Source organism: Nocardioides rubriscoriae, from assembly GCF_008087085.1.
Lineage (GTDB): Bacteria > Actinomycetota > Actinomycetes > Propionibacteriales > Nocardioidaceae > Nocardioides > Nocardioides rubriscoriae.
On sequence record NZ_VIYJ01000001.1, the window covers coordinates 678,117 to 727,133 of the forward strand.

General features: G+C 73.0%; 37 protein-coding genes (1 of these 37 cut by a window edge). 16 read left to right on the forward strand and 21 right to left on the reverse strand.

Going from position 1 to position 49,017, the window contains the following annotated elements; genetic code table 11:
* From thpR to FZC61_RS03290, 4 genes are all read right to left on the reverse strand, one after another.
* Positions 1 to 287, reverse strand: partial view of an RNA 2',3'-cyclic phosphodiesterase gene (gene thpR, locus FZC61_RS03275; RefSeq protein WP_246142500.1) — the 5' portion only. It extends 280 nt beyond the left edge of the window; only the first 287 of its 567 coding nucleotides appear in the window; the start codon lies at positions 285 to 287; its stop codon lies off the left edge, out of view.
* 9 nt (positions 288 to 296) lie between these two features.
* Positions 297 to 1,055, reverse strand: coding sequence for a VIT1/CCC1 transporter family protein (locus tag FZC61_RS03280; protein WP_148612388.1), 759 nt, complete (start codon positions 1,053 to 1,055; stop codon positions 297 to 299).
* Positions 1,052 to 1,753: a hypothetical protein gene (locus FZC61_RS03285; RefSeq protein ID WP_148612390.1), complete on the reverse strand. Its 702-nt coding sequence runs from the start codon at positions 1,751 to 1,753 to the stop codon at positions 1,052 to 1,054. Before FZC61_RS03285 ends, FZC61_RS03280 begins: the two co-directional genes overlap by 4 nt.
* 67 nt (positions 1,754 to 1,820) lie before the next feature.
* Positions 1,821 to 2,966 (reverse strand): acyl-CoA dehydrogenase family protein, encoded by a 1,146-nt coding sequence (locus tag FZC61_RS03290; RefSeq protein WP_148612392.1) that lies wholly within the window; start codon positions 2,964 to 2,966, stop codon positions 1,821 to 1,823.
* A 152-nt stretch (positions 2,967 to 3,118) separates the two neighbouring features.
* On the opposite strand from FZC61_RS03290, the gene glgX reads away from it, so the two are divergent.
* The 4 genes from glgX (at position 3,119) to FZC61_RS03310 (ending at position 10,947) form a co-directional block, all read left to right on the forward strand.
* A complete protein-coding gene (gene glgX, locus FZC61_RS03295) occupies positions 3,119 to 5,335 on the forward strand; it encodes a glycogen debranching protein GlgX (RefSeq protein ID WP_246142489.1) in 2,217 nt (738 codons plus the stop codon).
* 4 nt (positions 5,336 to 5,339) lie between these two features.
* Positions 5,340 to 7,583 carry a malto-oligosyltrehalose synthase gene (treY, locus tag FZC61_RS03300; protein ID WP_148612396.1) on the forward strand — a complete coding sequence of 748 codons (2,244 nt, stop codon included), beginning with the start codon at positions 5,340 to 5,342 and terminating at the stop codon, positions 7,581 to 7,583.
* Between the two features lies 1 nt (position 7,584).
* Positions 7,585 to 9,339, forward strand: a complete 1,755-nt coding sequence (treZ, locus tag FZC61_RS03305) for a malto-oligosyltrehalose trehalohydrolase (RefSeq protein WP_148612398.1) — start codon at positions 7,585 to 7,587, stop codon at positions 9,337 to 9,339.
* Positions 9,340 to 9,426: 87 nt separating this feature from the next.
* Positions 9,427 to 10,947, forward strand: coding sequence for a sulfatase-like hydrolase/transferase (locus FZC61_RS03310; RefSeq protein ID WP_148612400.1), 1,521 nt, complete (start codon positions 9,427 to 9,429; stop codon positions 10,945 to 10,947).
* A gap of 4 nt (positions 10,948 to 10,951) precedes the next feature.
* On the opposite strand, the gene FZC61_RS03315 is transcribed toward FZC61_RS03310, so the two are convergent.
* Both FZC61_RS03315 and FZC61_RS03320 read right to left on the reverse strand, forming a co-directional pair.
* Positions 10,952 to 11,335 (reverse strand): PLDc N-terminal domain-containing protein, encoded by a 384-nt coding sequence (locus FZC61_RS03315; protein WP_148612402.1) that lies wholly within the window; start codon positions 11,333 to 11,335, stop codon positions 10,952 to 10,954.
* A 90-nt stretch (positions 11,336 to 11,425) separates the two neighbouring features.
* A complete protein-coding gene (locus FZC61_RS03320) occupies positions 11,426 to 13,639 on the reverse strand; it encodes an MMPL family transporter (RefSeq protein ID WP_148612404.1) in 2,214 nt (737 codons plus the stop codon).
* Between the two features lie 111 nt (positions 13,640 to 13,750).
* On the opposite strand from FZC61_RS03320, the gene FZC61_RS03325 reads away from it, so the two are divergent.
* A complete protein-coding gene (locus tag FZC61_RS03325) occupies positions 13,751 to 14,512 on the forward strand; it encodes a TetR/AcrR family transcriptional regulator (RefSeq protein ID WP_148612406.1) in 762 nt (253 codons plus the stop codon).
* Between the two features lies 1 nt (position 14,513).
* Here the strand turns inward: FZC61_RS03325 and FZC61_RS03330 are convergent, their stop codons facing one another.
* The 4 genes from FZC61_RS03330 to FZC61_RS03345 are packed head-to-tail and all read right to left on the reverse strand — an operon-like array spanning position 14,514 to position 17,438.
* The gene (locus FZC61_RS03330) at positions 14,514 to 15,212 is read right to left on the reverse strand and encodes an NAD-dependent deacylase (protein WP_148612408.1); all 699 of its coding nucleotides are present in this window, start codon (positions 15,210 to 15,212) and stop codon (positions 14,514 to 14,516) included.
* Positions 15,213 to 15,216: 4 nt separating this feature from the next.
* The gene (locus FZC61_RS03335) at positions 15,217 to 15,858 is read right to left on the reverse strand and encodes a class I SAM-dependent methyltransferase (RefSeq protein WP_148612410.1); all 642 of its coding nucleotides are present in this window, start codon (positions 15,856 to 15,858) and stop codon (positions 15,217 to 15,219) included.
* Positions 15,855 to 16,439 carry a hypothetical protein gene (locus FZC61_RS03340; RefSeq protein ID WP_148612412.1) on the reverse strand — a complete coding sequence of 195 codons (585 nt, stop codon included), beginning with the start codon at positions 16,437 to 16,439 and terminating at the stop codon, positions 15,855 to 15,857. Before FZC61_RS03340 ends, FZC61_RS03335 begins: the two co-directional genes overlap by 4 nt.
* Before the next feature lie 45 nt (positions 16,440 to 16,484).
* Positions 16,485 to 17,438 carry an ABC transporter ATP-binding protein gene (locus FZC61_RS03345; RefSeq protein WP_148612414.1) on the reverse strand — a complete coding sequence of 318 codons (954 nt, stop codon included), beginning with the start codon at positions 17,436 to 17,438 and terminating at the stop codon, positions 16,485 to 16,487.
* Positions 17,439 to 17,620: 182 nt separating this feature from the next.
* On the opposite strand from FZC61_RS03345, the gene FZC61_RS03350 reads away from it, so the two are divergent.
* The 3 genes from FZC61_RS03350 to FZC61_RS03360 all read left to right on the forward strand — a co-directional run bounded on the left by FZC61_RS03350 (position 17,621) and on the right by FZC61_RS03360 (position 21,919).
* On the forward strand, positions 17,621 to 18,496 hold the full coding sequence (locus FZC61_RS03350; protein WP_148612416.1) for an alpha/beta fold hydrolase: 876 nt from the start codon (positions 17,621 to 17,623) through the stop codon (positions 18,494 to 18,496).
* Complete coding sequence (locus tag FZC61_RS03355; RefSeq protein ID WP_148612418.1) at positions 18,493 to 19,224, forward strand: DinB family protein; 732 nt, start codon at positions 18,493 to 18,495, stop codon at positions 19,222 to 19,224. The genes FZC61_RS03350 and FZC61_RS03355 overlap by 4 nt, the downstream gene beginning before the upstream one ends.
* A 1,462-nt stretch (positions 19,225 to 20,686) precedes the next feature.
* On the forward strand, positions 20,687 to 21,919 hold the full coding sequence (locus tag FZC61_RS03360; protein WP_148612420.1) for an HNH endonuclease: 1,233 nt from the start codon (positions 20,687 to 20,689) through the stop codon (positions 21,917 to 21,919).
* Positions 21,920 to 21,931: 12 nt separating this feature from the next.
* Here the strand turns inward: FZC61_RS03360 and FZC61_RS03365 are convergent, their stop codons facing one another.
* On the reverse strand, positions 21,932 to 22,447 hold the full coding sequence (locus tag FZC61_RS03365; RefSeq protein WP_148612422.1) for a hypothetical protein: 516 nt from the start codon (positions 22,445 to 22,447) through the stop codon (positions 21,932 to 21,934).
* 186 nt (positions 22,448 to 22,633) lie between these two features.
* Between FZC61_RS03365 and FZC61_RS03370 the strand changes: the two genes are divergently transcribed.
* Positions 22,634 to 24,109, forward strand: a complete 1,476-nt coding sequence (locus tag FZC61_RS03370) for an MFS transporter (RefSeq protein ID WP_148612425.1) — start codon at positions 22,634 to 22,636, stop codon at positions 24,107 to 24,109.
* Here the strand turns inward: FZC61_RS03370 and FZC61_RS03375 are convergent.
* Together FZC61_RS03375 and FZC61_RS03380 are read right to left on the reverse strand one after the other, a co-directional pair.
* On the reverse strand, positions 24,096 to 24,437 hold the full coding sequence (locus FZC61_RS03375) for a DUF1801 domain-containing protein (RefSeq protein ID WP_148612427.1): 342 nt from the start codon (positions 24,435 to 24,437) through the stop codon (positions 24,096 to 24,098). The genes FZC61_RS03370 and FZC61_RS03375 overlap by 14 nt on opposite strands.
* A gap of 2 nt (positions 24,438 to 24,439) precedes the next feature.
* Positions 24,440 to 25,303, reverse strand: a complete 864-nt coding sequence (locus FZC61_RS03380; protein WP_148612589.1) for a 3-hydroxybutyryl-CoA dehydrogenase — start codon at positions 25,301 to 25,303, stop codon at positions 24,440 to 24,442.
* 61 nt (positions 25,304 to 25,364) lie between these two features.
* On the opposite strand from FZC61_RS03380, the gene FZC61_RS03385 reads away from it, so the two are divergent.
* Both FZC61_RS03385 and FZC61_RS03390 read left to right on the forward strand, forming a co-directional pair.
* Positions 25,365 to 26,159: a thioesterase family protein gene (locus FZC61_RS03385; RefSeq protein WP_148612429.1), complete on the forward strand. Its 795-nt coding sequence runs from the start codon at positions 25,365 to 25,367 to the stop codon at positions 26,157 to 26,159.
* Positions 26,160 to 26,169: 10 nt separating this feature from the next.
* Positions 26,170 to 26,565 (forward strand): universal stress protein, encoded by a 396-nt coding sequence (locus FZC61_RS03390; protein ID WP_148612431.1) that lies wholly within the window; start codon positions 26,170 to 26,172, stop codon positions 26,563 to 26,565.
* Between the two features lie 18 nt (positions 26,566 to 26,583).
* Here FZC61_RS03390 and FZC61_RS03395 read toward each other — a convergent pair whose 3' ends face one another.
* Positions 26,584 to 29,973: a glucodextranase DOMON-like domain-containing protein gene (locus FZC61_RS03395; protein WP_211357057.1), complete on the reverse strand. Its 3,390-nt coding sequence runs from the start codon at positions 29,971 to 29,973 to the stop codon at positions 26,584 to 26,586.
* Between the two features lie 186 nt (positions 29,974 to 30,159).
* Here FZC61_RS03395 and FZC61_RS03400 point away from each other — a divergent pair, with 186 nt between their 5' ends.
* A complete protein-coding gene (locus FZC61_RS03400; protein WP_148612433.1) occupies positions 30,160 to 31,362 on the forward strand; it encodes a GAF domain-containing sensor histidine kinase in 1,203 nt (400 codons plus the stop codon).
* Positions 31,363 to 31,372: 10 nt separating this feature from the next.
* A complete protein-coding gene (locus FZC61_RS03405; protein ID WP_211357058.1) occupies positions 31,373 to 33,991 on the forward strand; it encodes a SpoIIE family protein phosphatase in 2,619 nt (872 codons plus the stop codon).
* Positions 33,992 to 34,211: 220 nt separating this feature from the next.
* On the opposite strand, the gene FZC61_RS03410 is transcribed toward FZC61_RS03405, so the two are convergent.
* Entirely contained in the window at positions 34,212 to 35,147 is a 936-nt protein-coding gene (locus FZC61_RS03410) for a 1,4-dihydroxy-2-naphthoyl-CoA synthase (RefSeq protein ID WP_148612435.1), read from the reverse strand.
* Between the two features lie 56 nt (positions 35,148 to 35,203).
* Here FZC61_RS03410 and FZC61_RS03415 point away from each other — a divergent pair, with 56 nt between their 5' ends.
* A complete protein-coding gene (locus tag FZC61_RS03415; RefSeq protein ID WP_148612437.1) occupies positions 35,204 to 35,647 on the forward strand; it encodes a nitroreductase family deazaflavin-dependent oxidoreductase in 444 nt (147 codons plus the stop codon).
* A gap of 53 nt (positions 35,648 to 35,700) precedes the next feature.
* On the forward strand, positions 35,701 to 37,170 hold the full coding sequence (locus tag FZC61_RS03420) for an alpha/beta hydrolase family protein (protein ID WP_246142490.1): 1,470 nt from the start codon (positions 35,701 to 35,703) through the stop codon (positions 37,168 to 37,170).
* 7 nt (positions 37,171 to 37,177) lie between these two features.
* Here the strand turns inward: FZC61_RS03420 and FZC61_RS03425 are convergent, their stop codons facing one another.
* The 4 genes from FZC61_RS03425 to recC are packed head-to-tail and all read right to left on the reverse strand — an operon-like array spanning position 37,178 to position 46,316.
* Positions 37,178 to 37,789, reverse strand: coding sequence for an ACT domain-containing protein (locus FZC61_RS03425; RefSeq protein ID WP_148612439.1), 612 nt, complete (start codon positions 37,787 to 37,789; stop codon positions 37,178 to 37,180).
* 9 nt (positions 37,790 to 37,798) lie between these two features.
* A complete protein-coding gene (gene recD / locus FZC61_RS03430) occupies positions 37,799 to 39,595 on the reverse strand; it encodes an exodeoxyribonuclease V subunit alpha (protein WP_170285951.1) in 1,797 nt (598 codons plus the stop codon).
* Positions 39,592 to 42,972, reverse strand: a complete 3,381-nt coding sequence (locus FZC61_RS03435) for a UvrD-helicase domain-containing protein (RefSeq protein ID WP_170285952.1) — start codon at positions 42,970 to 42,972, stop codon at positions 39,592 to 39,594. Before FZC61_RS03435 ends, recD begins: the two co-directional genes overlap by 4 nt.
* Positions 42,969 to 46,316, reverse strand: coding sequence for an exodeoxyribonuclease V subunit gamma (recC, locus tag FZC61_RS03440; protein WP_148612445.1), 3,348 nt, complete (start codon positions 46,314 to 46,316; stop codon positions 42,969 to 42,971). Before recC ends, FZC61_RS03435 begins: the two co-directional genes overlap by 4 nt.
* Before the next feature lie 59 nt (positions 46,317 to 46,375).
* Between recC and FZC61_RS03445 the strand changes: the two genes are divergently transcribed.
* On the forward strand, positions 46,376 to 47,509 hold the full coding sequence (locus FZC61_RS03445) for a DNA glycosylase AlkZ-like family protein (protein ID WP_148612448.1): 1,134 nt from the start codon (positions 46,376 to 46,378) through the stop codon (positions 47,507 to 47,509).
* An 87-nt stretch (positions 47,510 to 47,596) separates the two neighbouring features.
* Here the strand turns inward: FZC61_RS03445 and FZC61_RS03450 are convergent, their stop codons facing one another.
* A complete protein-coding gene (locus tag FZC61_RS03450) occupies positions 47,597 to 47,920 on the reverse strand; it encodes a hypothetical protein (RefSeq protein ID WP_148612450.1) in 324 nt (107 codons plus the stop codon).
* 239 nt (positions 47,921 to 48,159) lie between these two features.
* Positions 48,160 to 49,017, reverse strand: an 858-nt coding sequence (locus tag FZC61_RS03455; protein WP_148612452.1) for a transposase, incomplete at its 5' end; no start/stop codon positions are given.

Below are 49,017 nucleotides of genomic sequence, written 5' to 3' on the forward strand. Positions count from 1 at the left end.
TCGACGGTGAGGTCGAGCCCGGCGTAGAGCACCTTGGCGTGCGACGGGTCGGGGAACGCACCGCCGCCGGCCACGCGCGTCCCGATCGGCGTACGCCGCGCCGCGGCGCGCTGCAGGCCCTCGACCAGCGGGTCGAGGGCGCGGTCGGGCACCTCCTCGAGGAACGCGAGGGTGACGTGGAGCTGCTCGGGCGAGGTCCAGCGGAACACGCCGTGCTCGCGTCGGGGCTCGAGGAACTCGTCGAGGTGCTCGACGGCGTCGTCGGGCGGCACGACCGCCACGAACATGCGCACGGCTCAGCCGATGCGGGTGCCGAGCGCCGCGCCGACGGCGTAGGTCGCCACCATGGCGAACAGGCCTCCCCCGACGTTGCGGGCGACCGCACGGCCCGGCGGCGCGAACCCCAGGCGGGCGCTGGAGAACCCGGTGATGGCCAGGGCGATCGCGACCGCGATGACCGTGACCAGCACCCGCAGCGACTGGGCGGCGAGGGTGATGGTGAGCAGCGGCAGGATCGCGCCGATGGTGAACGACACCATCGAGGCGAACGCGGCGCGCCACGGGCTGGTCAGGTCGTGGGGGTCGATGCCGAGCTCGACCTCGGCGTGCGCGGCGAGCGCGTCCTTGGCGGTCAGCTGGGTGGCCACCTGGAGGGCCAGGTCGGGGTCGAGGCCGCGGTCGACGTAGAGGCCCGCGAGCTCGGCGAGCTCCTCCTCGGGCTCCTCGAGCAACTCGCGCTGCTCCTTGCGCAGCAGGGCCCGCTCGGAGTCGCGCTGGGTGGAGACCGAGACGTACTCACCGGCGGCCATGCTGAGCGCGCCGGCCACCAGGCCGGCCACCCCGGCGACCAGGATCGAGGTGCGGTCGGTGGTGGCGCCGGCGACACCGACGACGATGCCGGCGGTCGACACGATGCCGTCGTTGGCGCCGAGGACCGCGGCGCGCAGCCAGTTGAGGCGCTGGGAGATGCCCTCCTCGTGCTCGGCCGGCTCGCTCGCGTGGGGTCCGGGCTCGAGCTCCGAGGGGTCGGTCGAGGCGGAGGCGTCGGAGGTCATGCGTCGATCGTCTCGAAGAACGCGGTCGTGCGCACGTAGCCGGCCTCGACCAGGAGCAGCTCGCGCATCAGGTCGTCGGCCCGCTGGGTGACCACCGACACCGTCGCACCGCGCTCGGCGGCCTCGTCCTCGAGCAGGCCCAGGGCCGCGCCGGTCTCGACGTCGGCGACCAGCAGGACCGGGCCGCCGGGGTCGTAGACCGGCGGAGCGGGCACCAGCCGGCCGCGCGCCCCGGCGGTGCTGAGCTCGACGCGGTCACCCTCGCCACGCACCTGCACCAGCGGCAGGTCGCGGTGCCACCACGTCTCCACCGGACGCAATCGGACCGCCTCGGCCGTCGCCCGCCGCTCGGCCTCGGCGACCGGCACGACGAACCGGACGGTCGCCGCCTGCTCGACGACGGCCTGCAGCAGCGCGACCCCCTCGTCGACCCAGTGACCCTCGGCGACGGCCATGTCGTCGACCACGCGCCGGGTGTCGTCGCCCAGCGCCATCAGGTAGCCGTGCTCGGTCCGCAGGGTCAGCGCGGCCGGGTCGTCGACCAGGCGGCCCAGGAACGTGCGGTGCTTGGCGGTCGCGCCCGCCGCCGGGCGCCAGAACCTCGGCGCGTGAGGGGCCAGCGACTCGCGTCGTACGGCGGTGAGCCCGGCGACCCAGTCGAGGTCGTCGTGGGTCAGGGGGCGTACGTCAGCAGTCACGCCCCGATCGTCCCAGCCCGACACGAGACCAGCGGACCGCACCCCACCTCGGGGAGGCGACCAGACATCACAGCCCGAGGTCGCGGCCGATGAGCTCCTTCATGATCTCGTTGGAGCCGGCCCAGATCTTCGAGACGCGGGCGTCGCGCCAGGCGCGGGCCACGCGGTACTCGTTCATGAAGCCGTAGCCGCCGTGGAGCTGGACGCAGTGGTCGAGCACGTCGTTCTGCACCTGCGAGGTCCACCACTTGGCCTTGGCGGCGTCGACCGGGGTCAGCTCCTTCTTGGTGTGGGCGATGACGCACTGGTCGACGTAGGCCTGGGTGACGTCGATCTGCGTGACCAGCTCGGCGAGGAGGAACTTGTTGTGCTGGAAGGAGCCGATGCTCGCGCCGAAGGCCTTGCGCTCCTGGCAGTAGACGATCGTCTCGGCGAGGATCTGCTTGACGTGCGCGAGGTTGGAGATCGCGCAGCCCAGTCGCTCCTGCGGAAGGTTCTGCATCATGTGGATGAAGCCGTTGTCGAGCTCGCCGACGATGTCGGCGTCGGTGACGCGGACGTTCTCGAAGAACAGCTCGGCGGTGTCGGACTCGTCCTGGCCGACCTTGTCGAGCTTGCGGCCGCGGCTGAAGCCCTCGGCGGCCGTGGGCAGCGCGAAGAGAGTGATGCCGCGGGCCTTCTTCTCGGGCGAGGTGCGCACCGCGGTCACCACGACGTCGGCGGAGTAGCCGTTGGTGATGAAGGTCTTGGAGCCGTTGACGACCCAGTCGTCGCCGTCGCGGACGGCGGTGGTCTTGAGCGCGGCGAGGTCGGACCCGCCGGACGGCTCGGTCATGCCGATCGCGAGGAGCACCTCCCCGGCGGCGACGCCGGGCAGCAGCCGCTTGCGCTGCTCGTCGGTGCCGAGCTCGACGATGTAGGGGGCGGTGATGTCGGCGTGGATGCCCCAGCAGGAGCCGAGGGCCGCGTTGACCTTGTTCATCTCCTCGGCCAGGACGGCGTTGAACCGGTAGTCGCCGGCCCCGACCCCGCCGTACTCCTCGGGGATCTCGAGACCGAGGAACCCCTGCTTGCCGGCCTCGAGCCAGAACTCGCGCGGCAGGGCCTTGTTCTTGGCGTGCTCCTCCACGTGGGGGATCACCGACCGCTCCAGGAACTCGCGGACGGATCCGCGGAAAGCCTCGTGGTCCTCGTCGTAGATCTCGCGCTTCATGGGCCGGATCCTACCGGCCGGTAGCCGACCCGCGGGGTGATCTCCGCGACGTCATGCTCCCCCCTACGAAGGGTTCGCGGCGCATGCCGCGTGTGCTTGGATCGATCCAATATGCATCGCCAGACGTACGCCGCGCATCACCCGGAGGCACCGTGACCGAGACCCCCACCATTCCCGAGCAACCTGCCGTGTGGCCGGGGCAGGCCTACCCACTGGGGGCGACGTTCGACGGGACCGGCACCAACTTCGCCCTGTTCAGCGAGGTCGCCGACCGGGTCGAGCTGTGCCTGTTCACCCCCGACGGGTCCGACGGGTTCACCGAGACGCGCGTCGAGGTGACCGAGGTCGACGCCCACATCTGGCACTGCTACCTCCCGCAGGCGCAGCCGGGCCAGCGCTACGGCTACCGGGTGCACGGCCCGTGGGACCCCGCCCAGGGCCTGCGGTGCAACCCCCACAAGCTGCTGCTCGACCCCTACGCCAAGGCGACCGCCGGCGAGATCGAGTGGGACCAGAGCCTGTTCTCCTACACCTTCGGCGACGAGGACTCCCGCAACGACGACGACTCCGCGGGCCACATGACGCACGGCGTCGTGATCAACCCGTTCTTCGACTGGGAGGGCGACCGCCGCCTCAACTACCCCTACAACGAGACGATCATCTACGAGGCCCACGTCAAGGGCATGACCCAGCAGCACCCCGACGTGCCCGAGGAGATGCGCGGCACCTACGCCGGGCTGGCCCACCCGGCCGTCACCGAGCACCTGACCCAGCTCGGCATCACCGCGATCGAGCTGATGCCGGTCCACCAGTTCATCCAGGACTCCACGCTGCTCGAGAAGGGCCTGCGCAACTACTGGGGCTACAACACCCTCGGCTTCTTCGCCCCGCACGCCGACTACGCCGCCACCGGCGGGCCGGGCCAGCTCGGCCAGCAGGTGCAGGAGTTCAAGGGCATGGTCAAGGCCATGCACGCCGCCGGCATCGAGGTCATCCTCGACGTGGTCTACAACCACACCGCCGAGGGCAACCACCTCGGCCCGACGCTGAGCATGCGCGGCATCGACAACCACGCCTACTACCGGACCGTCGACGACGACCGGAAGTTCTACATGGACTACACCGGCACCGGGAACTCCCTCAACGTCGGCAACCCCCACGCGCTGCAGCTGATCATGGACTCGCTGCGCTACTGGGTCACCGAGATGCACGTCGACGGGTTCCGCTTCGACCTCGCCTCGACGCTGGCCCGCGAGTTCTACGAGGTCGACCGGCTCGCGGCGTTCTTCGAGCTCGTGCAGCAGGACCCGGTGGTCTCCCAGGTCAAGCTCATCGCCGAGCCGTGGGACATCGGCCCCGGCGGCTACCAGGTGGGCGGCTTCCCGCCGCAGTGGACCGAGTGGAACGGCGCCTACCGCGACGTCGTACGGGACTTCTGGCGCGGCGAGCCCGCCCTGGGCGAGTTCGCCTCGCGGGTGGCCGGCTCCTCCGACCTCTACGAGCACTCCGGACGGCGTCCGGTGGCCAGCATCAACTTCATCACCGCCCACGACGGCTTCACGATGCGCGACCTGGTGTCCTACAACGAGAAGCACAACGAGGCCAACGGCGAGGACAGCCGCGACGGCGAGGACCACAACCGGTCCTACAACCACGGCGCCGAGGGCCCGACCGACGACCCCGAGATCCTCGCGCTGCGCTCGCGGGCCCAGCGCAACCTGCTGGCCACGCTGCTGCTCAGCCAGGGCGTGCCGATGATCCTGCACGGTGACGAGTGGGGCCGCACCCAGCACGGCAACAACAACACCTACGCCCAGGACTCCGAGATCGCCTGGATGGACTGGGTCGAGGTCGACAAGCCGCTGATGGACTTCACCGCGGCGCTGGTGCGCCTGCGCAAGAACCACCCGACCTTCCGCCGCAAGCGCTTCTTCACCGGCGGCGAGGTCCGCATCGGCGAGCCCGGTGCCGAGCGCCTCAACGACATCGTGTGGCTGCACCTCGACGGGCGCCCGATGGAGGACGAGGACTGGGACGGCGGCTCGCAGGCGATCGGGATGTACCTCAACGGCAACGGCATCGCCGGCAAGGACGCCCGCGGTGGCACCATCACCGACGACCACTTCCTGCTCTACTTCAACGCCGACGGCCCGGCCGACGTGACGCTGCCGCCCGAGGAGTACGCCGCGGCGTGGGAGGTCGTCGTCAACACCGGCGGCTCCGCCGACGCCTCCGCGGCCTGCCCCGCGGGCTCCACGTTCCACATGGAGACCACCAGCGTGCTGGTGCTGCGCGAGTACCACGAGCCCGAGGGCGAGCCCGACCACTCGGTCGCCGCCTCCGTGGCCGCCCAGACCCGGAACGGCTGACCGGGTGACGACCACCGCAGGTGGGGTCCCGGCCAAGGTCCCGACCAACACCTACCGCCTGCAGGTGCGGGCGTCGTTCGACCTCCACGAGGCCGCCCGGCGCCTGCCCTACCTGCGCGACCTCGGGGTCGACTGGGTCTACCTGTCGCCGCTGCTGGAGGCCGAGCCCGGCTCCGACCACGGTTACGACGTCGTGCGTCACGACCGGATCGACCCGGCCCGCGGCGGTCGCGAGGGCTTCGACACCTTCGTCGCCGAGGCCCGGCGCCTCGGCCTGGGCATCCTGGTCGACATCGTGCCCAACCACGTCGGCGTGGCGACCCCGTCGGCCAACGCGTGGTGGTGGGACCTGCTCGACCGCGGGCGCGACTCGCGCTACGCCGAGGCCTTCGACGTCGACTGGGACGCAGGTGACGGCCGGGTCCGAGTGCCCGTGGTCGGCGACGGCGACGAGGCCTCGGTCGAGCGCACGCCCGAGGGCGTGACCTACCACGACCACCGCTTCCCGGCCGGCGACGGCTTCGAGCTGGTGTCGTGGCGCGCCGCTGACGACCGGCTCAACTGGCGGCGCTTCTTCGCCGTCAACACGCTCGCCGGCATCCGTGTCGAGGAGCCGTGGGTCTTCGACGAGAGCCACGTCGAGATCGCGCGCTGGTTCGCCGAGGGACAGGTCGACGGCCTGCGCGTCGACCACCCCGACGGCCTGCGGGCCCCGCAGGCCTACCTGCGCGACCTGGCCGCGCTCACCGGCGACGCCTACGTGCTGGTCGAGAAGATCCTCGAGCCCGGCGAGGAGCTGCCGACCTCGTGGGCGACCGCCGGCACCACCGGCTACGACGTCCTCGGGCTGGTCGACCGGGTGCTGACCGACCCGGCCGCCGAGCTCGCCCTGCCGGGCTCCGGGCTCGACTACGCCGAGATGGTGCACGGCACCAAGCGCGCGGTCGCCGACGGCATCTTGTCCTCCGAGGTACGCCGCGTGGTCCGCGAGCTGCCCGACCTCGGCGCCGGCGTGAGCCAGGACGAGCTCGTCGACGCCGTCGCCGAGCTCGTCGCGTGCTTCCCGGTCTACCGCTCCTACGCGCCCGACGGGCTCGAGCACCTCGAGACCGCGCGCGCCGACGCGCTGCGCCGCCGGCCCGATCTGGCCACGGCCCTCGCGGCCGTCGTACCGGTGCTGGCCGACGCCTCGCAGCCGGCCGCGCCGCGCTTCGAGCAGACCAGCGGTGCGGTGATGGCCAAGGGCGTGGAGGACTGCGCGTTCTACCGCTTCAACCGCCTCACCTCGCTCAACGAGGTCGGGGGCGACCCGGGGCACTTCAGCGTGGGCGTCGACGCGTTCCACGCTGCCATGGCCCACCGACAGGCGACGTGGCCGCGCGCCATGACCACCCTGTCGACCCACGACACCAAGCGCGGCGAGGACGTCCGCGCCCGGATCACCGTGCTGTCCGAGGTGCCCGGGCAGTGGACCGAGTCCCTGACCCGCCTCCAGGCTGCGGCACCCGTGCCGTCCGAGGCGTTCGCCTCGCTGCTGTGGCAGGCCGTGCTCGGCGCCTGGGCCCCCGACGACGCCGACCTGCGCCCGCGGCTGCACGCCTACGCCGAGAAGGCGATGCGCGAGGCCGGCGACGGCACCACCTGGACCGCGCCCGACGAGACCTTCGAGGCCGCGGTGCACGCGGCCGTCGACGCCGCCTTCGACGACGCCGTCGTGCGCGAGGTGCTCGAGGTGCTGCTGGCCACCGTCGTCGACCCGGGGTGGACCAACGCCCTGGCCGCGAAGGCCGTCGCGCTCACGGTGCCCGGCGTCCCCGACGTCTACCAGGGCTCCGAGCTGTGGGAGCAGTCGCTGGTCGACCCCGACAACCGGCGCCCGGTCGACTTCGACCTGCGGGCCGCCCTGCTCGCCGACAGCTCGCTCGACCACCCCGCGCGCGCCAAGCTGCTGGTGACGTCCACCGCGCTGCGGCTGCGCCGCGACCGGCCCGAGCTGTTCACGACGTACGCCGGGGTGGTCGCCGACGGCGACTGCGCCGAGCACGTGCTGGCCTTCGACCGCGGCGGGGCCATCACCGTCGCCACCCGGCTGCCGCTCGGCCTCGCCGCCCGCGGCGGGTGGGGCGACACGACGCTGCGCCTGCCCCCCGGGTCGTGGCGCGACCTGCTCACCGACTGGCCCACCGACGGTGCCCTGTCCGGGCTGCTCGCGACCTACCCGGTCGCCCTGCTGGTCAAGGAGGACTGAGATGACCACGCTCGCCACCACCCGAGGACCCTTCGACGTGTGGGCGCCCCGCGCCTCGCGGCTGCGACTGTCGGTGGCCGATGAGACCGTGCCGATGCACCAGACGGACGGCGGGTGGTGGACCCCGTCCGGGCCCGTTCCCGACCCGACGGAGGGAGACGTCGACTACGGCTACCTGATCGACGACTCGGACGTGCCCCGACCCGACCCGCGGTCGCGGCGCCAGCCGGCGGGCGTCCACCAGCGCTCGCGAACCCACCGCCCCGAGACCTTCTCGTGGAGCGACGACACCTGGCGGGGTCGACAGCTGGCCGGCGCGGTGATCTACGAGCTGCACCTCGGCACCTTCACGCCCGAGGGGACCCTCGACGCCGCGCTCGGCCGGCTCGACCACCTCCGCTCGATCGGGGTCGACCTGGTCGAGCTGATGCCGGTCAACTCCTTCAACGGCACCCACAACTGGGGCTACGACGGCGTCGCCTGGTACGCCGTCGACGAGACCTACGGCGGCCCCGAGGCCTACCAGCGCTTCGTCGACGGGTGCCACGCCGCCGGGCTGGGCGTCATCCAGGACGTCGTCTACAACCACCTCGGCCCCTCAGGCAACTACCTCCCGGAGTTCGGCCCCTACCTCACGCAGGGCCGCAGCACCTGGGGCGACCTGGTCAATCTCGACGGCGAGGGCTCGGCCGAGGTGCGCCGCTACATCCTCGACAACGCGCTGATGTGGTTGCGCGACTTCCACGTCGACGGCCTGCGGCTCGACGCCGTGCACGCGCTGCACGACCGGTCGCCGACCCACCTGCTCGAGGAGATGGCGATCGAGGTGGCCGCCCTGTCGGCCCACCTGGGGCGACCGCTGACGCTGATCGCCGAGTCCGACCTCAACGACCCGCGCCTGGTCACCCCCCGCGAGGCCGGCGGCTACGGCCTCGACGCGCAGTGGAGCGACGACTTCCACCACGCGGTCCACGTGGCGCTGACCCGCGAGACGACCGGCTACTACGCCGACTTCGAGCCGCTGGGCGCCCTGGCCAAGGTGCTCGAGCGCGGGTTCTTCCACGACGGCACCTTCAGCTCCTTCCGCGAGCGCGACCACGGCGTCCCGATCGACACCGCGGCGATGCCGACGTGGCGGCTGGTGGTCTGCAGCCAGAATCACGACCAGGTCGGCAACCGTGCGGTCGGCGACCGGATCACCGAGGTCCTCGACGACGACCAGCTGGCCTGCGCCGCGCTGCTCACCCTGGCCGGCCCCTTCACCCCGATGCTCTTCCAGGGCGAGGAGTGGGCCGCGCGCACGCCGTTCCAGTTCTTCACCTCCCACACCGAGCCCGAGCTCGGCAGGGCCACGGCCGAGGGGCGGATCGAGGAGTTCGCCAAGATGGGCTGGGACCCCGCCGTGGTGCCCGACCCGCAGGACCCCGCCACCTACGAGCGGTCCAAGCTCGACTGGTCCGAGCTCGAGGAGCCCCGCGGCGCCCGGATGCTCGAGGTCTACCGACAGCTGGCCCGGCTGCGTCGCGAGCGTCCCGAGCTCACCGACCCGGCCTTCACCCGCAACCGGTGCGAGGTCGACGAGGTGGCCCGCGTGCTGCGGGTCCACCGCGGTGACCTGCTCCTGGTCGTCAACTTCGGCGACGCCCCGGTGACCCTCGACGTCGCGCAGCGCGAGCTGCTGTTCGCAACCGAGGCGGGCGTCGAGCTGGGCGAGCAGCTCGTGGTGCCGGCCCACGCGGGTGCCCTGCTGGCCTGACCGTCGACCTGGCCTCGCTGTCGCTTCGTCGTACGCCGGGGGCGGACCGTATCCTTGCCGCTCACGATCAGACGCACCTGGAGACCGATGACTCAGCGACGCAAGGCCGCGGCGTCCGTGCGCTCCAGGCTCCTGGTCGGCGCGATGGTGACCGCTGTGGCGACCACGACGGCCTGCAGCGGCGGACCGGGGGCCCAGGAGCCGTCACAGAGCCCCACCACCGCGCGGCCCGTCCCGAGCTCCGACCTCAACGTGCTCGTCGTGGTCATCGACGACGGCACCGACATCGCCTGTCGCGACTTCGACCGGTTCATGCCGCAGACCTCGCGCCTGCTGCGCGACCAGGGCACCTGCTTCGAGAACGCCACCGCGTCCGCACCGACCTGCGCCCCGTCGCGGGCGGCCCTGATGACTTCCCAGATGGGCCACAACTCCGGCGCCCCGCGCCAGGAGGACGCCCGCAAGGTCGACGCGCGCCACACCGTGCAGTACGCCCTGACCCAGGCCGGCTACGACACCTACGGCACCGGCAAGTACCTCAACGGCATCTCCAGCGAGGACGTCGAGTCGGGCAAGGTCGAGACCGGCTTCATGGCGTCGGACTTCTGGGGCTCGTCCAAGCCCTACGGCTACGCGTTGTGGGACGACGAGACGCAGTCGGAGTACGTCCCCGACGACGGGGTCCACGCCACGACGCGCACGGGCGACTTCCTGCGCTCGTTCATCGCCTCCGAGCGCGACAGCGAGCGGCCCTTCTACGCCTACGCCGCGTTCAAGGCCCCCCACACCGACAACTCCGCGACCTCGCTCAACACCCGGATGCCGGTCGCGACGCCGGCCAACCGCGACCGGGCGGTCCCGCCGTTCCACTACGACCCCGAGCGCGACACCCGCGACAAGCTGCCCGTCTTCCGCAAGAGGCTCGCGTCACGCAGCTACTACCAGCGCCTCTACACCGCACGCACCCGGGCGCAGTACGACATCGACGACGAGATGGGCAAGACCATCCAGGCGTTGTCCGACGAGGGCGAGCTCGACCACACCGCGATCTTCTACACCAGCGACCAGGGCTACCACCTGGGCGAGAACGGCTGGGAGACCAAGGGCGACCCCTACCCCTCCACGACCGACGTGCCGCTGCTGGCCTGGCTGCCGTCGCGGTTCCGCGCGGGCTACGTCGACCACCGCGCCTTCGGCGTCATCGACATCGGCCCCACCATCTACGACCTGACCGGGGTCGCCCCCAACCACCGCATCGACGGCCACTCGATGCTGAGCCGCTTCCGGCGCACCGGCACCTACTCCGAGGTCGTCAACGAGACCGCCCGCCTGAACTACCCGAAGGCGGCCTACGCGCCGGGGCGCATCCCCACCTGGTCGATGTACCGCACCAAGCGCTTCGCCTACGTCGAGTTCTACGACAAGCGCGGCCGCCGCCTCCGCAGCGAGTTCTACCGCGACGCCGACATGAAGAAGAACCTGCTGTGGCCCGGCTACGCCGCCCAGCGGCCCTCGCGCCAGGTGCTGGCCCTGGCCCGCAAGAAGCTGGCCCGCGGTCGCACCTGCTCGGGCACCTTCGAGCAGCGCACCCCCAACCCCTGCCCCTAGCTCGCTAGGCGTCGCCGTCGCGCTCGCGCTCGCGGGCCCGCCGCCTCTCCTCGTGCCGCCTGCGCTGAGCCTCGGCCCGCTCGCGGACCTGCCGCAGGAACTCCTCGTCGCGCGCCGGGTCGACGGCCGCGGCGCGGCCGGGCCGGTCGTACTCCGGGAACTGCGGGGCGCGCCGCTCGTACGGCGACACGCGGCCCGGCCCGTGGTCGGGGCGGCCCGCGACGAGCCACGCCACCGACCCGACGAACGGGAACAGCAGCACCAGCAGCAGCCAGACGACCTTGGGCAGGTTGCGGATCGACCCCTCAGGGGTCTGGATGACTTCGACGAGGCAGTAGACCCACAGGCAGAAGGTCACGACCCCGAAGAGCAGCTCGAGCTTGATCACGCGCACAGTCTGCGTGGCGATCGTCCTGGTGTCAGCAGATCGACGCGGCGGGCTGCGACACCTGGGAGGAGGCGTCGCAGCCCGGCCGCGTCACGCCCCGGCGGACACCGGGGCGGGTTCCGGCGCGTCGGTCCTGGCAGGGACCGGGCCGGCCGCCTCTCCCTCGCGGAACCCGTGGCGCTCCCACCAGCGCGCCAGCGGCGCCGGGGCCCACCAGTTGCGGTCGCCGAGGAGCTTCATGGTGGCCGGGACGAGCAGGGCCCGCACGATGGTCGCGTCGATGAGCAGCGCGACGAGCATCCCGATGCCCAGCATCTTCATGAAGACGATGCCGCTGGTGCCGAAGGCGCCGATGACGACGCCGAGCAGCAGGGCCGCGCTGGTGATGATGCGGCCGGTGTGCTGCACGCCGGTGGCCACCGCGAGGTCGTTGTCGCCCTTGCCGGCGGCCACCGAGCGGTCCCACTGCTCGCGCACGCGGGAGAGCAGGAAGACCTCGTAGTCCATCGAGAGCCCGAACAGGATGGCGAGCATCAGGATCGGGTTGGTCGCGTCGAGGTAGCCCTGGGGCTCGAAGCCCAGGAGCCCGGAGAGGTGACCGTCGCTGAAGATCCAGGTGACCACGCCGAAGGAGGCGGTGAGGGAGAACAGGTTCATCACCACGGCCTTGACCGGCAGCACCACCGACCCGAACGCCAGGAACAGCAGCACGAGCATCACGGCCACCACGATCAGGCCCATCCACGGCAGGTGGGCGCCGACCGAGTCGATCAGGTCGACGGTCTCGGCGCTCAGCCCACCGACGAGCACCCGGCCGGTGGCCGGCTCGACCCCGCGCAGCGCCTCGACGATCGACTGGGACCGCTCGGTCTGGCTGTTGCCGAGCCAGGACGCCCGCAGCAGCGTGACCCCGTCTGCGGCGGCCACCGGGACGACGCCGACCACGCCGTCGACCCCCTCGACCGCCGCGGTGTACGCCGCCACGTCGGCCTGCGAGGCCCCGTCGAGCAGCAGGCTCGCCGACGACGCCTCCGGGCCGAAGTCGTCGTCCAGCAGCTGGGCCGCCTGGTGCGCGGGCGCGTCGGGCGGCAGCACGCGGTAGTCGACCGACCCCCACCGGGCGCCGAGGAAGGGCGCGGCGACCGCGAGCAGCACCGTGACCGTCACGACCATCACCAGCACCGGGCGCCTCATCACCGCGCGGGCCAGCCCGGCCCAGCGGCCGCGGGCGGCGTCGGTGGTGCGGCCGCGCCGCCAGGGCAGCCGCCCTGCGTCGACGCGCCGACCCAGCAGCACGAGCGAGGCGGGCAGCACGGTCAGGGCCGCGAGCATGGCCACGACGACCGCCGCGACCCCGCCGTAGCCCATGCTGCGCAGGAAGGCCTGGGGGAAGATGAGCAGGCTCGCCATGGCCGCGGCGACGGTGAGCCCGGAGAACATCACGGTGCGACCGGCGGTCGCCATGGTGCGCCGGATCGCCACGCGGGAGGCCTGCGGGTCGTCGGCGGGCAGCAGCGCCAGCTCCTCGCGGAAACGGCTGATGACGAACAGCGCGTAGTCGATCGCCAGGCCGATGCCGATCAGCGACACCACGTTGACGGCGAAGACGGAGACCTCGGTGAACAGCGTGAGGACCCGCACGATCGCCAGCGCGCCGACCATCGCGACCAGCCCGACGAGCGCCGGCATGGAGGCGGCGACCAGGCTGCCGAAGATGAGCAGGGCCAGCAGCACGACCACGGGCATCGAGATCAGCTCGGCGCGCTCGAGGTCCTCGGAGGTGATCTCGTTGACGTCGCTGTAGACGGCGAACGAGCCGGCGACGTCGGTCTCGATGCCGGGCGCGTCGCTCTCGAGGGCCGGCTCGACGAGGTCGTAGTTGTCGAGGTAGTCGTCCTGCGACTCCCCGGCCAGCGAGATCAGCACCTGCGCGGCGTGGCCGTCGTCGCTGACCATCGCCGCCGCCTGCTCGGCCGGCACGTCGGCGTAGGACACGACCGACGCGACGGCCTGGGCCGGGATGGCAGCCACCACGTCGGCGACGGCCTGCCGGAACGCGGGGTCGTCGGCGGTCAGCGTCGGGCTGGAGTAGATCGCCACGACGTCGACCGACCGGTTGCCGAAGGTGTCGCGCTCCAGGGCGAGCTCGCGGGCCGACTCCGACTGCGGGTCGTCGAAGCCGCCCTGGCTCAGCGCACCGAAGACGCCGACGCCGTACGCCGCCGCCCCGAGGGTCACCAGCAGGCCCAGCACCAGCACGGCGCGGGCCCGGCGGGCGACGAGGGCGCCCCAACGATCGATCATGAGATAACTCCGGTGACGTAAGATCAGGTAAGTGAACGGTGTAAACCGTAAACGGCGTAAACTACGCTGGTCAAGACCCAGTTCCGACCCCGACCCGACCCCAGGAGAACCGTGACCCAGGTCGACCACCCGACCCCGACCCGCCGCGAGCGCCAGCGCGAGGCGACCTTCGCCGAGATCGTCGACGCCTCACGCGCCGTGCTCACCGAGGGCGCCGAGCTGTCGTTGCGTGCGGTGGCGGCCCGGATGGGCATGACGGCCCCGGCGCTCTACCGCTACGTCGCGAGCTACCAGGACCTGGTCGACCTGGTCGCCTTCGAGATCGACAAGGCCGCCACACTGACGTTCCGGGCCGCGGCCGACCGGCTCGACCCCGACGACGCCCCGGGCCGGCTGATCGCGGCCGTGACCGAGTTCCGGATGTGGGCGCTGGGCCACCCGCGCGAGTTCGGCCTCGTCTTCGCCAACCCGGTCGCCGACGCGGCGTGCGTGCGCCGCGAGATGAACACCCTGGCGTCCTCGGGCCACCTGATGACCGACCTGATCCACGACGTGTGGGAGCAGCGCCCGTTCCCGGTGCCGGCGCTCGACTCCCTGCCCGAGCCCGTGCGCGAGGCGCTCATCGACCCGCTCATCCCGGCAAAGGTCGAGCGGATCCCCTACGAGCAGCGCGGGCTCGTCTGGGTCTACATGCAGGGCTGGACCCAGCTCTACGGCGTGGTCACCCTCGAGGTGATGGGCCACATGGACCCGCGAGTCATCGAGAGCGGCGAGATGTACCTCGACGTCGTACGCCGCTTCGTGCCGACGATGCGGCTCGAGGACGAGCTGCCGCGGCTGGAGGCGCTGGTCAGGGCACGCCTCAGGTCATGACTCAGGGCGTGACGCGGGCCAGCATCTCGTCGACCCACAGCGGGACCAGCGTGCCGGCCGGGCCCTGGCGGGACTCGTGGAAGAACGAGGTGCCCTCACTGGGCTGCAGGTTGAGCTCGAGGGTGCGCGCGCGGTGGCGGGCGGCGTACTGGACGAAGCCGGCCGCCGGGTAGACCGCACCCGAGGTGCCGATCGACACGAACAGGTCCGCGCGCTTGAGCTCGTGCATGATCGCGTCCATGTCGTAGGGGATCTCGCCGAACCACACGACGTCGGGGCGCAGCTCGGTCACCCCGCAGCCGGGGCACGGCGGCAGGTCGACCAGGGTGCGGTCCCACGGGAAGCGACGCTCGCACGCCCGGCACAGCGCCGAGCGCAGCTCGCCGTGCATGTGGTGGACGCGCGTCGAGCCACCGCGCTCGTGGAGGTCGTCGATGTTCTGGGTGACGAGGAACAGGTCGTCACCGAGCACGTCCTCGAGCCGGGCGAGCGCGACGTGGGCGGCGTTGGGCTCGACGTGGGCCAGCGAGGCGCGGCGGGCGTCGTAGAACTCCTGCACCATCGTCGGCTGGCTCTCGTAGGCCTCGGGGGTCGCGACGTCCTCGACGCGGTGGCCCTCCCACAGCCCGTCGGCGTCGCGGAAGGTCGGCACCCCGCTCTCGGCGGAGATGCCGGCACCGGTCAGGACGACGACTCGCACCGGCTCACCTAACCAGATCAGGAGCCGGTCCGAGCACCGCGACCACGTAACCGTCGTCGGCCCGCCACGTCTCACCGGCCCACGTGCCCCACCGCTGGAGCTCGCCCAGGCCGGCCGCGGCGGCCGCGGCCAGGAACTCGTCGAGCCCGGTGACCGGGCACCCGTCGGGCAGGTGGTCGGCGTCGGTGCCGAAGCCCGCGACGAGCACGCCGTCGGGCGCGACGTGCGCGGCGAGCCGCACGCAGGTGGCCTCGAGCGTGCCGTCCTCGAGCAACGGCACCACGTTGCCGGCGAGCAGGACGACGTCGTAGCGCTCGCCCAGGTCGAGGGTGGCCAGGTCGGCCACCCGCCAGTCGAGGGCCGGCGCCTCCTCGCGCGCGACCTCGACCATCGCGGCGTCGACGTCGCAGCCCGCGACGTCGTAGCCCAGCTCGGCCAGGCGTACGGCGACCCGCCCGGTCCCGCAGCCGGCGTCGAGCACCCGGGTTGTGCGGCCCGGGGCCGCCGGACGCAGCCGCGCGACGAACGACGCCTCGCCGTGCACGTCGGCGCCCTCGGCGGCGAGCCGCCGGAAGCGCTCGGCGTACTCCTCGGCGTAGGACTCGCCGGCGCTCGCGCGGGCGACCTCCTGCCAACGTCGGCTCACGGGGTCGCTCCTGTCGTGTTGGGGGTCGGGCTGGGGGTCGAGCGGGGCATCGGCGGGGGGGACGTCACGCCGGAGTAGCCGGCCGCGGCGAACCGCGTGGTCGGCCGCTGCGCCCTGGGGCCGCCGACGCCGACGACGCACGAGCGGCCGCCGTGGTTCTCGACGAACACGCGGAAGGTCCGGTCCTCGTCCTCGAGGCCGTCCTCGTCGCTGCTGATGGCGATCACGAAGGACCCCGAGGACCCCTTGTCGACGTCGCTGACGTCGGCGGTCACGGCGGGCGCCTGGACGCCGGAGAGCGTCTGCCAGCGGATGATGGTCGACTCGACGGCCATCCGGTAGAGCTCGATCGGCTGGTCGCAGAGCAGGTCGACGCCCCCCTGGACGTCGAGCTCCTCGGTCACCGTGAGCGCCAGGTCGGCGACGTCCTGCACCGACGTCGCCTCGGCCGGCGCGGCCCCCTCGTCGACGAAGAGCCGGACGACGGCGACACCGGCGAGCGAGACCATCACGGCGCCGACCACGACCCACGGCAGGACGGTGAGCGCCCGTCCGCGGCGGCCCTGCACGCCCTGCGTCATGCGACCAGTGAACCAGCCGCGCGGGCGTCGTCCCCGCGCACCCTGCTAGGCGCCGACGGTCATGTTCATGCCCGGGTCGAACGATCCGGGCGGCGGGGTGACGCCGTTCTCCTGGCACCACGTGCCGGCCGGTCGCTGACCCCGGCGGGGGATGCCGTTGGAGGGCTCCTGCTGGATCGGGATGGGCGGCAGCGGCGGAAGCTCCTGGCCGGACTCGGCCGCCAGCTCGTCGGCGTCCTTCTCCTCCGACATGCCGATCGGTCCCACCCGCTGGGCGTTGAGGAACTGCCGCACCACGGGCTCCTCCGAGCTCAGCAGCATCTCGCGGGGCCCGAACATCGCCAGGTGGCGGTGGTAGAGCAGGCCGATGTTGTCGGGCACCGTGCGCGCGGTGTTGATGTCGTGGGTCACGATCAGGAACGTCGCGTCGATCTGGGTGTTGAGGTCGATGATGAGCTGGTTGAGGAACGCCGTGCGCACCGGGTCCAGGCCCGAGTCGGGCTCGTCGAACAGCACGATCTCGGGGTCGAGCACCAGCGCCCGGGCCAGGCCCGCGCGCTTGCGCATGCCGCCGGAGATCTCACCGGGCAGCTTGTCCTCGGCCCCGAGCAGACCGACCAGGTCCATCTTCTCCATGACGACCTCGCGGATCTGCGACTCGGACTTCTTGGTGTGCTCGCGCAGCGGGAAGGCGACGTTGTCGTAGAGGTTCATCGACCCGAACATCGCGCCGTCCTGGAACAGCACGCCGAAGAGCTTGCGGATCTCGTAGAGCTCCTTCTCGGGGCACGAGGCGATGTCGGTGCCCTCGATGACCACCGCACCGCTGTCGGGCTTGAGCAGCCCGATGATCGTCTTCAGCAGCACCGACTTGCCGGTGCCCGACGGACCCAGCATCACGCTGATCTCGCCGGCTGGGACCACGAGCGACACGTCGCCCCAGATCATCTGCTTGCCGAACGACTTGGTCAGGTGGTCGATCTTGATCTCAACGCCCATGCCGGGAGCCCACTTGTCGGTCTGCACCGCCGACACGGGTTGTCGAGGGAGTCGTCCGTCCAGGAGCACCGGTGGGTCGGGTCGAGTGGCCGTCGAGGAAGTTGTCGCCAGGGTAGCCCTCCTCCCGTCACCGCGTGGCAGGCTCGAGCCGGACCCTCGCACTCGGAGTCAGGAGACCCACGATGAGCCCCACCCCCCTCGACCTTCCCAGTGCCGGCGGCGTGACCGTCAAGGCCTACCGCTGGGACCCCGTCGGCGACCCGGTCGCCGTCGTACGGCTGACGCACGGGATGGGCGAGCACGCCCTGCGCTACGCCCCGCTCGCCGGGGCCCTGACCGCGCGCGGGTACGTCGTCTACGCCCAGGACCACCGCGGCCACGGCGCCACCATCGCGGCCAACAACGGCGAGCCCGGCGTCATCGGCGCCGACGGCTGGACCGAGCTCGTCGCCGACGTCGCCCGGCTCGGCGACCTGGCCCGGGCGGCGCACCCCGGCCTGCCACACGTGCTGCTCGGACACTCGATGGGGTCGTTCGCGACCCAGCAGCACCTGCTCGACCACAGCGGCGACGAGAGCGCCGTGGTGCTCACCGGCACCGCCGTGCTCGACCTCCTCGAGCCCGCGCTCGACCTCGACCAGCCGCTCGACCTCGCGATGTTCAACGCGCCCTTCGCCCCGGCGCGCACCGACTACGACTGGCTCAGCCGCGACGAGGCCCAGGTCGACGCCTACGTCGCCGACCCGCTGTGCGGCTTCGGCCTCGACGGCGCAGCCGGCAAGCAGATGTTCGTCGCCGCGCGCCGGATGGCCGACCCGGACGCCGTCGCCGCGATCCGCCACGACCTGCCGGTCCTCGTCGCCGTCGGCGACCAGGACCCCGTGGGCGGCGGCCTCTCGCTGGTCCACGCCCTCGTCGACCGCTACACCGCCGCGGGCCTCACCGACGTGACGCTCAAGGTCTACCCCGGCGCCCGCCACGAGGTCTTCAACGAGACCAACACCGACGAGGTCGTCGGCGACGTGGTCCGGTGGATCGAGGAGGCGCTCGCGCGATGACGACCTATTCCGACACCCAGGAGTTCGAGGGCGCGACCTTCGTCAAGGCGAGCCTCAAGGGCGCCACCCTGCGCTTCTCCGACCTCAGCGGCGTCACCATGCGCAGTGTCGACGTGGACGGTCTCGACATCGACAGCCACGACCTGTTCTTCGGCAGCCTCGTCGTCAACGGGGTCGACGTGGTGCCGCTGGTCGACGCCGAGCTCAATCGGCGGTTCCCGGGTCGCGAGCTGCAGAAGTCGCAGACCCCCGAGGGGCTGCGCGACGGCTGGGTCGCGGTGCAGGCCGCCTGGGCGACCACGGTCGCCGACACCCCGCTCGAGCTGTGGGACGCCCACGTCGACGACGAGTGGTCCCTGGCCCAGACGCTGCGCCACCTGGTGCTGGCGACCGACGCCTGGCTGCGCGGGGCGATCCAGCGGGTGCCGCAGCCGTTCCACGAGCTCGGCCAGATCTTCACCGGCGCCGGCGAGATGGGCTTCGACACCTCGATCTTCCGCACCGACGCACCGACCCGCGACGAGGTCCTCGCCGTACGCGCCGAGCGGCAGCGGCTGGTCACCGACTTCCTCGCCACGGCGACCCCCGAGCTGCTGGCCGAGGAGCGCGACAACCCGTGGGGCGGCGGCGACTGGCACCCCACCGTCGGCGACTGCGTCCGGATCATCCTCGAGGAGGAGTGGGCGCACCTGCGCTACGTGCGCCGTGACCTCGCGCTGCTCGGGTGAGACCGGAGGGCCATGACCGGGCGCCGGTCGGCATACCCTGCGGTGGTGAGGGTCGTTCGGGTCGTGCTCGTCGTCGGGGGATGGCTTGCGGCTCTGGCCGGCGCGAACCTGACGATGGCTCCGGTCGAAAGCGCCCAACGCCCCTGCGGACGGGCCTATGAGCTGGCTCTGCTCGGTCGCGACCCCACCGACCTCGACCACCCGGTGCGCACAGCGGCTGAGCAGCTGTCTGCCTGTCGCCACGAGGCTTTCCTCTCGACCGGGGTCGGGTGCACTCTCCTGGCCTTGGCAGGGGTGCTTCTGTTCTTGGTCTCACGCACCCGCCGACGGCCTGACCCCGGCGTCGGTGACCCCAGGGCAGGGATGTCTCGAACGTTCGTCTGCCTTACTGCGACCGCACTGGTCCTGGCGTTCGCGGTGCTCACGTTCGCTCCTGCGTCCGTCACGGTCGACTCCTTCACGCGTGCATGCGAACCGCCCCCCACAGGGCTCACGAATCGTGGGCCTGGCATGCCCATGAACGAGGCGAGGGTCAGCGTCACGGCGCGGGCCGATTGTGTTGCGCAGACGCGGGAACGGACGGCGCTGCTGTTGCTGAGCATGGCGGGGGCAACTGCGGTGCTGACCACGGTCTCGTCACGGCGGCGTCTTGTCGATGACGCCTTGCCGGACCCGGACCCCTCTCATCGCGTCTCCCTGACGGGCTGACCTGCGCGAACCGCGCCCGCCTGCCCCTCGTCGTGGCCGCACACCCTGGGCACCAGGGTGGGGCGTACCGCAGGTGGGGGCACGCGGGTCACGGCACCTTCCGCTGCGCAGCGGGGTCGCTACGCGAGTGCAGTACCGAGGTGTCAGAGGGCCGCTCGAACGCTCATCGGCAGGACCGCTCAGCCCGCAGCATGGTCAGGCGAGTCTCGAGGATGTTGTGGCTAGTGCAACGAGGGTCGGTCCAGGCTTGTGAGGGGCCACGTCGGCCAAGCGGGACACAGCCCACTGGCCAGGCTTCTGAGCCAGGGTCATGAACTCGAAGCGGGCCGCCTCGGCTCCGGTGGTAGACAACAGATGGGCGCTCACACCGAGGGTCGAATAGGCCTTCCAGAATTCGTTGCTCTCGTGCTGAGTGACCGAGACCGAGGCCCCCTCGCGATCTGCCTCGACGCGCGTGCCGACCTCGATCCGCTCAAGGTGACGCTCCAGGTGCGAGATCCGGGGGGACTTGCACCTACCTCAGCCGGTAGCCATCCCAACGATCGTCACCCTAGGCCGGAGGTCGGTCAGGTGCTGTCGTCGACGCAGATCGCGGAGCACGACCGCCGGCGTGACGCCCGCCGCGCGGCATGACCAGACGCAGCGACCAAGACCGCGCCCGGGACTACCTCCAGCGAGGAACGAACGCCAGATTGGTCCATTTTTCCTGCCCTCGCGGTGGCGCGATGGCGGAAGTCAGCATATAATCGAACACATGATCCCCTCCGAGCTCCTCCCTGACGCGCCTGCCGCCTGCGTCGACGAGCTCGAGGAGATCGAACGGCTCAAGGGTGCGCTGTGCGCCCGACAGGCGCGCCTGGTCGCCCAGCTCGCCGAGCTGTCTCCGGGGTCGTCCGACAGATCCTTGGGTGGCGAGGTGGGGATGGCCCGCCACGAGTCCCCGTCGCGCGGACGGCGTCTGCTGCGTCTCGGGCGGTCGCTGGTCCACGACCACCCCGAGGTGCTGGGGCTGCTCCAGTCCGGGGAGATCAACGAGGCGCGGGCCGAGCTGGTGTGCACCGAGACCCGCGACCTGGCCGCAGCCGACCGCCGTACGGCGGACCGCGAGATCGCCGAGCGGCTGCGCGAGCAGCCCGGGCTCGGCGACCGCGACGTGGCCGACCTGGCGCGGCGGGTCGCGTTCCGCATCGACGCCACGACCGCCGAGCGGCGCCGCATGCGGGGGCACGCCGAGCGTCGCGTGTGGTCGCGCACCCACGGTGACGGCACCGCCACGGTGTCCGGGCGGATCGCCGACCACCAGATGGTCGCGATCATGGCGTCCCTCGGCCACCGCGCCGAGACCCTGCGCGCCAGCGGGTGCGACGACCGGTCGCGCGCGCAGATCGTCGCCGACCTCTTCGTCGAGCGACTCACTGGCCAGGCCACCGCCACCTCGACGCCGGTGCGCATCGACCTCGTGGTCCCCGCCGAGACGCTGCTGGGCGGCGGCGACGAGCCCGGCGAGGTCGCCGGCCTCGGTCCGGTGCCCGCCCAGGTCGCCCGCGACCTGGTGCACGCCTCGCCCGAGCAGGCCACGGTGATCCGGCGCCTGTTCGCCGACACCGACCACCTGGTGGCCATGGAGTCGCTGTCGCGACTCTTCAGCGGGTTGCTCCGCCAGTTCCTCGAGCTGCGCGACCGGCGCTGCCGCACCCCGTGGTGCGACGCCCCGATCCAGCACGGCGACCACGTCCGGTCCGTAGCGCGCGGCGGGGCGACCTCGAGCCACAACGGGCAGGGGCTCTGCCTGGGCTGCAACCTCATGAAGGAGGAGCCCGGCTGGGAGCACACCGTCGTCTCCGACGACGTGGTCGAGGCCCACACCGTCGAGGTCACCACCCCCACCGGACACCGACATCGCTCCACCGAGCCCCGACCCCCCGGGGCCGACCCGCGCGACCACTACGTGCAGACCCGACCCGGGGTCTACTCCCTCATCGCCTGAGGACACGCCCGATCAGAGCGACAGCACGTCACGCGCGCGCTCCGCCCAGTGGCCGGTCGACCACACGACCTCCCCCGCGACGTCGACCGCGGGCCAGTCCACCGAGACGACCATCGAGTACCGGGCGATGAGCGGCACCCACCACGACTGCCACGCCCCGGTGCCGTGTGCTGCCGCCTCCACGGCCACGAGCGCGACGCCGTCCGGCGGCGCCGGCTGCTCCGGGCGCCAGGTCAGCTCGGCGAGCCTCACCCCGTCGACCTCGACGGCCACCCGGGCCGCCGTGAGCGACGGGTCGTCGGCGTCGCTCAGCAGGTCGGGCCGGCCGGGCCCGAGATCGGCCACGAACGCCTCGGTGCACACGACCGACACGTCGAACAGCACGCCGGTCCGGTGGAGCCGCACGTTGCTCGTCCACAACAGGCACCCCGGCGCCTGCACCACGAGCAGGTCGCACGCCACGGGCACCGGCACCTGGGTGTCGATGGTGGCGCGCAGGTCGGTCAGCACCCGCTCCTGCCACGTCACCGGTCCAGTCTGGACCACGGACGTCCGTCGCACCCGTCTGGCACAATGGTTGTCAGGGTCAACCTGTGTGACCTAAGCCTCGGAATGCCGTCACCCCACCGCGGCTTGTGATCGGGGTCGGGCGGGTCATCACGACCACGCGTCCGACGGGCTCATCAGACGACGTACACGGACAGGACTCCCTCCATGGCAGGCACCGAGCAGCGCACCGACTACCGCGTGACCTTCGTGGTCCTGTGTGCGGGAGTGGCGTCCTTCTCGCTGCTGCAGTCGATGGTCAACCCCGTCCTGCCGACGATCCAGGCCGCGCTCGACACCGACCAGGCGACCGTCACGTGGGTGCTCACCGCCTACCTGCTGTCCGCCTCGGTCTTCACGCCGATCATCGGCCGCGTCGGCGACAAGGTCGGCAAGGAGCGGATGCTCGTCGTCGCGCTGGCCGCCCTCTCCGTCGGCTCGTTGCTGGCAGCGCTCGCCCCCACCGTCGGCGTGCTCATCGCGGCCCGCGCCATCCAGGGCATCGGCGGCGGGGTGCTGCCGCTGACCTTCGGGATCATCCGCGACGAGTTCCCGCGCGACAAGGTCGCCGGCGCCGTCGGCACGTCGGCCGCGCTGCTGGCCGTGGGTGGTGGCATCGGCCTGGTGCTGGCCGGACCGATCGTCAACGTCCTGAGCTACCACTGGCTGTTCTGGCTGCCGATGATCATGACCGTGCTGGCCGCCCTGGCGGCGTACTTCTTCGTGCCCGAGTCGCCCGAGCGCACCCCCGGCCGCATCAACGTCACCAGCGCGCTGCTGATGTCGGCCTGGCTGGTCACCCTGCTGCTCGCCGTGAGCCAGGGCCACAGCTGGGGCTGGACGTCGCCGGTGACGATCGGCCTGTTCGTGGCCACCGTCGTGGTGCTGCCGATCTGGGTCGTGGCCGAGGCGCGCAGCGACAGCCCGCTGATCGACATGCAGATGATGCGCATCCCGACGGTCTGGACGGTCAACCTCGTCGCCCTGCTCTTCGGCATGGGCATGTACTCGATGTTCGCGTTCCTGCCGCAGTTCCTGCAGACCCCCGACGGCGTCACCGGCTACGGCTTCAGCGCCACCGTCACGCAGTCCGGGCTGATGCTGCTGCCGCAGACGGTCGCCACCTTCCTCGCGGGTCTCTACTCCGGGCACCTCGCCGCCCGGTTCGGCTCCAAGGCCGTGCTGGTCGTCGGCGCCGCCCTCACCTCCGTGGGCACGCTGGGCCTGGCCCTGGCCCACGACCAGGTGTGGCTGGTGCTCGTCGAGACCACCGTCCTCGGGCTCGCCTTCGGGCTCGCGTTCGCGGCGATGTCCAACCTCATCGTCGACGCCGTCCCGCAGTCGCAGACCGGTGTCGCCAGCGGCATGAACGCCAACATCCGCACCGTCGGCGGCGCGCTCGGCAGCGCGGTGCTGGCCAGCGTGGTGACCTCCGGCGCCCGCCCCGACGGGCTGCCCGTCGAGGCCGGCTACACCCACGGGTTCCTGGTGCTCGTCGTGACCTCGGCCCTAGCCGCGCTGGTCGCAATCTTCGTGCCGGTGCTCAAGGCCCGCACGCACCTGGTCCCCGGCCCGCAGGCGGCGGCCGAGCAGGCCGAGCCCGCTGAGCAGGCCGCGCAGGCCGAGCGCGTCAGCCTCGGTTGAGCGCGACGGCCTGACGCACGAGGTCGGTGAACGCGTCGGCGTCGACCACCTCCCCGGCCCGTACGTCGACCGCCCGGCGGGTGCCGGCGTCGAGGCTGGCGTTGAAGACCCCCGTCGGGTCACCGAGCGAGGCGCCCTTGGCGAAGGTCACCTTGACCTTGTCCTTGTAGGTCTCGAGCGTGCAGAGCAGGCCCGCGCACGAGAAGGCCGGGACGCCGTCGGGGTTGGTGGGCTTGCGCCACTTGACCTCCTCGACGACCTCCGGGTCGGCCCCCAGGATCAGGCTCCGCAGCGTCTCTCGGGTCTCGGCACGCCAGTCGTCGGTCACGGTCACCGATCGTAGGTGTAGAAACCGCGTCCGGTCTTGCGCCCGAGCAGGCCGGCGTCGACCATACGCGCGAGCAGCGGCGGCGCGGCGTACAGCGGCTCCTTGAACTCCTCGTAGAGCGACTCGGCCACCGCCTTGGTGGTGTCGAGGCCGATCAGGTCGGCCAGGGCCAGCGGGCCCTGCGGGTGGGCGGCCCCGAGCACCAGGCCGCGGTCGATGTCCTCGGCGGTGGCGAAGCCCGACTCGAGCATCCGGATCGCCGAGAGGATGAACGGGACCAGCAGCGCGTTGACCACGAACCCCGCGCGGTCCTGGCAGTCGATCGCCTTCTTGGCCAGCGACTCCTCGACCCACGTGCGCGACCGGGCGGTCGTCTCCGACGACGTCAGCAGCGACGGCACCAGCTCGACCAGCTGCAGCACCGGCACCGGGTTGAAGAAGTGGATGCCGATCACCTGCTGCGGGCGGCTGGTGACCACGCCAAGCTTCATGATCGGGATCGAGGACGTGTTGGAGGCCAGGATCGCCTCGGGTGAGGTGACGATGCCGTCGAGCGCCTTGAACAGCTCGACCTTGGCGGCCTCGTTCTCGACGATGGCCTCGACGACGACGTCGCGGTCGACCATCGCGTCGAGGTCGGTCTCGACGCGGATCCGGTCGAGCACCGCGGCGGCCGTGGTGCCGCCCGCCCCGTCGAGCTTGCCCTTGGACTCCGCGCGGGACAGCGACTTCTCCAGGCGTCCGAGCGCGGCCTTGGCCGCCTCGTCGGACGACTCGACGACCACGACGTCGAGCCCGGAGCGCGCCGAGACCTCCGCGATGCCCGAACCCATCAGGCCGCCGCCGACCACACCCACCCTGGCCATGTCACCGCTCGTCACGTCGTCCATGCGGCCACGATGCCACGACCCGTGTGACGATCGCGGGATGGCCTACTTCGACCGCGTCGCCGACCGGACCTTCACGCCGACCGAGCACGTCGGGGGCGCCTGGAACACCGACGAGCAGCACGTCGCCCCCTCGCTCGGGCTGCTGTGCCACTTGGTCGAGTGCGACCACGCCGGTCGCCGCGACGACGCGTTCGACGTCACCCGCCTGTCCTACGACATCCTCAGCACCCTCGCGATGGACGCGTTCGACGTCGACGTCCGCGTCGTGCGACCGGGCCGTTCGATCGAGCTCGTCGAGGCGGTCGTGAGCCAGGGCGGTCGGGCCGCCGTCGCGCTGCGTGCCTGGCTGGTCAGGCCGGGCGACACCACGTCGTACGCCGGCACCGGCACCGCCGACCTCCCCGGGCCGCTGACCATGCCGAGGTGGGACCCCACCGGCACCTGGGCCGGCGGCTTCATCGCCTCGGCCGAGGTACGCCGGCAGCAGCAGGCTCCGGGGCGGGCGGCGTACTGGGTGCGCACCGACGTGCCGCTGCTCGACGAGCCGGTCAGCCCCACCGCTGCGGCCGCCGGCCTGGTCGACATCGCCAACGGCATGACGGTGCGCGCCGACCCCGCCGAGGTGGTGTTCCCCAACGTCGACCTCACCGCGCACCTGGTCCGCGCCCCGCAGCCGGGGTGGCTGGGGTTCGACACGACCGTCAGCTTCGGCGCCACCGGCCACGGCCTGACCAGCAGCACGCTGCACGACGAGGATGGCCCGATCGGCACCTTGGCCCAGGTGCTCACCGTCCGCCCACGACCGCCGGGATCCGCTACCGTCGGGCCATGACGGAGCACCGATGACCATCGTGACCGGCTACACCCCTGACGCGACCGGGCTCGCTGCGGTCGACCACGCGATCGGCCTGGCCCGCAGCACCGGTGAGACCCTCGTGGTCGTCAACACCGGTGTGCGCGGCAGCGACGCCGACGCCTCCTTCGCCGGCGCAAAGGACTGGGACGCGCTCGACCAGCGCCTGGCCGCCCTGGGCCTGGCCCACGAGATGCACCAGCCGGCCCACGTCGAGTCCCCGGCCCTGGAGATCCTCGCGACGGCCGAGCGCACCGGCGCCACCCAGATCGTGATCGGCGTGCGCCGCCGCAGCGCGGTCGGCAAGCTGTTCCTCGGCAGCGTCGCCCAGCAGGTCATCCTCGAGGCGACCTGCCCCGTCGTCGCCGTCAAGCAACCGACCTGACCGACCCGCCCGGGGCCCTCAGTCCACCGGCACGCCCGCGATGCGCACCGGCCCGAGGGTCGGGTCGAGCTCGATGCCCTGGTCGACCCCGGCCGGCGTGAGCACGTCCACCGCCTTGGGCGCCGAGGCCGGGTCGATGCCGCAGATCGGGCTCACGACGTCGGCCGACCTGCACAGGCCGAACTGGTAGCCCTGCGGCAGTTGTTGGAACCCGCGGGCCTGGTCGGGGCTGAACCCGTCCTGCCCGTGCAGCACCACCGTGAACGACCAGCCGGGGCCGGGGGTCCCGAGCGCCGCGAGCGGCACGATGACCGTGATGTAGCGCGAGCTCTGGCTCGCCTGCACCGAGACGGTGCCCAGGGAGCGGCCCTCGGCGTCGATGAACTCCGGGCCGGCGAAGCCCTGCACCTCGATGCGCCGGCTCCAGGCCGACGAGTCGGCGATCGTGTAGCCGCGACTCGCGTAGGGCGCTGCGGTGGAGGTCGTCGTCGCGTCGGGCGTGTGCACGAAGACGTCGAGCAGCTGGGCCCCGAGGGCGGAGCCGAACGTCGGCGACAGGTCGCGGGTGCGGACCCGCAGCAGCGCGGAGTCGCCGGAGACGATGACCTGGAACCGCTCGAGGTCGAAGGCACCGGGGCGGAAGTCGGCCGCGGTCGGGTAGGCGAAGGTGCCCGGGCCGTGGTCGTCACCGGTCGGGTCGGTCACGTCGAGGACGGTCGTGCCGGTGATGTAGTCGGAGACCACGGTGCGCCGGGCGTAGCCGGTGGCGCCGTCGGCGGTCGTCACCGCGACGGTGACCACCGAGGTGCCGAACGGGCTGGGCACGGTGGCGCTGAACGAGCCGTCGGGGCCCGCGGTCACCGTCGTCACCGAGGTGGCACCGCCGGTGTCGGTGGCGGTGGAGGCGAGGTCGACGGTGGCCCCGGGGCTGGTGCGGCCGGTGACCTCGACGGTCGCGGTGGTGACCTGGGCACCCTCGGCGGGCGCGGTGACCTCGACGTCGGCCGTGGCCGGCGGGCGCGGCTGGTAGCGCTCGCGCACGATCGCCGGCTGCTCGACCGGGCGGGACCCGCCGAGGCTCCGGGTCAGTCGCACCTGCTGCGACTGCGCCCAGGTCAACGGCGAGGCCGAGCCGGCCGCGCCGCCGTCGACGAAGCCGATCGACGCGATGGCCGGGTCGGTGCCGTACGGCGACGCGGCCAGGTCGGGGTTCTCCCACGACTGCTCGGGCACGAGCCCGATCCCGGAGGAGAAGCGCTGCATGCCGAGCAGGAGCCGGGACGCACCGGCCTGGTCGCCGGTCTGCAGCAGGTGCTCGGCGCGCTCGCCGCTCAGCACCGGCCACAGGTGGCCGGAGCCGGACCCGCCGGTCGGCCACGGCTTGCCCGAGGGCGAGCACGCGGTGGCGTCGGGCTCGAAGCAGTCGCCGTAGCCGTCCTCGGTGCCGGCGGTCGTCACCGGGTCGGTGGCGGTGCCGTAGCGGTAGAAGCCGGGCCCGCTGGCCGTGTCACGCCGCAGGGTCGCGTCGACGACCGACAGCGAGCGGCGTACGTCGGGGTCGCTCGCGGGCAGGATGCCCAGGCGCGTGAGCTCGAGGAAACCGGCGTCGACGACGTCGCGCTGGTCGGCGCTCGGGCCCCCGTTGCCCAGACCGTAGGAGACCGCCTCGTCGGGGTCGCCGTTCTTGGCCAGGCGGATGAAGTAGCGACCCGAGCCGTAGGGACCGGTGGTGGTGACGGTCCAGTCCTTGATGCTGCGCTGGAAGTGGTCGGCGGTGGCGCGGTAGACGCGGGCCGCGGCGGGGTCGTCGTTGCGGTCGGCGATCCGCGCGGCGGCCACCAACCCGGCGATCTCGGCGGCGATGGTCGAGGGCGAGTAGCCGCCCTGCTCCTCCCACCGCTCGGAGCCGAACGACGGGCCGCGGGAGACGACGAAGTCGGCGGCCTTCTTGATGTGGTCGGTCCACAGGGCACGGTCGCCACCGAGCCCGGCCTGGTAGGCCATCAGGATCGGGTAGGCCGACTCGTCGAGCTGGTCGCCGCCGGTATCGGGCGCCTGCTTGCCGTTGACCAGCGAGTTGCGCGGGAAGCGGCCGTCGGCGAGCTGCTGGCGCTCGAAGAGGAAGCGCACCGTGGCCCGGGCCGTGGCGACGTCGCCGCTGGCCAGGAGCCCGGTGAAGGACTCGTAGAGGTCGCGGGCGAAGACCTCGCGGTAGGAGCCGAAGTAGACCGGCAGGCCTCCCGGGGTGTCGCCGGCGCTGACCGCCTGCCCCCACGGGCTGGCGAGCGAGGCGACCACGGCGCCGGGGAACGTCTTGTCCTCGCTGGCCTTGAGCACGTTGGCCGACAGCCAGTACGCCGAGCGCACCCGGTCGGCCTGAGCGTCCGAGAGCCCGGGGAACCGGGACGGCGGCGGACGCAGGCCCCGGTCGTAGTCGCGCCAGGTCTTCTCGTAGGCGCGGGCGGTCTGCTCGAACGGCGCCCGGGCCGAGGCACCGGCCACGTCGATCGCGGACCGCGCGGACTGCCCGAAGCCGAGGGCCAGGGTGAAGCGGCCGTCGCGCCCGACGTCGACCTGACCGGTCTGCACGACGTTGCCGTCGGTGGCCCGGTCGTAGGTCGTGCGCAGCGTGCGGTCGGCGTCGAGCTGGGCGAGGCCGTCGCTGGGGGTGCCGGCGTAGCCGCTGCTCGCGGCCAGGAACGGCCGGTCGGCGCGCACCGCGGCGTACAGCGGGACGGCGTAGTCGCGGTTGGTCGCGTTGGTCTCGGTGTCGGTGTCGGAGCTGACCAGCGCGGTGGTGGCCGGGTCGACGACGGCGTCGTCGCCCCCGCCGTTGCTCGACCCGCCGCCGCCGTTGCCGTTGACCGTGGCGTCGTAGCGGACGTAGACCTTCAGGTCGCCGGTCGCCTTCGCGCGCCGGTCGCGCGCCGGCTCGAGCCGCGTCGACACGACGACCGCGTCGCGCCGCGGGTCGGTGACGTAGTCGGTGACCAGCCGGTAGGCGCCGCTGCGAGCGGTGCTCACGACCTGGCACGACATCCCGCTGCGGTCGGTGGACCGCACCCGATAGGTCATGTCGCGGCTCTGCAGGTCGGTGAAGGTGCGGCCGTCGGTCACGACGTACTGGAGGGTCTCGAGGTTGGTGGTGTCGATCGTCGGGTTGTAGACGTCGGACAGGACACCCCCCGCGACGGTGTACCAGACCTTCGACCCGGAGTTGCGGGCCGTGCCCAGACAGTCCTTGCGGGCCAGACCGAAGTGCGACAGCGCACCCGGCGCCCCGGGCGCCACCACCCCCTCCGCGGCGACGGCGCGGTCCAGCGACGGGGAGGCCAGGAGGCCGGCCCCGATCGTGACCAGCGAGACCGAGATTGACAGCATGCCGAGAGCCGGACGTCGTTGTCCCATGCCCCCACCCTCATCGCCCGATGCCCACTTTGTCCAGAGAGCCGGGCAGATGACGTCAAGGCGGGTGACGCAAGATTCACTCAAGGTCACCCTCACGGGTGACCCCCCGTCCTACTGTCCTCGAAGGCGGATCAGGTGTCACCGGCGGGCGAGGAACAGGGGGCAGCAGTGGTCGAGGACCCGAGGATGCCCACAGCGGACGCCGGCACCGCAGTGGAGGCGCAGCGTCAGCTGCTGCTGCAGGCCTACGACCTGCTGGACCCCGGGCACCCCTCGCGGCCCGACCTGCGGGCCCTGGTCACGCTCGCGGCCCTGGCGTCAGGGGTGTCGAAGGCGACGATCAACCTGCTCACCGAGGACGAGCAGCACCAGGTCGAGAGCGTCGGCTTCATCGGATCGGTGACCCCGCGCGCCGACTCCATGTGCGCCGAGGTCATCGACGAGCTGGGTCCCGTGGTGCTGGCCGACGCCAGCCAGGACCCGCGGTTCGAGCGCAACGTCTGGGTCACCGGCCCCGCGGGGGTGCGGTTCTACGCCAGCTACCAGCTGGTGACCCCCGCGAAGGTCGCGATCGGCAGCCTGTGCCTGTTCGACGACGCTCCCCGCGAGCTCGACCGCACGGCCCACGACATGCTCACGCTGCTGGCGGCCCGCGTCACCGACGTGCTCGAGCTCGAGCTGCAGGGGCGGCGGCTGCGCGCCGCGGTCCGCGAGCTCGAGGTCAGCAACCGGCAGCTGTCCGACTTCGCAGCCACGGTCAGCCACGACCTGCGCGGGCCCCTGGGCACCGTCCGGCTCGCGCTGGGGATGCTGGCCGACGGGACGGTGACGGCCAGCGACGCGGGCTTCCTGGTCGAGAGGGCCGAGCGCTCGGTCGACCGGATGGCCGACAGCATCGACCACCTGCTCGCCGCCTCGACCGTGACGACCGAGGGCGGCGCCGTCCTCGTGCCCTGGCGCCCGATCGCCAGGCAGGCCGTCGAGGACCTCGGCGACGACCTGCGCGGCGTACGCCTGCACCTGGGCGACGACCAGCCCGTGCGGTGCCACCCGGTCGGGCTGCGCCTGGTCCTGCAGAACCTGCTGTCCAACGCCGCCCGCTACGCCGGTCCGGTCGCCCCCGACGTCGAGGTCGAGTGCCGGCGTACCGACGACGGCTGGGCGGTCGTCGTCGTCGACCACGGGCCGGGGGTGCCCCTCGCCGAGCGCGACCGCATCTTCGACACGGGCCACCGGGGCGCGGCCGGCGACACGGCGACGGGGCACGGCATCGGGCTCGCCTCGAGCCTGGCCCTGGTCTCACGGATGGGCGGTCGGCTGACGCTCGACGACACCCCGGGCGGTGGGGCGACGTTCGTGGTAGGCCTGCCCGACCACGACGCGCCCTAGGGTGGGGCGGGTGACCCTCGACAGGTCCGGCGCCACGACCGGTCCGTTCGCCGACGACGGGCGGCTGGAGCAGGACCGGGCGCGCCTCGCACGGCGCCTCGCCCTGCACCCCGGGCTGCCGTCGGTGAGTCGTCTGGTCGACCTGGCCGTCCGCCTCACCGGCAGCGCCTCGGCCCAGGTGTCGTTGATCTCGGACGTGCAGACCGTGGTTGCCGCCACCGGTGCCGCTCAGGCTGCGGTGGGGGCCGAGAGCCCCGCCGCCGAGTCGCTGTGCACCGTCACCGTGCGGGAGCGCGGCGCCGTGGTGATCGACGACGCCACCCGCGACCAACGGGTCGCCGGCCTCCCACCGGTCACGTCCGGGGCGGTCGGCTCCTACCTGGGGGTGCCGCTGGTGGCCGGTGGCGTCGTGGTCGGGGCCCTGTGCCTCTTCGACCAGGCCCCGCGGACCTGGAGCGAGCAGGAGGTCGCCCTGGTCCGGGCGCTCGCGACCCCGGTGGTGGCCGAGCTGGAGCTCGCCGCGCTCGAGTCGGAGCGCGAGGAGGAGCGGCTGGTGTGGCAGCTCGCCGTTGACGCCGGCGGCGTCGGCGCCTTCGACTGGAACCTGCTGACCGGCGAGCTGCGCTGGGACGAGCGGCTGCTGCAGCTCTTCGGCCTGGCCCGACAGGAGTTCGGGGGCACGATCGAGGCGTTCAACGAGGTCGTCCACCCCGACGACCGCGACCGCGTCGCGCAGGCCTTGGACCGCGCGGTCGCGACGTGCGGCGACTTCGAGGTGGAGTACCGCATCGGGCTACCCGACGGTCAGGTGCGGTGGATCGGTGCGCGCGGGCGCGCCCTGGCCGGCGAGGACGGGGTCGCCGTGAAGGTGCTCGGCGCGGCCTCCGACACCACGGCCGCGCAGGACCAGGAGGCCAAGGTCGCGCGGGTCCTGGACTCGATGCCGACCGGGTTCTTCCACCTCGACACCCAGTGGCGGTTCACCTACGCCAACGCCGAGGCCGTGCGGCTGCTCGGCGGGATCGGGGTCGACGTCGTCGGGGAGGTGCTGTGGGAGCTGTTCCCGGCAGCGGTCGGCACCGAGTTCGAGACCGGCTACCGCTCCGCGGTCGAGTCGGGCAAGCCGGTGCTGTTCGAGGCCTACTACCCGCCGCCTCTGGACAGCTGGTTCGAGGTGCGCGGCTGGCCGGGCCCCGACGGGCTGTCGGTCTACTTCCTCGAGGTCAACGCCCAGCACGAGGCCCGTGTCGTGCTCGAGCGGGCCGCGCAGCGCTCCGCCCTGCTCGGCTCGGTCACGCAGGCCCTCTCGGACTCGCTCGAGCCGCGCGACGCCGTGTCACGGCTGGCCGGTCTGGTGGTGCCGGGGCTCGCCGACTGGTGCATCGTCACGCTCGCCGAGGGCGAGCAGGGCGCCGTACGCGACTGGCGCCAGGGGTTGCGCGACGCCGGGTGGTGGCACGACGACCCCGACCTGCGCCCGCTCCTCGACGACTACGCCGCGGCTCGGCTGCCGGCGCTGAGCGACACCTCGTTCGTCGCCCGCGCCCTGCGGCAGATGCGGCCGGTGGTGGTGGCCGGCGGTGCGGCCGAGGCCCTCACCGACGCGCTGACCCCCGGGCGGGCCCGCGACCTGGCCGAGCGGCTGGACCCGTGGTCGGCGGTCGTGGTGCCGCTGACCGGGCACGACCGCCTGGTGGGCCTGCTCAGCGTCTTCCGCGACCGCGACCGCGAGTCGTTCACCCCCGTCGAGGTCGCCACCTTGGAGGAGGTCGCGGGTCGCGCGGGCCTCGCGCTCGACAACATGCGGCTCCACCGCGAGCAGCGCGACCTCGCCTCGGCCCTGCAGCAGAGCATGCTCACCGCGCCCCCGGAGCCCGACCACCTGCACGTCGCGGTCCGCTACCAGCCCGCCGCCGAGGTGGCCCAGGTCGGCGGCGACTGGTACGACGCCTTCGTGCAGCGCGGCGGCGCGACCATGGTCGTCATCGGCGACGTCGTCGGCCACGACACCGCGGCAGCGGCCGCGATGGGCCAGCTGCGCAGCGTGCTGCGTGGGGTCGCGGTCACCTCCGACGAGTCGCCGGCGCAGGTCCTGCGCCGCGTCGACGAGGCGATCTCCCTGCTGATGATCGACACGATCGCCACCGCTGCCGTCGGCCGCTTCGAGCAGACCCCCGAGGAGCTCGAGCTCGGCCTGACCCGCCTGCGGTGGTCCAACGCCGGACACCCGCCACCCCTCGTGGTCGACGCCGACGGGCGGGTCGACGTCCTGTGGGGGGCGAAGCCCGACATGCTGCTCGGCGTCCTGCCGGGGACCGTGCGCGAGGACGTCGTGGTCACCCTGCGGCGCGGCGCCACGGTCCTGCTCTACACCGACGGGCTGGTCGAACGACGCGGTCGAGGCATCGACGAGGGCATCGAGCAGCTCACGCAGGTGCTGGGTGAGCTCGTCGCCGACGGCCGCGACCTCGAGGAGCTCTGCGACGAGCTGCTGCGCCGACTGGCCCCGGAGCGGTCCGAGGACGACATCGCCCTGGTCGCGGTACGGCTCTACCGCCAGGACGAGCCGCGGCCGCCCGAGGCGGGACCGCGTCGGGTGCCGCGGTGCAGCTCCTCGACCAGGTCGTAGTCCGCCTCGGCGGACTCGAGGTCGGGGTAGACGCCCGCGATCACCATGAACGTGTCGAATGCCATCGTGCAGACCTCCCGGTCGGTCGGGCACGTCGGTCCGTCGACCTCGGTGCGAGCGCCGGCGACGTCGTGCGCTCCCCACCTCACTCCCGTGCGGGGGCGACGGCCTCATCCGCGGCGGATGAACCGCCGGTGGTGCCGAGCGACCGCCGGTCCGCTCAGTAGTACCAGGGGTACGGCGACCAGTCGGGCTCGCGCTTCTCGAGGAACTGGTCGCGTCCCTCGGCGGCCTCGTCGGTCATGTAGGCCAGGCGGGTGGTCTCGCCGGCGAAGAGCTGCTGGCCGACCAGGCCGTCGTCGATGGCGTTGAAGGAGTACTTCAGCATCCGCTGGGCCGTCGGCGACTTGCCGTTGACCAGCCGGCCCCACTCCAGCGCGGTGGCCTCGAGCTCGGCGTGCGGGACGGCGCGGTTGACCGTCCCCATCCGGACGCCGTCCTCGGCGGAGTACTCCTGGCCCAGGAAGAAGATCTCGCGGGCGAACTTCTGGCCCACCTGGCGGGCCAGGTAGGCCGACCCGAACCCGCCGTCGAAGGACCCGACGTCGGCGTCGGTCTGCTTGAAGCGCGCCTCCTCGCGACTGGCGATGGTCAGGTCGCACACGACGTGCAAGGAGTGGCCGCCGCCGGCGGTCCAGCCGGGCACGACGCAGAGCACGATCTTGGGCATGAAGCGGATCAGCCGCTGGCACTCGAGGATGTGCAGCCGGCCGAGGCGGGCGGCGTCGATCGGGTTCGGCGGAGCCCCCGCGTCGTCGTGACCCGGGGTCTCGTACTGGTAGCCGGCACGGCCGCGGATGCGCTGGTCGCCGCCGGTGCAGAAGGCCCACTTGCCGTTCTTGGCGCTCGGACCGTTGCCGGTGAGGATCACGCAGCCGACGTCGGCCGACGTGCGTGCGTGCTCGAGGACCCGCAGCAGCTCGTCGACGGTGTGGGGCCGGAAGGCGTTGAGCACGTCGGGCCGGTCGAAGGCGATCCGGACGGTGCCGTGCGCCTTGGCGCGGTGGTAGGTCAGGTCGGTCAGGTCGTCGAAGCCGGGCACCGCGTCCCACGCGGTCTCGTCGAACGTCTCGGACACACCCTCGATCGCGCTCATGGTGGTGAGGCTAGTGGGGGTGGAATCCGGGCCGGCGACCTGGTGTTGTGGATGGCATGACTCTCGAAGGCGACTACGAGCCCAGCCCCAGCGAGTGGGTCCGCAACCAGGTGGAGACCTACGAGGCCACCGGCGGCCGCGAGGCCAACACGCTGCAGGGCCACCCCGAGTGGCCGATCGTGGTCATCACCTCGCGCGGCGCCAAGTCCGGCAAGCTGCGCAAGAACCCCGTGATGCGGGTCGAGAAGGACGGCGTCTACGCCGCGGTGGCCAGCAAGGGCGGCGACCCCGAGCACCCCGTCTGGTACCACAACTTCCTGGCCCACCCCGAGGTCGACCTGCAGGACGGCGACACCCCGCACACCTACCGGGCCCGGGTCGCCGAGGGCGCCGAGCGCGCGGAGTGGTGGGAGCGCTGCGTGGCGCAGTACGCCCCCTACGCCGAGTACCAGGAGAAGACCGACCGCGAGATCCCGGTGTTCCTGCTCGAGCGCGTGTGACCAGGCCTGTGTGAACGGCGTCACCTCGGCGACGCCGCGTCGTTGACCGGGGTGTGCGCCGAACCGCTGTTGCCGTCCTGACCGCCCTCGCGTCCGCCTGGGCCCTCGCGCCCGCACCCGCGGTCGCCGACCTGTCGCCCAGCGACCCGGCGTACACCGTGCGCGACACGCAGAACATCGCCGACGCCTACGGCCGGATCACCGGTCCCGGCGGGCAGCTGCGCAACCCGGCCTACCTCCCGGCGCTGGTGTCGCAGATCGGCGCCACGTCGGCGGCCCAGCTGCTCACGCAGGTGGCCGACCCGACCCGCCCGGCGCTGACGGCCGGCAACGTCTTCCCGGGCTGGAACGTCGGCAACCCGCTGCGCGCGGGGTGGGAGCGGACCCGCGGACGGGTCACGCCGGTCGCCTTCACCAACCGCTACGGCGCCCTGCTGCGCGGCCACGTCTACCGCCCGGCTCCCGGCGCCCGTGACCCCTACACCGGCAGGGTGCTGCGCGGCCCGTTCCCGGGGGTCGTGGTGACCACCGGCTCGGTGCAGGGCTCGGAGGGGATGTACGAGTGGCTCGCCCAGGACCTCGCCGAGCGCGGCTACGTCGTGCTGACCTACGACGTGCAGGGGCAGGGCACCAGCGAGACGCTGCCCCACACGACCGGTGACGCCTTCCCGTTCTGCAACCCGTTCGGCACCCCCGCCGACGGCGAGATGACCGGCTGCCCGGGCGTGCCCGCGCAGCAGCTGTCCAACTTCGTCGTCGGCACCCGCGACGCCCTGTCGTTCTTCACCTCCACGCCCGAGCGGCCCTACCGCAACCCCGGTGCCGCCGGCACGAAGGTCAGTGCGTTCAACCCGACCTGGCGGTTGTGGGACCGCTCCCCCGACCCGCACCCCGCGACGCCCGGGCGCACCACCCGGATCGCCATCGTCGGGCACTCCCTCGGCGCGACCGCGGTCTCGCAGGTGCAGGCCGTCGACCGCCGGGTCGCGGCCGTCGTCGCGCTCGACAAGCTGGCCTCGGCCGGCACGCGGCCCGTCGTACCGGCGCTGGCGGTGCAGTCGGAGTACGGCTTCACGGTCTCGCCCTGGTACCTCTCCGGCGGCTCGTCGCTAATGCCGCAGCCGTCGCCGGCCGGCCCTGACCCGCGACGCGAGCGTGCGACCGGCTTCGACGCCTGGCGCCGCTCGGGGGTCGACTCGATGCTCGTGGTACCCCGTGCCTCGACGCACCTGGAGTACACCGACATCCCCCTCGCGCTCCCGGCCAGCCGCCACGGGCAGGCGCTGGCCAGCGTCTACGTGCAGCGCTGGCTCGACCGCTACGTCAAGCACGAGGGGGGCGCCGACCGGCTGACGGCCCGGTCGTTCCGCTACCTCGAGCCGGTCGGTGACGGCCGCTGGGCTCCGGTGACCCTGCGTCGCGACCCGCTGCTGTCCTACAGCTACTGCTCGGCGTACGCCGTACGAGACGACGCGGGCCGCCGCGTCGTCGACGGCGACGTGACGGGCGTGGGCTGCCGCTAGTCGCGGGTCAGTCGCGGGAGATCGAGAACGCCAGGCTCGTGAGGTGGCCCAGGCGGGCGACCTCGGAGTCGAGGAACTCGGGGCCCCCGCGGCGGGCGACGACGACGACCTCGTTGCCGTCGATGCGCGCGCCGGCGTAGAGGGTCTCGCCGTCGGTACCGTCGTCGACCTCGAGGCGCACGGCGCGCTCGATCTCGACGAACTCCAGGTCGGCGGGCGCCGCGCCGGTGGCGTGCAGGACCCCCTTGACCCGGTGGACCCGCGCGGCCCAGTCGACGCGGAAGGTGCGGGGCAGCAGCTCGACGAGCCGGTCGAGCGCCTCGGACGGCTCGGAGGTCAGCTCCTCGACGGCCTCGAGGTCGAGCACCAGCCCGCCGGAGGCGTAGCGGCTGATCCACACCACGCGCACGCCGGGGATCGCGTTGCAGGCCGAGACGATCGAGTCGGGCATGATGCCGGGCTCGGTGTCGAGCAGGACGTCGTCGAGCGCGGTGCCGTCGTGGCGCTTCTCGACGATCTCGATCGCCTCGATGTCACCGCCCGCCACACCGATCGCCGAGGCCAGGCGTCCCAGGGACCCGGGGACGTCGGGCAGCTCGACGCGCAGCAGGAAAGGCATCCGCCGACCCTAACCGCCCCACGTTTCGCCGCCGTTGCCGTCGTCCGCGTGGCGGGCGGCGGCCAACCGGCCCGACAGCCCCGAGGCGCGCTGGGCCTGCTGGGTCACCACGGCCCGTACGGCGGCCTCGGACCCGACGACGCGCACGTGCTGCTGGGCCCGGGTGACGGCGGTGTAGAAGAGCTCGCGGGTCAGCAGCCGGGAGGTCTCGTCGGGCAGCAGGACGGTGACCCGCTCGGCCTGACTGCCCTGGCTCTTGTGGATGGTCATCGCGTGCATCGTCTCGACCGCGTCGAGCCGGCCCGGCGCGTAGTCGCGCAGCCGCTCGGAGCCGGACACCCAGGCCCGCAGCCGCCCGTCGGCCCCGAGGACCGCGGCGCCGGTCTCGCCGTTGTAGACCTCGAGGGCGTAGTCGTTGCTGGTCACCAGGATCGGCCGGCCGACGTACCACTCACCGTAGATCGGGGTGCCGGTCGCCTCGGCGAGCCAGCGCTCGACCTGACGGTTCCAGTGGCGCACGCCGTAGGGGCCCTCGCGGTGGGCGCAGAGCAACCGGTGGCGGTCGAGGGCGGCGAGCGCCGCGACGGGGTCGCCGGCCTCGGCCGCGTGCCGGACGGCGAGGGCGGAAGTCAGGGCGTCGTCGTGCAGCGCCGGACCGGGGTCGTCGGTCTCGACGAACTCGACCTCGGGGCCGCCCCGGCGCAGCACCGCGAGCACCTCGTCGGGGTCGCCGTCGCGCAGGGCCGCCGCGAGCGCCTTGATGTCCTCGGTGGAGCGGTGGTTCTCGGTCAGGGAGGCGACCGGCGAGCCCGGCGCGCCCTCGTAGCCGGTGACGACGTCGGACAGCACCGCCCCCGCGCCGACCGGGGTCAGCTGGAAGCGGTCGCCCACGAGGACCAGCCGCGACTGCGGCCGCACCGCCTCGAGCAGGCGGCCCATCATGGTGAGCTCGACCATCGAGCACTCGTCGACGACGACGAGGTCGTACTTCAGGCGGTTGCGGCGGTCGTGGCGGAAGCGGGTGGTGTTGTCGGGTCGCCAGCCGAGCAGCCGGTGCAGGGTGAGCGCCTCAGGCCGGCCGACCAGGTCGCGGTCGACGGGGTCGAGCCGGGAGAGCTCGTCGAGCACGGCCTCCTGCAGCCGGGTCGCGGCCTTGCCGGTGGGCGCGGCGAGCGCGATCGACAGACGCTCGCCGCGCACCCGGGCCTGGTCGGCGAGCAGGACGAGCATCCGGGCGACGGTGGTGGTCTTGCCAGTGCCGGGGCCGCCGGTGAGGACCGTGGTCGTCTGCCGGACGGCCTGGACCGCGGCGCGCTCCTGCTCGGGGCTGAAGTGGTCGCCGCGGACCCGGGCCAGGGCCGCCTCGAGCGCGGCCTCGTCGACCTCCGGTGCGGCGGTGGCCAGCCGCGAGAGCAGGTCGTCGCAGACCTGCAGCTCGAGACGGTGGTAGCGGTCGAGGTAGACGAGGCTGCCCTCGAGCCGCAGCACGCCGGCCGACACCAGGGTCGAGCCGGCGACGGCTGCGGTCCAGGCCGCCGGGTCGGGCCAGGGCAGGTCGGCGGCCAGGGCGGCGAGGGTCGTCAGGTCGACGCACACCGAGCCGTGCCGGACGCCGCGCACCGCCAGGGCCACCGCGAGCAGGACCACCTCGTCGCGCTCGCCGCCCAGGTCACCGACCCGGGTGGCCACGTGGACGTCGCCGGCCTCGAGCACCCCGGCGGCGTTGAACACCGCGAGCAGGCCGGAGGCGCCGGCGGCCAGGCGGCGGTCGTGGGCAGTCCACGGCTCGGGCTGGGTGGTCGTCACGGTGCTCCCCCGGTTGTCGAGCCTGTCGAGACACCGTCGAGCAGGTCGGAGACAGCCTCGAGCAGCGCCACCGGGGGGCGCCACACGAAGACGCCACACGGGCGGTCGTCGACCAGCGGGGTGTCGGGCCCGCACAGCCCGCGCAGGTAGAGGTAGAGGACCCCGCCGAGGTGGCGCCCGGGGTCGTAGCCCGGTTGGCGCCAGCGCAGGAAACGGTGCAGGACCACGGCGTAGAGCAGCGCCTGCAGGGGGTAGTCGGAGTGGGCCATCGCGTCGGCCAGCGCGTCGGGCCGGTAGGCGTGAGCCGTCAGCGGCTCGTCGCGCGGGCCCAGCCAGTTGGTCTTGTAGTCGACGATCAGGAACGACGGGTCGGCGGGCGTGCCGACGCGCAGGACGACGTCGACCGACCCGGTGAGGTAGCCGCGCAGGCTCTGACCGCCCAGGGCGGGGACCTCGAGCGCCTCGGCGTAGCCGCGGACGGGGTCACCGACCGGGAGGTGGGCGCGCAGCAGCGGGGCGAGGTCGCCCAGGGTGGTGCCGGACCCGTCGGCGGCGAGGTCGCCACCGGCCAGCGGCAGCTCGAAGTCCATCTCGCGCAGCCGGTCGCGCAACGGCACCTGACGCAGCGTGCGGCCGCCGACCTCGGGGCCCAGGGGGGTGTCGCAGACGGCGACCAGCGCGTCGGCGAGCGCCTCGCGGTCGACGTCGACCGGCCAACGCAGCAGCTGCTCCTCGACGTGGGCCAGCAGCTCGGCGCGCAGGTCGGTGGCGTCGGGGTCGGCGTGCTCGAGGACCGCGTGCACCAGCGACCCGAACGTCGCCCCCACGGGCAGGGCGGCCATCGGCGAGGCCACGCTCTCGACGAGGGGGGCGCCGGCCCCGCCGACCTCGGGCAGGGCCTCGACCTCCTCGTCGTCCTTGGCGGTGACCTCGGGCTCGCTGCCGACACCGGCCGGCGCGACGACCTCGACGTGGCTCAGCGCGGAGTAGGAGGTGCGGCGCCAGGTGGTGTCGACGCTGCGCCCGAAGGAGCGGACGGCGAGCCCGGCGACCGGGGCCTCGCCCGGCTCGGGCCCGGGGTCGACCCACGACGACGGCTCGGGGACCGGGCCGCCGCGGTCGCGCCACCGCGCGAAGAGCGCGACGACGTCGTCGTCGGGGGGCACCGGAGGGGTCTCGGGCACGTCGGTCTCGTCGGAGGCACGCAGCAGCAGCCGGTGCAGCGGCGAGGCCACGGCGTTCTTGGTGGGGGCCCACCAGCACACGACCTGCGACTGGGCGCGGGTCAGGGCGACGTAGAGGAGCCGCAGCCACTCGCCGGCCTCCTCGTCGGCCCAGCGCCGCACGTGGTCGCCCCAGTCGGCACCGGCACCGCCGACGTCGAGGCAGCGCCGACCCTCGGCGTCGTGGAACAGCGGCCGCGACGGCTTGGGCACGTGGCGGTCGGCGAGCGCCGGGAGGTAGACGACGGGGTATTGGAGGCCTTTGCTGGCGTGGATCGTCACCAGCTGCACGGCGGCGGCGTCGGAGTCGAGGCGCCGCGTGCGCTCGGTGCCGCGACCGGCGCGACCCTCGGCGACCTGACCGCGCAGCCAGGCGAGCAACGAGACCAGGCCCAGACGCTCGGACTGGGCGACCTCGTGCAGCGCCTCGCCGATGTGGCGCAGGTCGGTCAGCCGTCGCTCGCCGCCGGTCTCGGCGAGGACCCGGGCGGGCAGGCCGCCGGCCGAGGCGGCCTCGAGCACGGCGGCGACCCCGCGGCGCTCGACGACCTCGACCCAGTGCCGCAGGGTCTCGGCGACCTCGTCGGTGAGCGCGTCGCCGCCCTCGGCGAGGTCGCGCGCGGTGTGGCCGAGGAAGCAGGTGAGCGCGGCGGCGCGCACCCGGGGGCTGCGGTGGGGCTGCTCGAGGGCCTCGAGCAGGGTGAGCCACTCGATCGCCGCGGGGGTGGCGAAGACGCTGCCCCCGCCGGCGATCACGGCCGGGACGCCCACCTCGTGCAGCGCGCGCTGGGCGGCGGCGAGGTCGGCGTGGCGGTAGCAGATGACCGCGACGTGCTCGGGCTCGAGCGGGGCGCCGTCGAAGGTCGGTCGGGCGTTGAGGAGGCGGCGGACGTCGAGGGCGAGGTCGCGTGCGACGTGCGGGCGCACGTCGGCCACCGGCAGCGAGGCCCGCGGACCCTTGCCGAAGGTCTCGCGGCGCACGACGCGCATGCGCAACGGCGCGTCGACGGGCGCCCCGACGAGCCGGCGCTCGCGGTGGTGGGCGGTCACCGGGCGCACGACGATGCGCTCGCTGCCGAGCCGGGCGCCGACGAGCAGCTCCTGGAAGGCGGAGAGCAGGTCGGCGTCGCTGCGCCAGTTGGTGCCGAGGGTCTGCTGGGTCGTGGCCGTCTCGGCCGCCGCGAGGTAGGTGGTGACGTCGCCGCCCCGGAAGGCGTAGATGGCCTGCTTGGGGTCGCCGATGAGCACCATCGTGGCCACGCCGCTGAAGGCCCGGTCGAGGACCTGCCACTGGACGGGGTCGGTGTCCTGGAACTCGTCGACCAGCACGATCGACCACCGCTCACGCATCCGGGCGCGGGCCGGGGAGTCGTCGGCCTCGAGCGCGTCGGCGAGCTGGATGAGCAGGTCGTCGTAGGAGAGGATGCCGAGCCGGCGCTTGCGGGCCTCGATCTCGGTGCGGACGGCGAGGGCGAAGGCGACCTTGCGGCCGGCGCGGGTGGTGCGGGGCTCGGCGACCGGCTCGAGCCGGGCCTGGGGGTCACCGACCGCCGCACGGGCGATGGCCATCGCCTCGGCGTGGCTGAACGCCGGCCCGGTGTCGGTGAGCGCGAAGGCGCGCAGGTAGAGGTCGTCGACGACCTCGCGGACCAGGTCGTCGAGGTTGTCGACCAGGCGGGCCCGGGCGTCGGTGTCGCCGGCGACCCCGAGCGAGCCGAGGACCAGCGAGCAGAACTGGTGGGTGGTGGCGATGGTCGCGGCGTCGAAGCCGGCCAGCGCCTCGACGACGCGGCGGTGGCGCGCGGCCCGCTCGGCGTCGGTGCCGTCGTGGAGCAGGGCCAGCAGGTCGGAGCCGTCGGGGTGTACGTCGCCGTCGCCGGCGAGCAGCCGCTCGGCCTCGACCAGCTGGGCGCGGACCCGCTCGCGCAGCTCCTGGCTCGCCGCCCGGCCGAAGGTCACCACGAGCATCTCGTCGAGCGTGGCGACGCCCTCGGCGACGTAGCGGGTGACCAGGGCACCGATGGTCCAGGTCTTGCCGGTGCCGGCGCTGGCCTCGAGCAGGGTGGTGCCGACGCCGGGCAGGGGCCCGCAGACGTCGAAGGGGGTGAGCCCGGTGGGGCCGGTGGTGGGGCCGGCCGCCCGATCGGTCGTCACAGCGGACCCACCATCTCGGCGCCGGTGAGCAACGGCTCCCAGACCCGCCAGGCGTGGTCGGGCAGGCCGGCGTCGACCAGGACCGAGAGCGGGGCGTCGTCGCCGTAGGCGCGGCGGTGGTAGGGGTCGGCGTCCTCGCCCTCGATGCCGTAGACGTTGTAGGGGTCGGTCTCCCAGGCGCGGCGGGCCAGGTCGGCGGGCGAGACGTCCTCGCCGCGCTGCTCGCGCAGGTGGCCTTCGGCCCAGGCACAGGCCGTCGCGATCGGCAGCGGCAGCGGGGCGCGCAGCCCGAGGTCGCGCAGCTCGACGAGGGTGCGCAGCCAGTCGGCGGCGCGGTGGTCGAGCGGCCCGGCCAGGGCGCGCCGGGGGCCGGCCTTCTCGCGGCCGACCGCGTGGGCGGTGAAGGACTCGTCGGGCAGGCCGGCGCTGAGGGCGAGCAGGTCGATCCAGGAGTGCAGGCGCTGCCGGGGCTTGAGCCGGGAGTAGCCGACGCTGAAGAGCCGCGAGCCGTAGACGCCGGTGACGGTGCCCGACAGCCGGCGGCCGCCCCCGAGGTCGACGTCGACGTCGAGGGTGCGCGGCTCGCCGGTGCGCAGGTCGGCGGTGCGGTCGAGCAGCCGCTGACACTCGGAGGCGGCCGTGGTCAGCGACGCGACGCCGAGGTGGAACGGGGGCAGCGAGCCGCGCAGCTGCTCGGCGAGCATCACGGCCTCGGCGTCGTGCCCGGCGAGCATCTCGGTGAGCAGCCGGTCGCCGATGCCCCAGGCGTCGAGGGCGTCGAGCTCGATCGGGATCTCGTTGCTGATCTCGTCGGGCTCGAGCGGCGCGGACACGTCGAGCCGCTGGCGCAGGAAGGCGCGCACCGGGTGGGTGAAGAACGCCTTGAGGTCGGCCAGCGAGACGTCACCGCCGGGCGCGGGGTCGAGCAGGCCGGTGAGCAGGGGCGGGGGCGGCACGCGCTCGGCGACGGCGGCCCGGGCCCCGGCGAGCGCGGCACGGTCGAAGCTGAACGGGCGCACGTCGCCGGGCACGAGCGCGCCCGGCAGCAGGTTGCGGCGGTCGTGGGGCTGCAGGGGGTGGTGGGTGAGCACGTGGTCGCGGACCGGCGTGGCGGTGGTGCGGTCGGCGGCGTCGAGGATCTCGCCGAGGGGCACGGCCGGCGGGCGGCCGGCACCGGAGTGCTCGTTGGCGCCGGTGTAGGTGATGACGACCTGCTCGGTCGCGGCCAGAAGCGCGTCGAGCAGCAGCTGGCGGTCCTCGCTGCGCACGTCGCGCTCACCGGTGAGCGGACGACGGGCCAGGACGTCGTCGCCGTCGACGGTCGTGAGCCGCGGGAACACCCCGTCGTCGAGACCGACCAGGCACACCACACGGTGGGGCACCGAGCGCATCGGCGTCATCGTGCAGACCGTGAGGGTGCCGGTGCGGAAGTTGGCCCGGGTCGGCCGGCCACCGAGCCGCGAGCCGAGCAGGGCCCGGACGTCGGCCAGCCGCAGCGGCACCCCGGCGATGCCGTCACCGGCGGCGCGGGCCAGCTCGCGCTCGAGCTGGGGCACCTGCCACGCGTCGTCGAGGGAGACGTCGGTCAGGCCGCGGACCCCCTCGGTCAGCACCGCCATCCACGCCGCCACGTCGACGGCGGCGGCCAGCCCGTCGAGGCAGCGGGCCAGCCGGTCGACCAGCTCGGCGAGCCGGCCGGCCAGGTCGATCTCGGAGCTGCCGACGTCGTCGACGGGCAGGCCCCGGCCGAGGTGGCGGTGGTCGTCGCCGCTCATCACGACGCCGAGCAGGATGCGGTCGAGGCCGCTGCGCCAGGTGTTGTGGGGGAAGCGGCCCATCGAGAACCGGTCGCGCTGGACCTCGTCGATGCCCCAGCGGATGCCGGCCTGGCCGACCCAGCGGGTGATCCGGTCGAGGTCGTCGTCGGAGAAGCCGAAGCGCAGCCGCACGGCCGCGGTGCTCGCGAGGTCGAGGACGTCGGAGGCGGTCACCCGTCCGCCCGCCAGGCCGACGAGGTCGGCCGCGACGGCCAGCAGCGGGTTGGTGCTCGTCAGCGCGCGGTCGGCCAGCCGGACCCGCAACCGGTGCGCCGGGTGGCCGGCGTCGCCTGCGACGACGTCCTCGAGGCCGAAGCCCGCCGAGATGAGCGGCGCGAAGGTCTCGATGTCGGGACACATCACGAGGATGTCGCGCGGCTCGAGGGTGGGGTCGTCGGCGAGCAGGCCGACCAGGACCTCGCGCAGGACGTCGACCTGGCGGGCCGGGCCGTGGCAGGCGTGGACCTGGAGGCTGCGGTCGGCGGGGTCGTGGTGGCGGGCCGCGCGCTCGGCGGGGGTCGGCGCGTGGTTGGCGCGCAGGTCGTGCTGGAGCAGGCCGAGCAGGGTGGTCGGGCTGGAGGCCGACTCGCTCCCCCCGTCGCGTGCCCCGGGGACCACGTCGTCGGCGACGGCCAGGTCGAGGGTGCGCCGCAGCTCGCGGGTGTCGCGGCCCAGCGAGGCCAGCAGCGGGTGGCCGACGTGGTCGGCCGAGGGGTCGTCGACGCGGGCCACCACGCCGCCGAGGCCCGTCAGCGCGTCCCACAGGACCGGCGAGGGCTGCGGCAGCCAGAGGTGGACGTCGCGGCTGGTGGCGAGCGCCTCGAGCAGCGCGACCTCGGTGACGGGCAGCCGGGTGTGGCCGAAGAGCGAGAGCCGGTCGGGCAGGTCGAGGCCCTGGCCCCCGGCCCGCAGGGCGTCGAGGGCGCGGGCGTGACGCTGGTCGGGCGCCTCGCCGCCGACCCGGGCGACCACCCGGCGCCAGAGCTCGGCCTGCCAGCGCAGGTCGTCGGGCAGGGGGCAGCCGGCCCCGTCGGTGTCGCGGCCCTCGCGCCAGTCGGTGACCAGCGTCGGCCGCTGCACGGCGTAGGAGGCGAGGAGGCCGGCCAGCCGCCGCGCGACGGAGTAGCGACGGTCGCGTCGCAGGTCGGCGTCATCGCCGCTCAACCCGTGGCCGAGGTGGCGGGCCAACGTCTCGCACCAGGGCTCCCCGAGCGCGGCGTCGATGGTCTCGAGCAGGGGCCAGACCAGCCGGTCGGGCGACCACGGGTCGTCGCGCTCACGGTCGAGCAGCAGCGAGACGAGCGACCCGGGCCGCAGGAACCTCACCCCCGCGCAGACACCGTCGCCGCCGCGCGCGCCGACCCCCAGCCGGTGCGACAGGCGCTGCGCCAACCAGCGCTCGACGCCCTTCTCGGGCACGACCACGACCTCCTCGGCGAAGGGGTCGGGCAGCGGCACCGACAGCAGCGCGCCGAGGGCGTCGGCGAGCTCGTCGGTGCGCGAGGCGCGGTGCAGGTGGAGGGTCATCGTGGGCACGACCCTAGAGGGGCCCACCGACACTCCCGGGCGCGCGGCATCATGGCGCCATGGACGCCCCGCACCGGCTCTCGCGCCAGGACGCGTGCCGTGTCGCGGTGCGCGCGCAGCTGCTCACCGCCGACCGTCCCGACGACGTGCTCGAGGTCGTGCGGCACCTGACCTTCGTGCAGCTCGACCCGACCCGTCACGTCGCGCCGAGCGCCGACCTGGTGCTGTGGAGCCGGCTGGGCCCGGCGTACGACCCCGGCGAGCTGCGCGACCTGCTCGACACCCAGGCCCTCATCGACCACCACCAACTCGCGCGCCCCGCCGAGGACCTCGCCCTCTACCGCGCCGAGATGGCGCACTGGCCCGGACCCGAGCCGGTCAAGCCGTGGCAGGAGAGCGTGCGTGACTGGGTCACGGCCAACGACGACTGCCGCCGCGAGGTGCTCGCGCTGCTGCGCGGCGACGGTCCCCTGCCGGCCTCGCAGATCCCCGACACGTGCGAGGTGCCGTGGCCCTCGAGCGGCTGGAACAACGACAAGAACGTCAAGATGCTGCTCGCCCAGCTGGTCGAGCGCGGCGAGGTCGCGCGGGCCGGGCGCGGCGGCAAGGGCGGCCGCGAGGTGCTGTGGGACCTCGCCGAGCGCATCTACCCCGACGACCCGGTCCCGTCGGTCGAGGAGGCCAGGGCTGAGCGCGACCGCCGCCGGCTGCGCTCGCTGGGCATCGCCCGCGCGAGGTCGGCGCAGATGCCGATCGAGCCCAACGACGTCGGCGAGGCCGGCGAGCCGGCGGTCGTCGAGGGAGTCAGGGGCACCTGGCGCGTGGATCCCCTGTGGCTCGACGGTGCAGTGCTCGACGGGGCGCCCTTCGAGGGCCGCGCCGCGCTGTTGTCGCCCCTCGACCGGCTGGTGGCCGACCGCAAGCGGCTCGGCGAGCTGTTCGAGGCGGAGTACTACCTCGAGATGTACAAGCCCGCCGACCAGCGCCGCTGGGGCTACTGGGCGCTGCCGGTGCTGTGGGGCGACCGCCTGGTCGGCAAGCTCGACGCCGTGGCCGACCGCGACGCCGGCGAGCTGCGCGTCGACGCCACCCACCAGGACGAGCCGTGGTCGGGCGCCTGCGCCGACGCCGTACGCCGGGAGGTCGAGTCGCTCGCCGCCTGGCTCGACCTGGCGCCGGTGGTGCTGGGCTGAGTCGGCCTGGACGGCTCAGCAAGGCTGAGGTCGCGCATGGTGAACGGCCGGTTGCGCCCGCACATGCCGATGAGCGTGCGGTTCGAGTCAGTCGTCCGACAGCGGGCTCAGCTCATGGCGGTGCTCGCCCGTCCGGTGAAGTTCCACGAATAGCCGGACGACTGCGTCTCGCTCGGGGTCGCGCACGATAAGCAGGTCCGGGACGCGCAGGTAGGACCCGCCCTGGCACTCGTCTGAGGACTCCCAGACACCCATCAGGCGATCAATCTCGGCCAACGTCAACACGGTGGCCGACCATCGCTTCCCGTCGGCATCCGTCAGTTCAACGTCCGCGTTGGTGACTGCTCCGTCGCTATTAGCGCCGTACACGGTGAGTGACCCACCGAGGCCAAGGTCAGAGGTGAAGTCCACGTCGGTGACCCTAGATGCGTCCGCCCGACCATCAGCGTGAGGCGTTCTGCGTCAAGCGTTGTCGTCGTTTCCCTGCATAGCGGTAATGGAGCTTGGTGGCTCGACAGCGTGTGATCGGGTTGTGGTGACGACGGGCCGGGAGGCCTGTGATGGTCGACGAGCTGTTGATTCTCGATGCCGCTGAAGGCTGGTTCCCGGCCCTGCTTGTGGGCGTCGCGCCTGACGCGACGAGGTGGTGGTCAGGCGGCAGTCGACGCGGTGGTGGCGCCGGTCGCGCGGGTGGCGGCGAGGAGGCCGTAGCGGGCGATGTCGGGGTCCCAGGCGGTGCGGGTGGTGACCACGGCGTGGAGTTGGCGCAGGATCGCTGCGGCGATGACGGTCTGGGCCTGGGTCGGCTTGAGGCGGTTGTCGTCTCGGGTGGTCAGGTGTCGGTACCGCTCGGCATAGACACCGTTGTTGTGCAGCGCACCCCACACCGCACGCCAGGCTGCGACCCGCAGGCCTGGGCGTCCGGCACCGCTGAGGCGGGCGCGGCCGGTGAAGGTCCCCGACATTCGTTCCCTGGGTGCCAGGCCGGCGTGTTTGACGACCGCGCGGGCGCTGGCGAACCGGGACAGGTCGCCGGTCTCGGCGAGGATCGCTGCGGCACCGACCGGTGACAGGCCCTCGATGGAACAGACCAGGTCGGTCAGCTGCAGCTCGTCGAGCGTGGCGACCATCCGGGTCTCGACGACTGCGAGCTTGGCCACCGCGGTGTCGAAGTCCTCGATGAGCCACCCGATCCGCTCGAACACACCGGCACGGTGCGCGATCACACCGGCCTCGTCAGTCAGTGCGCCGAACATGGCCCGCACGATCCGCAGGCAGGGCTTTGCCCAGCCCCGCCTGGTGATCTCGCGTCGCACTGCGGTTTCGAACCGCCTGGCGCCGAGTCGTCGAGTCCGGGCCAGGTCGCCGCCATCGCGGCACATCACCACCGTCAACGCCGCCAGCCAGGTCTGGGACTTCAACGGCTGCGCAGCACTCTGGAGCGCGGCGGGCCACACACACTCCAGCAGGTCGCGGATCTGCTGGATCGCGGCGACCTTGTCGCAGAT

Excerpts from the sequence above, each read along its gene's own strand:
- FZC61_RS03280 (WP_148612388.1), bottom strand. The coding sequence starts at position 1,055 with ATGACCTCCGACGCCTCCGCCTCGACCGACCCCTCGGAGCTCGAGCCC.
- FZC61_RS03290 (WP_148612392.1), bottom strand. The coding sequence starts at position 2,966 with ATGAAGCGCGAGATCTACGACGAGGACCACGAGGCTTTCCGCGGATCC.
- treZ (WP_148612398.1), top strand. The coding sequence starts at position 7,585 with ATGACCACGCTCGCCACCACCCGAGGACCCTTCGACGTGTGGGCGCCC.
- FZC61_RS03310 (WP_148612400.1), top strand. The coding sequence starts at position 9,427 with ATGACTCAGCGACGCAAGGCCGCGGCGTCCGTGCGCTCCAGGCTCCTG.
- FZC61_RS03320 (WP_148612404.1), bottom strand. The coding sequence starts at position 13,639 with ATGATCGATCGTTGGGGCGCCCTCGTCGCCCGCCGGGCCCGCGCCGTG.
- FZC61_RS03340 (WP_148612412.1), bottom strand. The coding sequence starts at position 16,439 with ATGACGCAGGGCGTGCAGGGCCGCCGCGGACGGGCGCTCACCGTCCTG.
- FZC61_RS03345 (WP_148612414.1), bottom strand. The coding sequence starts at position 17,438 with ATGGGCGTTGAGATCAAGATCGACCACCTGACCAAGTCGTTCGGCAAG.
- FZC61_RS03350 (WP_148612416.1), top strand. The coding sequence starts at position 17,621 with ATGAGCCCCACCCCCCTCGACCTTCCCAGTGCCGGCGGCGTGACCGTC.
- FZC61_RS03355 (WP_148612418.1), top strand. The coding sequence starts at position 18,493 with ATGACGACCTATTCCGACACCCAGGAGTTCGAGGGCGCGACCTTCGTC.
- FZC61_RS03360 (WP_148612420.1), top strand. The coding sequence starts at position 20,687 with ATGATCCCCTCCGAGCTCCTCCCTGACGCGCCTGCCGCCTGCGTCGAC.
- FZC61_RS03370 (WP_148612425.1), top strand. The coding sequence starts at position 22,634 with ATGGCAGGCACCGAGCAGCGCACCGACTACCGCGTGACCTTCGTGGTC.
- FZC61_RS03380 (WP_148612589.1), bottom strand. The coding sequence starts at position 25,303 with ATGGCCAGGGTGGGTGTGGTCGGCGGCGGCCTGATGGGTTCGGGCATC.
- FZC61_RS03385 (WP_148612429.1), top strand. The coding sequence starts at position 25,365 with ATGGCCTACTTCGACCGCGTCGCCGACCGGACCTTCACGCCGACCGAG.
- FZC61_RS03390 (WP_148612431.1), top strand. The coding sequence starts at position 26,170 with ATGACCATCGTGACCGGCTACACCCCTGACGCGACCGGGCTCGCTGCG.
- FZC61_RS03395 (WP_211357057.1), bottom strand. The coding sequence starts at position 29,973 with ATGGGACAACGACGTCCGGCTCTCGGCATGCTGTCAATCTCGGTCTCG.
- FZC61_RS03400 (WP_148612433.1), top strand. The coding sequence starts at position 30,160 with ATGCCCACAGCGGACGCCGGCACCGCAGTGGAGGCGCAGCGTCAGCTG.
- FZC61_RS03410 (WP_148612435.1), bottom strand. The coding sequence starts at position 35,147 with ATGAGCGCGATCGAGGGTGTGTCCGAGACGTTCGACGAGACCGCGTGG.
- FZC61_RS03415 (WP_148612437.1), top strand. The coding sequence starts at position 35,204 with ATGACTCTCGAAGGCGACTACGAGCCCAGCCCCAGCGAGTGGGTCCGC.
- FZC61_RS03425 (WP_148612439.1), bottom strand. The coding sequence starts at position 37,789 with ATGCCTTTCCTGCTGCGCGTCGAGCTGCCCGACGTCCCCGGGTCCCTG.
- recC (WP_148612445.1), bottom strand. The coding sequence starts at position 46,316 with ATGACCCTCCACCTGCACCGCGCCTCGCGCACCGACGAGCTCGCCGAC.
- FZC61_RS03445 (WP_148612448.1), top strand. The coding sequence starts at position 46,376 with ATGGACGCCCCGCACCGGCTCTCGCGCCAGGACGCGTGCCGTGTCGCG.